The organism is Shewanella sp. P1-14-1 (assembly GCF_001401775.1).
GTDB lineage: Bacteria > Pseudomonadota > Gammaproteobacteria > Enterobacterales > Shewanellaceae > Shewanella > Shewanella japonica.
Window position 1 is genome coordinate 1 of record NZ_LKTL01000025.1, and the last position, 57,671, is coordinate 57,671.

The following is a 57,671-nucleotide window of genomic DNA, read 5'->3' on the forward strand; positions in this document are numbered from 1 at the left end:
GAACTCAGTAGTGAAACGCAATCGCGCCGATGATAGTGTGGGGTCTCCCCATGTGAAAGTAGGTCATCGCCAAGCGCCTAATTTCTCTTAATTGAGAGCAGATAGCCCGTTACTGACGTAACGGGCTTTTTTGTGTCTGATTGTTAAGTGAATTGAGTGCAACTAAAGACAGTGTGGACGATATGCCCATGTAAAAGTAGGTCATTGCCAAGCGCCTAATTTCTCTTTTAAGAGAGTAGATAGTCCGTTACTCACGTAATGGGCTTTTTTGTGTCTGTAATTTAAGATAAACATGCTCAGGAACGAAGCTAAAGCTCAATTTTAGACTCATCAACTTCTGATAGTTTGTTTGATATGCCCATGTAAATGTTGGTCATTGCCAAGCGCCTAATTTCTCTTAATTGAGAGCAGATAGCTCGTTACTTACGTAACGGGCTTTTTTGTGTCTGTAGTTTAAGAATACATCCTCGGAAACAAAGCTATAGCTTAAGTTTAGACACATCAACTGCTGATAGTGTGTTTGATATGCCAATGTGAAAGTAGGTCATTGCTAAGTGCCTAATTTCTCTTTTAAGAGAGCAGATAGCTCGTTACTCACGTAACGGGCTTTTTTGTGTTTGATCATTGAGGCAGGTTGTTGAGAAAGTTATTCTCATTTTTGTGTGAGCTCATTATGAGCACTGGTAGATTTTTCCTCACAATGTGTCACTTAAGAAAACGAAATTTCTTATTTGTGTTTTTATCTAACAGCTAATTAATTAGTGTATAAAAATGCTGGAAGAGCGTTAATATCCCTTAATAATCAGACAAATGTATTATGTTTTGGTTAAAGTCGTTTTTATAGTTGTTGATTGTGTTTGTCTTTAGTATGTTATCAATGCGATACATTCTTATTAACAACTAACGGTGTACATTTGCCAAAGCGACCTTCTTTTTCACTATCGTTCTTAGTGCCATTTTTCTTATGTTCTCTGTACTTATTATTAGTTAGCGGAGAATTTTACTATGAGAGAGATGAATTACGTTCAGAGGTCGCAGCAAGAGAGTCTAAACAGATTCAGAAAGATCTATTTAGAATGATCCATGTGGTAGAGTCTGCCCTGTCTGTACAAGATATTTCGAGAATTGAGCAAGAAGTATCCTTAGTTTCTACTGATAGCCATATGATGGTGTATGTCATTCTTGATGCTTCTAGTAGGATCAAGTTTGCTAACCATGTAATTTGGCGAGAAAGTGATGCGCAGAATGTTGTTGAAGGTTACTCAAACGATATTCATCAACAAGTTGTTGCCGATGGTGAGTCTTTTATCAAGGTCAATAAAGACCGTTTATCAATTCAAGCTTATTACCCTATTAATACATCTTCTAACTACAGCTACTCAAGTGCTGTAGATGTGATTTATCTAGAATATGATATTTCTTCACTTATTGCTGACGCATCAGATCAGTTACAAAAGCGCTTTGTTTTCATTTGGGGAGCAGGTGGCTTACTTGTCGTATTTTTCTGTTGGGCTTTATATTGGTTATTAGTTAGACCGGTAAAGCAATTAACTACAAGAGCAAAAAATGTTCTGCAATCTAAACCAGATAACACAAGAATTAATTGTCTAGTTGAAGAGGTGTATAACCTTGGCGAATCGTTATTACATGCCGAAAAGCTAATTCAAGATAATAACCAAAAGGTGACAAACTCTGAGCAGCGTTGGCTGTATTCAATCAGTGCTAATAATAATGGCATATGGGATTGGAATACCCAGACGAATGAGGTCTTCTTATCTGATAATTGGAAAGAAATATTAGGTTATGAGACGAATGAAGTTACAAATAATTATGACGCGTGGGAATCTAGACTGCACCCAGATGAGAAAAACACTGTACTACGCGCTATTGAGCAATGCTTAGCTAATAAAACCGATCACTATGAGAGTGTTCATCGGTTACTCAATAAAAGTAACGAGTACATATGGGTGCTGGACAAAGGACAGATTATTCAGTGGGATGACAAAGGTAATCCGATTCGAATGATTGGGTCTATTACTGATGTCACTGCAGAGCTGCAAAATCAAAAAATTACTGTAGAGCGCCAAAGCCATGCTGGTGTGTCTGATATTAAAGACCGTGAAGCATTAGCAAATGAACTATTTGATTTACAGGCTTATGCACGTAAGTCTGGTCAGTATTGCACTATGATGCTAATTAATTTAAGCAATATTAAGCTGGTTAATGAAGCTGTTGGCGAGCAATTGAGTGACAGATTATTAATGCAGATATCAGCACGATTAGCGGGGTCTTTTGCAGGAAGTTGCTTATTGAGCCGCTTAGGTGATGATGAGTTTGTTATTGCAGCTAAAAACTTAGGAGCGAACTTAGAACATGCTAACAAACGGGCTTTAGCGTTAGCGAGTGAAGTCAGGCAAGTTGTTGGACGAAGCTTTAATCTCTCAGGACAAGACTTTTCTGTTTTTACTCAAATCGGCATGGTGGTATTTGATGGTAAGGAGTCTTTAGACCCGAGTCAGTTATTATCTAGGGCTGATACTGCTTTAGGTAAAGCAATTGAGAGTCCCAATAACAGTTGTGTGTTACATAGTCTGCAGCTAGATGGAAGTCATCATGAACCTCAAAAGCTTCATCAAGAATTAAAGAAAGCCATTAAGCTCAATCAAATGTCTTTAGTGTATCAACCTGTTGTTGATATTGATGGTAATACAGAAAGTGTCGAAGTACTGATGCGTTGGCATCATCCTGAGTTCGGTTACATTAGTCCTAAGCAGTTTATTCCAGTCGCAGAGCTGTCTAACTCTATTTTTGAGCTTGAATTATGGATGTTAGATGAAGTGTGTCGTTTCATCGATAGCTTGCACAATACAGAACTTTCTTGTCCTTGTTTTTCGATCAATATTTCCTCGAGGCACTTTCATCAAGATATGTTTGTCAGTGTTATCCAATCAAAAATTGAGTCTAGAGGTGTAAAACCGGAATATATTCAATTGGAGTTGTCAGAGGATATCTTTTCGATTAATCCAGTGACGGCGAAAGCTAAAATACAAACGTTGCAACGTTTAGGTGTCAGAGTCGCTTTGGATGACTTTGGCTCAGGATTGTGTCCGTTATATCGTTTACATGGGATCCATTTTTCACAAGTTAAGTTTGCAGCGAGTTATATCAACGATATTACGATTTCTGAAGACTCGAGAAACATATTCACCTCATTGGTTAATATGACTACAGAGCTTAACTACCCTGTCGTGGTAAAACAAATTGAAGACCGACAGCAATTAACCACACTCAGTCAGCTGAAGAGTAATCTATTCCAAGGATATGTGATTAGCCGACCGCTAACTCAACAGGACATAAAACACCTTCTAGAGTCAGAGTTGACCTTAAGTGTGGTTTGGAAGGTGCCTTTTAATGCCTTGTCTTAGTGCCTAAATTCAATACTGATTTAAAAAAGTGACTAAGCTACGTAGTGCTTGGTTGCGTGCCTCATCTGCTTCGACAAAGACTTCATGGCGACAGTTAGCAATCCTTTTTATCTGGCAAAGGTTATTCTCAGCTCTATTTTGCGCCATGTTATCAACAATTTCATCATCTAGCGCTTGGAGTATCAGGATTGGCTTAATGCTTAATGCTGCTGCATTTATTGCGCGCTCTGCGGCATCAATTGCTTCAAGTAACCAATGATTAGTGGGTGAGCCTAGTTGAATTTCAGGGTGTTGAGCAAACACATCTAAAATCTGTTGGTACCTTGCTTGACTATGTGTCAGATGGTTTTTTTCGAACTCTACTGCTTGGTAATTGGTACCGCCGAGTACGTAGTTAGGCTGTTTATTTGGTTGTTTTTCATTGTAAGTATCTAATAGTGTTGCCAATGAGCGGATGAAAGCCTTATTAAATGGCAACTTTATTCCATACATGGGGGCGGAAAACACAGCAGCATTAAATACTGTCGGATGTTGCTGCATATATAAGGTTCCAATTGTTCCCCCCATTGAATGGCCAACTAAATATAAATCTTGGTGCGCTTGGGGCTTAACCACTTGCTCAACGAAGTCATTTAGATCATCAATGTATGTTTGGAATTTATTAATATGCCCTTGATGCTTGTTGGTGGTTGTTCGAGTTGAAAGCCCCTGACCTCTATGATCGAGAATATATAAACTAAAGCCTTGTTGATAAAGATCGAACATTAGTTCTTTGTACTTCAAATAGCTTTCAACTCGGCCACTGCTTATTACAATCGCTTTGCGACTATGTGGGTGATTAACATGAGCATAGGCGATGGAGATGTTCTCTTTGATCATGGTGGATTGCGTGACTGTTTGCCAGAATGCTTGTTGTTGATCGCTATTGAGTTGTTGTTCTGACGAAAAATACAAATCACTCACCTTTGGTTATCTGAGAATATATCGATATAAGATTGGGGCAGTGTAGCAAACTAACAGATGATATTTTAGTGAAAGTGATGTGTTGCGAGGAAACTTGCTATATTGACTGGTTTAGAGAACCAGTCAATATAGCGTTGACTTAGTTAAGCTTGTTTCTGTTGTTCCGCTATAAACTCATTTACTTTTTGCTCTAAAATTTCCATGGTGATTGAACCATTTTCTAGTAACGCATCGTGAAATAATCGGATATCGAAGTCTTCGCCTAATGCTTCTTCAGCTTTATTGCGTAAACGCTTAATCGTGAGCTCACCGATTTTGTATGATAATGCTTGTCCTGGCCATGAAATATAACGGTCGATCTCTGTGGTCACATTGTGCATTGATAGCGCAGTATTACTTGCCATAAAGTCAATGGCTTCTTGTCTTGTCCAACCTTTAGCATGCATGCCAGTATCGACGACAAGTCTTGCAGCGCGCCACATTTCATATGTTAAACGGCCAAAATTACTATACGGGTCTTGATAAAAACCTGCTTCAAGGCCGAGATATTCAGAGTATAAACCCCAACCTTCACCAAATGCAGAGATATAACTGTATCGTCTGAAGTTAGGTAAATCAGTTAGCTCTTTGTTTAATGATATTTGCAGATGATGACCCGGTACAGCTTCGTGTAAAGTGAGTGCTTCCATTTCATAAAGTGGACGTTTATCTAAGGCATAGGTATTGACCCAATAATAGCCTGGCTCATCGTCTCTATTGGAGCCAGAGTAGCGACCTGTTGTGTACTTAGGTGCTATTTCGGCAGGTACTGGTTTAATACCATAAGGCGTGCGGGGTAGCGTTGCGAAGTATTTAGGCAATACGGCATCGGCTTTTTTGGCAATATATGCCGCTTCTTTTAATAGCTCTTCTGCCGTTTTGGGATAGAACTGAGGATCTGTACGTAAAAAGTGTAGGAAGTCAGCGAAGCTGCCTTCAAACTCAACATCTGATATCACTTGTTCCATTTCCGCTTTGATTCTCGCGACTTCCTCAAGACCGAGCGCGTGTACTTCATCAGCTGTCATATCAAGAGTTGTGTAGTAAGCAACTCTGTTTTGATAAAAAGATTTGCCATTAGGTAGATCGTTAGCAGCAATCGAGGTTCGCGCATTCGGGATATATTCTTGCGTCATAAAGTCAAAAAACTGCTGATACAAGGGGAGCACTTGTTCACTGACCACTTGTTTGCCTTTTTTCTCAAGTTTCGCTTTTTGCTCTGCAGTAAAGTGACTTGGAAATTGGATAAATGGTTTGAAGTATCGACTTTGCTCTACAGGCACAATGTATGCGCTAATGCTATCTTCGAATCCTGTTAAGGTCGCTTTAGCTGGTGTAATGCCACTACTTAGCCCTTGTTTTAGCCAAAAGGTCTGTTGAGCAAAGTAATTTGATAACGCTGCTAATTTGGTTAAGTAGTTTTCATAATCTTGAGTTGTGTTGAATGTGGCATTAGCCATAGATGCGACATATGCATGGAAACCACTTTCTGCGGTGATTGGTAGGTAATGATCTTTATAACGGTATAAATCAACCTCATTTTGCAGTTGGTATTGTAGCAACTGTGCATTTATCTTACCTGTTGCAGATAGCGTGTTTTGGTCAAGTTGCTTTAAAGATGACAGGAGTTCTTGCTGACGTATGTTTTTGGCTGCCAGTGTCTCAGGCGACAGGTCGGGTAGTTGTGAAGCTTTGGATTCATCACCAAGTGAATAAGCGAGCTGAGGAGAAAAATCTAAGTTAACTTGCCAGGCTTTATCTATAATTGATTGAAGATCCATGTCTTCAACTTTTTTACTGGCTGAGACATTTTGCGTTTCGCTTGCGACTTCTTCACTTTTGTAATTATCGCCAAGATAATATTGGGCTTTTGAGCCAGTGGTCATTTTACAGCCAGTTATTGACAGCATGATTATCGCGGGCAAGATTAGCTTACGCATGTTGTATCCCTATGTAGACTTTGAATTTTGGGTTAAATTTCTCAGTTACAACATAACAATTCAACAGTTAGCACGCTAGCGATTCAGGCGGAAATATTTGTTACTGATTGTACTATTTAGGCGATTAAAACGTCATTTTTTTGTGGAGGCGTGTTAAACTTCGCCATGCTAGATGTTCATTATAAAGAAAACAGATTTAGCTTAAAAAATTAATAGGGGTTAATAATGATCAATACATCCATTCCATTAGTTGATTTGCATCGTCATTTAGATGGCAACGTTAGAGTCAATACCATTTGGGAACTCGGACATCAGCATGGAATTAAGCTGCCTGCACAAACGTTAGAAGCTCTTGCTCCGTTTGTTCAGATCCAAGGTAAGGAAAACAGCTTAGTCGCTTTTTTAAAAAAGCTGGATTGGATGGTAGCTGTATTAGCGGACTTAGATGCAGTCAAACGTGTCGCATATGAAAATGTCGCAGATGCAGCGATATCAGGATTAGATTACACCGAGTTACGCTTTAGCCCGTATTATATGGCAATGAATCACAATTTACCGATTGAAGGTGTGGTTGAGGCTGTCATTGATGGTGTCAAAGCTGGTGTGAAGGAGCACGATGTTAAAGTTAACCTTATTGGCATTATGTCGCGTTCGTTTGGTCAAGAAAAATGCCGCTTAGAGCTTGAAGGTCTGCTTGCTCACCGTGATGCATTAGTTGGTATGGATTTAGCCGGAGATGAATTGGGTTTCCCTGGTGACTTATTTAATGAACATTTTAAATTAGTCCGTGATGCAGGCTTACAGATTACAGCACATGCTGGTGAAGCTGCTGGTGCAGAGAGCATGTGGCAAGCGATTCAAGAGCTAGGTGCGACTAGGATAGGGCATGGTGTAAATGCTATTCATGATCCTAAGTTGATGGAGTATTTGGTTAAACACTCAATAGGTATTGAATCTTGCCCTACCAGTAATTTACATACTTCTACAGTGGCTGATTATGATGCTCACCCATTTACGCAATTCTTAGATGCGGGTGTATTGATTGGACTCAATACCGATGACCCTGGTGTGAGCAATATTGACATTCAGCATGAATATCGTATTGCTAAGTCTGAACTTAACCTATCTGATGAGCAAATTGCCCAAGTACAACGTAATGGCGTTGAAATGGCATTTCTATCAGACAGTGAAAGAAAAGCACTATACGCATCAAAAAAATAATGAATGTTTAGATAATAAAAAACCGCTGAAATCAGCGGTTTTTTGTTTTCATTTCCGTGTATTAGATAACACGTGAGAACTGTTGTTGACGTGCTTTTTGACGATAATAAACATCAAAACACATACAAATATTACGAATTAATAAACGGCCTGTAGGGCTAATTGTTAGTTTACGATCAGTAATATCAACCAGTTTGTCATCGATGAAGGTTTGTAGCAGCTTTAAGTCTTCTGCAAAGTATTCTTCAAAGTTCAAGTCAAATTGCTGTTCAATTTTAGTTAAATCTAAATCGAAGTGACAGATCATTTGCTTAATGACGACACGGCGAATTTCGTCATCACGATTTAAGCTACAGCCTTTCCACAATGCATGACCAGTTTCATCAATTGACTCGTAGTAAGGGCGAATATCTTTCTGGTTTTGAGCGTAACAATCACCAATCTGGCTGATTGAAGAAACACCTAAGCCCAGCAAGTCACACTCTTCTTGCGTTGTATAACCTTGGAAATTTCGGTGAAGCTTACCTTCGTTTTGTAGCTTAGATAACTCGTCGTCAGGCTTAGCAAAGTGATCCATGCCAATGAACTGATAACCTGCAGAGGTCAATGATTCAATGGTTTGGTGCAGCATGTCGAGCTTTTGCTGTGGCGATGCCATGTCTTCATCTTTAATTTTACGCTGTGCTGCAAAACGAGACGGTAAATGAGCATAGTTAAAGATTGATAAACGATCAGGTGATAGCTCAATAACACGCTGAATTGTTTCAGCGAAAGTTTCTGGTGTTTGATGTGGTAAGCCGTAAATTAAATCGGCATTAGTAGACACAAACCCCATGTCTTTTGCTTTAGCCATTAGGTCAAAAATGAATTTCTCATCTTGCTCACGGTTAACAGCAACTTGTACTTTTTTATTGAAGTCTTGAACACCAATAGAAATACGATTAAAGCCAGCTTCTTTAAGTGTATCCAACATCGATAGTTCGATTTCACGTGGATCGACTTCAATTGAGAACTCGCCTTCATCAGCAAAGTTAAAGTGACTTTTTATTAATTTAGACAGGGTTAAGATTTGCTCTGGGTTTAAGAATGTCGGTGTACCGCCACCCCAGTGCATTTGAGTCACGGTGTAGTGTTTGAATAAAGGAGCGCGTTTTATGATTTCGCTGGCAAGATATTCAATATACTGATCAGCCTTATGAGCATGACGAGTAATGACTTTATTACATCCACAGTAATAACAAAGCTTGGCGCAGAAGGGGATGTGAATATATAAAGACAGCTTATCGCTTTTACTGGTTTCGATAGCAGATAGTAGGTTTTGCTCAGTAAAAGTATCATCAAACTCTAATGCCGTTGGATACGACGTATAGCGTGGACCACTGTAGTTATATTTTTCGATCATCGACTGATCCCAACTTATTTGTGTGGGCTGCTTCAAGGCGCGTCCTCCGAGTAAATTAGCAATAGACGAAGTATGCAGCCATCTTTGACAAAAAACCTTGAACTACGTTGTAAATTTGAAACTTGATGTTGCTAGAAAGGCCATATTTAGCCAGAAAGCTGTGAAGTTTTGTGAATTTGTGCAATGGCTCACAGCCTTAGCTACGCACTTGGGGCAGAAACCTGCCTCATATTAACTTATTGATAATAATGAGACTTGTTATCAAATAGAGGTCTTAGTCGTTAATAAACTCTAATGCACGAAATGAAATTGTGTGATTTTTTTTGCATCATCCAGTATGCCTTGTTCCAGTTTAGCTTCAGATTTCATCCGCGCTAAATCTAGCTTCATTCGCTGTTGTTTGGCTAATGCCTTACGCTCTTCTTTAATCGGATGCGCTTTGATGCAGTCGTAATGCTCAAAAATGCTCGGGAACTCAACAGCCATTTGTTCAGACATGGATAATGCTTCAAATAATTTAGCGATACGCATGACACCCTCTGAAGGCTCACATCGTTCTTCAAGCATTGCTGAAGCGATATATTTAATATCATCCAATACTTTCTGCTTTTTTTGTTTGGCATCGTTTAAACGTTGCTGCTTGGCCGCTTGTGCTACTTTTTGCTGTTTGTTGAGTTTGCTTAATAGGAAAACTGCGTAACACGCTAATAGAACTACAATAACAACGGCGATAACAATAACAATGCTAGACACAAACTATCCTTATTAACTTATTCACTATGCAAGATATAAAAATGGCATGCCGACTAAAGCATGCCATCTAAAACACTCTTATGACTGGTAGTCTTTTAAGACATCGGCACCTGTTTCAAAGCGATCATATAAATCATCATCAGATGCCACTTTACCTGTTTGAGGCGGAAGTTCTTCTGCATCTGAAATACCCAATTTTTCCATTAAGGCTTCAATTTTAGAAAGTTGACCATCTAACCACTTTTGATCGTCAGCGGATAGGTTTTTACCTTCTTCTAATAAGTCCAGTAATTGGTTAAATCTTGGGTCTTCTTCAAGCTTAAGTAATTTTTGCTCATCTGTTAGCTTTGGCTGTTTTACTTTTGCTTCGGCTTTTTCTGCGACAGGCGCAATATTTAACGCAACAGGCTTTTTACTGCCATGGCGAGGATCGTTATTTTTCGTCGTTTTAATATGCGGTGATTGCTTTTTAATTAGCGCTTCATTATGACGACTGCCAGACTTACGGCCGCTTTCTGTTTTTTTGCCGCCAATGGCTTTACGCTCAGATTTTTTGACTCTTGGTGCTTGTTTAGGGCCATTTTCGCCGCCCTTGCGCGATTTTTTGCTACGAGCCATCGGTGATCTCATGTAGTTGTATAAATTTGGCTAGATGGGTATGAGCCACCTCGCACTAAATAAGGATGCGCTTTATATCAGACTTTGATGTTTTTTGCATCAATACGAGCTCTTTAGCTGCAAATAATAGCTTAAATTCGCTATTTTGTGCCAAATACTCGAAAGTTTGTTGGCTATAGAAGCTCACGTGGCTGGGATTGTTTTTAAAATGCCACTTCGAAAAAAGGCTTAAATCAGTTAGCAGTGAGGTGCTGATTGCTAACCAGCCGCCTTCTTTTAATAAGCTAGATAATAAAGCCCACTCTTTAGCGGGTTGTTGAAAATGCTCAAGTACTCGATAGCAACAAATGAAATCATACTGGCGATTAAATATATGCTGATCAATTTTTATAAATGGGTCGTATTGATAAAGACAGTGTCCTGCATGTTCTATTTTATCTAAACTATTACTGTCCAATACTCGGCCAAAATTAAGGCCAGTTAATGGCCCATGTTGCTGAGCGCTAATTTGGGTAAGTAAAGGTTGGATGAATTGAACAAGCTGTTTTTGCTTTGAGGCTTTATTGGCTCTGCCATAGCGTTGTTTTAACGCTGCAGGCATTAGATATGATTGTGGGTTTGCAAAGACTAGATGGCAGTCAGAGCAGGTATAAAATGCTCTTTTTTTGTCTTGAATAAAAAACTCAGCAGCATTGCTGCACAACGGGCATTTAATCATTGATATAAGAAGCGACCCAACAAAGATGATAATTATCAATCAATAGCAGATTTTTTGAAAATAAGAAATAAAAAAGGTGGCAGTAAACTGCCACCTTGAAAGATAGTGCTTATCGCACCAAATTTTGATTCCAAGTATCCATACTTGCTATGTGACTATCCCGGTCAGTATCCATCTTATTTTTAGAGCTTTCCGTGCATTTTTAGTTGTTATCGGTCTTCAATGACACTTTTTTTATATCCTGTTGCCGTCCTGACCACAGCTTCCGTAGATGGTCTTCAATGACTCATCAATATCCTTAGTTGTCTTCAATGACATGAGTAAACAATCCGTGTTTAAAAGTACCTTCCAGTGATAAACAAGCCTCCGCAAGTGCATCCTAAGCAAATTAGCTTCCTATGCTGCTACTTTAATCCTTAAAGTAGTGTCCTTATGGGGTTCTATCTCTGTTGCGTAAGGGAGTGCTATTTAAGCGTATCGACCAATAAGGTCTGTTCCTTACAAATTCTGTATGACCTGGATTTCAAGCTGAAATCACGACTCTTATTATTATTAGTGAGTGGTCTTATTTATATTATTGTTATTTATTAATTTTATTCTTATATCTTAAATGTAAACGTATCCGAAATCTGTGAAGTAGAATTAATATTTTTGTTCTCACAGTTGGGTTCATCTCGGTACGGGGCTATTTAACCCTAAAAGCGTGATCTCTGTCAAGCGTGAATATTGATAAGTTTACGTAAACGTAAACATTGAGTAATAAAAAAGGGTGAATAATCACCCTTTTAGCTTCATCAATTTATGAATAAAAAATTACTTAAGGCTTGAAATGTATTGAGATAAAACTTCAATGTCACTGTCAGATAACTTTTTAGACACATCCTGCATCATGCCATTTAAATCATTGTTACGACTTGTATCACGGAATTTGGTTAACTGAATCTTGATGTAATCAGCATGCTGACCACCAATCGCAGGGAAGCCTGCTAGCTCACCGCCTTTTCCGTCTGGTCCATGACAAGCCATACATGAAGTAATGCCACGAGCCATGTCTCCACCTTTATATAAAGCCTCACCTTCGGCTGGCACATTGGCCACATCAGCTACCGTTTGAGTTTGGCTTGCGTAATAAGCAGAAACATCTTTAATATCTTGTTCAGATAAAGGCAATGACATGCCAGTCATGGTAGGATCATTACGACCTTCTTTGCCGCCGCTTTTCGCTGCCGCTTGGAAATCATGTAATTGTTTTTCTAGATAAGATGCGTGCTGTCCGGCCAATTTAGGCCATATAGGAGCAATGCTGTTACCGTCAACACCGTGACAGGCAGAACACATAACTGATTTAGTTTTACCCGCTTCCACATCACCTTCAGCGATTGCAGGCGTTGATATAGCGGCAAATACAGACAGCGCAAGAGCTAACTTTTTCATGGCGTTCCAACTTCTTGTTTAATTTATTGTCCTGAGCTTACTAGGAAGACCCGCAAGCGTGGTAAAATCTACAAACTGTGATCAGGCTAATATTTTACACGAAAATGTGGAAAAGTAAGCAAATCTTACATAATTAAGGTATTACCTAAAAATTATTGGAGTAAATCGTGTCAGAAACGCGTATAGATTTTCGAAAAACCAAGTTTTTAATTAGTGCGCCAGACATTGCACATCTCGATCAGTACTTGCCTGGTGATACTGGAGTAGAAATTGCGTTTGCTGGCCGCTCAAATGCGGGTAAGTCTAGTGCTTTAAATGCACTTACTGAGCAAAAAAACTTAGCGAGAACCAGTAAAACCCCTGGGCGAACTCAACTGATTAACGTTTTTGAGTTAGATGAAAACCGTCGCTTAGTCGATTTACCTGGCTATGGTTTTGCTAAGGTACCTTTAGCGATGAAGAATAAATGGCAAAAAGCCTTAGGTGAATATTTGCAAGAGCGCGCCTGTCTAAGCGGTGTCGTTGTGTTGATGGATATTCGACATCCGTTAAAAGATTTAGATATGCAAATGATTGAGTGGGCGGTATTAAGTGAAATTCCAGTTTTAGCATTACTGACTAAATCCGATAAACTTGCTCAAAATGTCAAAATGAAAACGGTTAATGCCGTGCGCAAAGAGCTGGCTGAATTTGGTGACTGGGTAAAAGTTGAGCCTTTCTCATCATTAAAAGGCACTGGAAAACCTAAAGTCTTAGGTATTTTAAACGAGTGGTGCAATCCCAGCTGGTTGACTGAAGCTGAGCAGCAAGCAGAACAAGATAAAGAATAACTGATAGCGTAAACCGCTTTAATACAGCCGTTGAGTTAATTCACTCAGCGGCTTTTTTGTGCTTAAGGTTTGAATATAACGGTATATTGGTACTAGACGGTGAATATTAAGCAAAAAAAAACCGACGACATAATGTCACCGGTTAAAAAAATTAGCTCTTTTGGGGAGAAGCTAAATTCAACAAGACTCAAGTGCCACCTACTCATCGATGACGCTCAATAACGATATAGTAATCGTTTTTTACACAGATTTAAAGTATTTACTCTAAAATAAATTTTTGGCAAAAAAAAAGCTCCAGCACAAAAATGCTGGAGCGCCATAATTCGGCTTGTCACTATTTCTAGCGAATAAAAAAGGTCTGAAAGATGGAACATCTTAACCTCTGTACCCTACGCAAATGATAATACGTCATTAGTCTTAAAATGAAAAACTGTTTTTTATAAAAATGAACAATAATGTGAAGTTTGACACAAATGTCGTTGAAAAAATCGCCTTGTCGATGAAATTAGCTTCAAAAAAAACAATCCCGCAGTGATAAAACTACGGGATTGTCGGGTTTTGTATTGAAGCTGTTGTGATTTTTATATGTTAGGACAACTTATATAAACCTAAATAACATATTCGATATGGCTAATGCGCTTCATCCCAGTTGTCACCGATACCAGCTTCAGCTAATAAGGTCACATCAAGGCTTGCTGCTTGAGCCATCAATTCACATACTTTTGCCTGTAGTGCATCAGCTTTTGATTCATCAATTTCGAATACCAACTCATCGTGTACTTGCATGATCATGGTTATTTCGCCGTTTGTCTCTGACTTAATCCATTGGTCGATGGTAATCATCGCCTTTTTAATGATGTCAGCTGCTGTACCTTGCATTGGGGCGTTAATTGCTGCCCGCTCAGCGGCTTGGCGTCGCATAGCATTACGGTCTTTAATATCTGGCAGATACAATCTTCTTCCATATAGGGTTTCAACATAGCCGACTTCGGCAGCAAGCGCGCGCGTGTCTTCCATGTATTTAAGCACCCCAGGATATCGAGCAAAGTAGGTATCGATATAGGTTTGAGCTTCTTTACGTGGAATATCCAATTGTTTAGCCAGTCCAAAGGCTGACATACCGTAGATTAGTCCGAAATTAACCGCTTTAGCACGGCGGCGCTGCTCAGTGGTGACTTCTTCAAAGTGAACGCCAAAGACTTCAGCTGCGGTAGCTTTGTGAATATCTTTATTCTCAGCGAATGCGGTCAATAAACCTTTATCCTGAGATAAGTGAGCCATAATACGCAGTTCAATTTGAGAGTAATCAGCAGCCAGAACTTTACGACCTTCTGGTGCGATAAACGCTTGCCTAATCCGACGACCTTCCTCTGTTCGGATAGGGATATTCTGTAGGTTGGGCTCGCTTGATGATAAGCGACCTGTAGCGGCATTAGCTTGGTGGTAACTAGTATGTACTCGGCCCGTTTCAGCATTGACCATTAAAGGAAGCTTATCGGTATATGTGCTTTTCAGTTTGGATAAACTGCGGTGTTGTAAAATTAACTTAGGTAACGGGTAGTCTAATGCTAATTCAATCAATACATCTTCAGCTGTAGATGGTGCGCCTTTTGGTGTTTTTTTGATGATCGGGTATCCGAGCTTCTCAAAAAATAACGCTTGTAGTTGCTTTGGAGAGCTTAAATTAAACTTCTCGCCAGCAATGTCATAGGCCTTGGTTTCAAGCTCATCAATTTTCTGGGCTAACTCATCACTTTGCTGGCTCAGCAGCATGCTATCAATCAATACACCTTGGCGCTCAATGTCTGATAACACTTGAATAAGCGGCAGCTCTAGATCGTTAAATACCGAAGTTAGCTTGGCTTCTTTTTCTACTCTTGGCCATAAATGTTGGTGCAAACGTAAGGTAATATCAGCATCTTCTGCTGCATAAGGGCTGGCTACATCTAATTCGATTTGGTTAAAAGTCAGCTGCTTTGCACCTTTACCGGCAATTTCTTCAAAGCTAATATTTTTATGGCCTAAGTATTTAAGCGCTAATCCATCCATATCATGGCGTGAAGCGACAGAGTTAAATACGTAAGACTCAAGCATAGTATCAAATTGGACCCCTTTTAGGGTGATCCCAGCATTGGCAAAAATACTGATGTCGTACTTAAGGTTTTGGCCGACTTTTTTGATGCTATCACTTTCAAGAATTGGCCTTAGTTGCTCTAAAGCATATTCCATAGGAAGTTGCTCAGGTGCATCTAAATAATCGTGTGCTAGTGGAAGGTAAGCGGCTTTGCCCGCTTCAATGGCAAACGAAATGCCAACTAGCTTAGCTTCCATATAATTTAAGCTGGTGGTTTCGGTATCAACTGCAATGAGTTCAGCTTTAGACAGTTTACTAATCCAATTAGCTAAATCAGTTTCGGTTAATATTGTCTCATATTCAACATCAATGGCAGGAGTGGCTTCTTGGACTTCGTTAGTCGTGGTGGCTGTTGCTGTAGAAAAGGCTGATTTGTTTTCTAACACCTCAGCTAACCAGCGTTTAAACTCCATTTCCCCGAACAGTTTAATTAACTCGTCACGGTTTTGTGGTTGAATTTCGAGAGGCGCCCAATCATCATCCCATTCAACATCGGTTTTGATGGTCGCAAGATCGTAAGATAATTGAAGCATTTCTTTGTTGTCTTCAATCTTTTTAGGCATGGTTTTAGAGCCACGGAATGTTACATCTAAAACACTTTGTGGATTTGCGATTAGCTTATCGACACCTCCTACACCTGTCAGCATTGCCAATGCGGTTTTTTCTCCGACACCTGGTAAGCCAGGTATGTTATCGGCTTTATCACCCATCATGGCCAATAAGTCGATAATGAGCTCGGGTCCAACGCCAAATTTTTCGGTTACTTCAGCTGGGCCCATAATGGTATCTGTCATGGTATTAATGAGTGTGACATTGTCATCAACTAATTGCGCCATATCTTTATCACCCGTGCTGATAAGGGTGGCGCGGCCTTCTTTGCTGGCTTTTAGTGCAATAGTACCGATGACATCATCAGCTTCGACACCTGGAATACAAATTAGGGGTAATCCCAGCGCATGAATAATGGCGTGAAGTGGGGCGATTTGTGAGCGTAAATCATCCGGCATAGGAGGACGCTGTGCTTTGTACTCACTATACATATCATTACGGAATGTTTTTCCTTTAGCGTCGAAAACCACTGCAATATGGCTAGGGTTATAGCGACTCATTAAGCTGCGAAGCATATTGACTACACCATACACAGCACCTGTTGCTTCGCCTTTTGAATTAGTCAAATGTGGTGGTGCATAAAACGCACGATAAAGATAAGAAGATCCATCCACAAGGACGAGTGGGTTATTGGGGATTGTTGGCATAGTCTGTTTTCATTTTCAGTATTCTGAGATGGCCTTAGAATGCCACATACAAGGATTTTCGGCCACGGAAAATTAACTCTCAGGCTGTGGATAACTCTGTGAGTGAATTAATTTATCTTATAAAGGTGTTTTAATTACGACTGGGAATAAAACGTTTAAACTATTGAAAATAAATGTTTTTTAATATTTTTGTGAGTTCAATTGTAGTTTTTAAAAATATTCCTAATTTGTGGACTTTTTTAATATCTTTCTTGATTTAGTCAATTATTTGGTACAGTTTTTAAACCATGAAATAATTTCGAGAAACTAAGTTAGCATGTTTTTTAATCAGATCAATAGATTTGTTTAAAAAAAGTTAAATTAAGCCACTTTATAGGGATCTAAAATGAAAAATATTGCTGTGTTACTGAGCGGTTGTGGTGTTTATGATGGCGCAGAAATACACGAGTCAGTGTTAACCTTGCTGGCGTTATCAAAAGCAGGGACTAATTATCAATGCTTTGCACCTGATGTTGAACAAATGCATGTGGTGAATCATCTTAATGGCGAAATAAATGGTGCAGAAACTCGTAACGTTTTGCAAGAGTCTGCCAGAATTTGTCGCGGTGAAGTGCTAAACGTTCAGTCATTAGATATCACTGAATATGATGGTTTGATTGTGCCTGGCGGTTTTGGTGCGGCAAAAAACTTATGCGATTTCGCCGTCGCAGGAAGTGGCAGTACAGTTGAGCCTAGTGTCGAAGCGTTTATTCAAGAATTTGCTTTAGTGAAGAAACCTATCGGGTTTATGTGTATTGCGCCGGTTATGATCCCTAGCATTTTTAAAACCAACCCTATTGGCACGATCGGTAATGATAGTGGAACCGCCCAGGCCTTCACGGAAATGGGGGGCGAGCACCGTGATGCTACCGTTGAAGATATTATCGTTGATACACACAATAACATCGTATCCACACCTGCTTACATGCTTGCGAATAGCATTGCAGAGGCAAATGTAGGTATTGAAAAGCTAGTGGCTAAAGTACTTGAAATGACGTGATTAAAAAATGTACTTGTCATACATTACTCTTAACGCTGAACTGGAATGAAGGGACATATTCGATTCTCGATAGCGTAACCTGTGAAGTTATCGAGACAGGAGTTACTGATCGACCCGAGTATTGCTTTGCCTTTGGCTATCAAAAAAGCCTTGTGCTAATCCGACTAACAAGCCTCCGATATGTGCGCCGTTGGCTATTGGCATTCCCAGTAGATCGGTAAAGCCTAAAACTAACCAAATCAGCATAAAAGTCATATAACTATTGGGTAAGCCAATACCTGCATCTGGTTTTCGTTGACCCATAATCCAAGTATATCCAACAACGGCGTAAACGACGCCAGATAAACCACCAAAGTTAGGGCCTGTCATCATATATTGCACTAGGCTTGGCAAGGTGCCGGCAACGACCAGTAATATCAACAGTGGTCGTGTGCCAAGTTTTGTTTCTATTTTACCGCCTAAATACCACCACCAAAGTAAATTGAAGATAAGATGCATGGCTGAAAAGTGCATTAAGCTAGGGGTAAAGACACGCCAAACTTGGCTAAAGTCGCTACCTGGAACTGCCCCAAAGAAGGACAAAGCGCTAAAAACGTGATTAGCAAAGCCGAGGTTCATCGCTGCAAAGACAACCATGCAGATAAAAAAAGTGATTAGGGTTAAAGGGCCTGCTCCGGTAATAAATTGTTGCACCAAGCCTAAAGAGGACGAGCCATAATCGAGCTTAGTTTGGGTTGAACCATTATCCCAAGAGGCTTCTAAATATTTTTTTTGATATGGGTTTTGTCTAAAAAGCTCGAATTCATGCTTGGCTTGTTCAGCTTTTGTTTCATCATATACGACCAGAGATACCCCGTTTGCAGTCACAACGGGTACACACTCAATATCTAACCCTTTCAAGTAGTCGATAAAAGCTTGAGCTGCGCGTGCGTGGGGTAACTGGCCGATCTCAATCATGCGTGCGCTGCGCTCCAAGCTGTAAAGCCACCGTCTAAGCTATATACGTCATCAAATCCTTGTTCAATTAAGTAACCTGCTGCACCTTGACTACTAATGCCGTGATAACAGACAACGACTAATGGCATATCCATGTCCGCTTCTGCTATTACATGAGCAATGTTTTCATTAGTGAGATGAATTGAACCTTCAATATGACCTGCTGCATAACTCGCAGCATCACGGATATCGACGATTTGGACATCACTTGAGTCTGCTGTCATATGGATTAATTCATTGATTGAAAGGTGCTTAAATGTGCTCATGCTATACCGCTGCTATGTGAAATGAGATAAAAGTAATAACTGAAGTATCTAATAAGGGGCTGTCTTGATACAACCCCTTTATTATTGCGGTAATTTACGATGGGAATTAATCCCAGTTTAAAATGACCTTACCTGATTGACCTGAACGCATAGCATCGAAGCCTTGTTGGAAATCATCAATTGAGAAGTGATGAGTAATGATAGGTGATAAATCTAAACCAGACTGGATTAGACTTGCCATTTTGTACCATGTCTCAAACATCTCACGACCGTAAATACCTTTAAGGATAAGCCCTTTAAAGATCACTTTACTCCAATCAATGGCCATGTCGCCACCAGGAATACCTAACATGGCAATTTTGCCACCGTGGTTCATGGTATCGAGCATAGAATGGAACGCAGAAGGAACGCCTGACATTTCTAACCCGACATCAAATCCTTCGGTCATGCCTAAGTCATTCATGACATCTTTTAAGTCTTCTTTAGCCACATTAACCGCGCGTGTTGCGCCCATTTTTCGTGCTAAATCGAGACGATACTCATTGACGTCTGTAATGACCACATGACGAGCGCCAACGTGCTTACATACGGCTGCAGCCATAATACCAATAGGGCCAGCACCAGTAATCAGTACATCTTCACCAACCACATCAAATGACAATGCGGTATGAACGGCATTACCGAATGGATCAAATACAGACGCTAATTCATCTGAGATATCATCCGGGATTTTAAAGGCGTTGAAAGCAGGAATAACTAGGTATTCTGCGAATGCGCCATCACGGTTAACACCAACACCTGAGGTATTACGGCATAAGTGAGTGCGGCCGCCACGACAGTTTCGGCAGTGACCACAGGTAATGTGGCCTTCGCCTGAAACTCTGTCTCCGACAGTAAAGCCACGAACCTCTTGGCCCATATCAACGACTTCACCGACATACTCGTGGCCTACAACCATAGGCACAGGAATGGTGTTTTGTGACCATTCGTCCCAGTTGTAAATATGAACATCAGTGCCACAAATAGCGGTTTTGCGAATTTTAATCAGTAGATCGTTGTGACCCATTTCTGGCTTGGGTGCATCAACCATCCAGATGCCTTCTTCAGGCTTTAACTTACTTAATGCTTTCATTGTTAGGACCTTAAATTATGCCCATTTCTTTACCAATACGGGTAAAGGCTTCAATGGCTTTATCGATTTGTGGGCGAGTATGTGCAGCTGACATTTGGGTACGAATACGCGCTTGGCCTTTTGGCACAACTGGGAAAGAGAAGCCTACAACATAGATGTTTTCAGCTAATAAGCGATTTGAAAAGTCACCTGCTAGTTTTGCATCACCAATCATGACTGGAATAATGGCATGATCTGCACCTGCTAAGGTAAAGCCTGCTTTGGTCATTTCTTCACGGAAATAACGGCTGTTTTCCCATACTGCTTCACGAAGAGCATGACCAGACTTCAGCATTTCAAGCACATGAATTGATGCGCTGACAATTGAAGGTGCTAAAGAGTTAGAAAATAAGTAAGGACGTGAGCGTTGACGCAACCAATCAATGACTTCTTTTTTGCCCGAAGTGAATCCACCAGATGCACCGCCTAACGCTTTACCTAGTGTGCCTGTGATAATGTCTACACGATCCATCACTTGGCAAAACTCGTGAGTTCCACGACCGTTCTCACCGACAAATCCAACTGCATGAGAGTCATCAACCATAACCAGTGCGCCGTATTTATCAGCTAAATCGCAAACACCTTGAAGGTTGGCAATAACACCATCCATTGAAAACACACCGTCTGTCGCAATAAGAATATCGCGAGCCCCCGCTTCTTTCGCTGCTTTTAATTGTGTTTCTAAATCAGTCATGTCGTTGTTGGCATAACGGAAACGCTTGGCTTTACATAAACGGACACCATCAATAATTGATGCGTGGTTTAATGCATCAGACACGATAGCATCTTCAGGGCCTAGTAAGGTTTCAAATAGACCTGCGTTGGCATCGAAACAAGAAGAATACAAAATAGTATCTTCCATGCCTAAAAATTCACTGAGGCTATTTTCTAGTTGTTTATGGATATTTTGTGTTCCACAAATAAAACGAACAGATGCCATACCAAAACCATGAGTATTTAACCCGTTTTGAGCAGCATTAATTAATTCAGGGTGATTTGCTAGGCCTAAATAGTTGTTGGCACAGAAGTTAATGACTTCTTCACTATTTACATTAATCGCCGTTTGCTGGGCTGAAGTGATAACACGTTCACTTTTGTATAAGCCTTCAGCTTTAACGTCGACAAGTTGTTGATTTATGCGGTCGTAAAATGAGGTAGAGGCCACCTGATTTCTCCTAAATATAGTTTTAATATGGAAATCTTTGGCGGCATTCTAACCTTAATTTTACTGGCTCTACAGTGTTTTTTTTAACCTGCGTAGCGATATAAAAATGATTAGGGCTAGGGCTGTTTTCACATTAGATATACTAATCATTAACACCGTTTTGTTAAGTGCTGAATAATGAAGGGTTTATCATGTTAAAAGTCAGTGAACCGCCAATTTACAGCTATATTTTAGTCGTAAAAAGGCGGTTTGTATGCGTATGTTTGCTGGGTTTTATGCTGCTGCGTCACGTTCTTGAGACGCTATATCAAGATAATGTTGTTCAAGGCGGGTGAATGTTGGCTCTGAACTTTGGGTTGAATAGGCTTTGAAGATCATCAGCACTCGTAACAAGCCCTCATATAGCGTGGCTTTAGTGATAGTAGATGTACTTGATTGTGTAAGTTGATAACTAATCCAAAAACTGACCATCATCTTTATCGTATCGGCTAAAGCAGTAACCTTGGCGTCTTCTATCTCAAGAAAACCATCACTAATTAACTTACGTAATACATCGCTTGAACGACGTAATACCTGTTCTTGCGCAGTTAAATATCGTGTTTTAAGTGCTTCATCACGGCTTAATATGTCTGCAAGATTGGCGTACATGAAACGGAACTGCCATAAGGTATAAAACATGGCATCAAAATAGCCCATCAATAGCTCAATATCGACTGTCGTGTCTTCATATGGCTTAAAGCCAGACTCTAAGTGACTTTCGTACAGAGCAAAAATAGAGTTGATGATGTCCTCTTTATTGCGGAAGTGATAATAAAGATTTCCAGGGCTTATTCCGAGATGAGCAGCAATATGGTTGGTGGTAATATTACGTTCACCGTGTTCATTAAAGAGTTCAAGACTGGCAAAAACAATTTTATCGCGGGTTTTCATATCGGTTCCAATTATCAATTGCTAACTATAGGAGTCTTGGTGACCCAATAAGACGCTTAATGCATATCCTTATGAATCTTATATTAAAACACACTTACATCTGGTCAGTTCAGCCTTAATCACATTGAGAACTAGGTCTTGATGCCCAATGGCAGTTTTGAAGGCGACATAAACAACAGCATTTAGGTTATACAACATAGCTCACTATACGAAGAATATGTTGCTGTAACACTTATTTATGTGGTTTTGGTTTATGTTAACATTGTGTTTATCTGACAAGCAAAATTGATTAAGACTCTTTTCATGACTCGTGGCCTATATTCTATCCTCTTATACCTATTATCACCTTTAGTGGTGTTATATTTTGCTTTTCGTGGCCTCAAAAGTCCTGCGTATCGTTTACGTTGGGCTGAGCGTTTTGGTATTGCGCGCCTTAATGAAACGGATGTGCATATTCATAGTGTTTCAATGGGTGAAACGCTGGCGGCGATTCCACTGATTAACCATCTAATGGATCAATATCCCAATCTATCTTTTACGATTACCACGACCAGTCCAACCGGTTCAGATGAAGTGCGTAAAGCGTTTGCGCAGCATTTAGGTAACCGGGTGCAGCATTGTTATTTGCCATTAGATTTTAGTCTCAGTGTGCAGCGTTTTTTAGGTCAAATTAACCCGAAACTAATGGTAATTATGGAAACTGAGTTATGGCCGAACTTAGTTCATTTTGCCCGAAAGCGCGGGGTTAAAGTGGTGTTAGCTAATGCAAGGTTATCTGCAAAATCAGCGGCTAAATATCAAAAGAAACCTGCGTTAAGTCAGCCTATGCTAACCAGTTTAGATGCGATAGCTGTGCAAACAAGCACAGAGGCGGAGCGATTTGCGTCTTTAGGTGTGCATGCTGAACAGTTACATATTTGCGGTAGCTTAAAATTTGATTTACAGATTGATGAGGGTAAACATCAACAAGCCAAAGCGTTACGCCAGCAGTGGGGGCGAGTACAAACGCCAATATGGGTCGCTGGTAGCGTTCACCCTGGTGAGTTTGAAATAATGCTTGCTGCTCATCAACAAATATTATCCCAATACCCGAATGCACTTATGATTATGGCTCCACGTCATCCAGAGCAATTTAATGTGGCAGCGGTAACAACGACGCAGTTTGGTTTATCATTAGCAAGACGCAGTATGAATGAACCAGTGAGCGAAAATACGCAAGTGTTATTAGGTGACACCATGGGTGAATTGCTAATGTTATATGGCACAGCTGATGCTGCTTTTGTTGGCGGGACACTGATAGAAAATGGCGGTCACAACCCGCTTGAACCTGCAGCAATGGGGTTACCTGTCAGTGTAGGACCGCACCATTGGGATTTTGCAGAGATTACTGAGTTACTACAAAAAGCAGGTGGATTAACTGTGGTATCAGATGCTGAGCAGCTCGCATTGCAGCTATTAGCTTACTTTGATGATCAACATCAACATCAACATCAAAATGCAGCTAATGCCGGCTTAGGCGTGGTAAGCCAAAACCGCGGAGCCCTACAAAAGCAGCTTGATGTTATCGAGGAGCAATTAAAACAGGCGCAGATGATATAGATATCGTATCAATTATTAATGTTAGCCTGATAACCTTTTAATAATGCTTGCCAATGTTCAGAACAAAAGTTAAGCGAAGCGAGTTTGGTTTTTTCTTTATTAAATGAACGTAATAAACGCGCTAAGTTTGCTTGTTGCCATGCACTTGCGGGTGTTTTTATTTCACCCCGATCAAAGTCGATGAGGTAAAATTCGCCTTTAGCAAACAGAATATTTTTAGCATTCAGATCGGCGTGATAAACCCCGCGATTATGAAAGGTCGCGATTAATTGACCTAATTGTTGCCATTGCTCATTTGTCATCGTTTGAGTGGATAAATAAGCGACTAAATCTTTGGCTCCATCAATGAGTTCGATAAGTAAATCAGCGCGGTACCAAATACCGAATCGTTCAACATTGGCTGCAATTGGGCGAGGAACAGGCAAACCTTCTGCATGTAGCTTTTCTAATAAGGCAAGTTCTGCAATAGCTCGAGTGCGTTGCATGCCCGTATAAATGTAAGCATCTCGGCTTAGCTTTTCTATTAACCCACCTCGCCAATAATGACGAAGCACCCATTGTTGTTGATTGTACTCAACAAACCAAGTGGTATAACGCCCTTTTGATTGACCGATGACAGCATTGCGCTGTTGCCAATAATCGGCTTGAAACTGAGCTGGAGTAAGGTGTTGTGCAAGAGGTTCGCACCATGCGATAACCCCATTACCTGTTGATTCAATTTGCATAGGTCAATTAATAATGCGTTGATTTGTCTGTGGCTAAAAAAGATATTCTACATTAAGATCGAATGCTTGTACTTATATTCCCTTTGCATTGATAGTGGTAATCCATGAAAGCAGACTTTTCGTCAATGAAATCATTATGTTTACTCCGTTTATCCGCTATTGGTGATGTATGTCATGCTGTGGCAATGGTGCAAGCGATTCAACGTCAGTATCCTGATTTAGCCGTGACTTGGGTGATAGGCAAGGTTGAATATCAGTTGCTCAAGCATTTGCCTGGCATCCGCTTTGTTATTTTTGATAAATCTCAAGGTTGGCGAAGTTATGGGAAGTTACGTCAAGACTTAGCGGGGCAGAGGTTTGATGTTTTGTTGCACATGCAGGTGGCGCTAAGAGCAACCATCGCTTCGTTGATTATTTCGGCGAAAGTGAGAGTGGGCTTTGATAAAGCACGCGCTAAAGAAGGACAGTGGTTGGTGACCAATCATGCCGTCGAACCCTTGGCAACCCCTCATGTGTTAGAAGGCTTTATGGGGTTTGCTAAAATCATTGGTGTGAAAGACTTATCGCCGAAGTGGAATATTCCAGTATTAGAGTCAGATAGCGAGTTTGCAAATGAGCTGATTGCTGAAACTGAAAAAGTGTTAGTTATTTGCCCAGCAGCAAGTAAAGCAGAACGTAATTGGTTACCAGAGCGTTATGCTGCAGTGGCTGATCATGCCGTATCAAAAGGCTATCGGGTCATATTGTGTGGCGGCCCTAGTCAGCTCGAAGTTGATTTAGCGGCATCAATTAACCATTTTGCCTCGCAATCGATAGAAAACAAGGTGGGGCAAACTACACTGACTCAATTATTAGCCGTGTTAAATAGGGCCTCTATAGTGATTGCTCCTGATACCGGCCCTGCTCATATGGCCGTTACTCAAGGCACCCCAGTGATAGGGTTATACGCACACTCTAACCCTGGGCGAACTGGGCCATATATGTCCTTAATGCAAGTGGTGAGTGTGTATGATGAAGTGATTCGTCAGCAATTCCCTAACATGACGATCCCTTGGGGAAAACGGGCCAAAGGGGATGACTTGATGAGCTTGATAAGCGTTGAGAAAGTGATTCAGCAGTTTGATAGTATGACTTAGCAATCTAATGATTGCTAAGTATCTACTTTAAATTAAATTTATAGCCACTTTCTACCAATTGTAGGCTTACCAATTGAGTTTAAAATGTTTTGAGGTGCATCGCTTTTTTGCGAGAAGTTTAGTAAATAAATTCCATGCATTCAATTTTATTGACGCTTCTCTTCTGGAGAGACATTATCTGAATATAATTGGCAGTAATTATCCACATAACGAACTTCACAACGTGGGCACTTAATACGATACCTTTGCCAGAGTAAAGAATAAAGCTGGCTTTTGATAACCTTTGTTTAAGAGTTATGTCACTTATAAGTCTCTATCACACGGCACAGCAATAAATGTTGTGTGTTGTTAATGTGACAGAGGCAAGGACATCAATATTTGTGTTGAGGGTGAAAAAGCCCAAAAACCGCGCTTAAAAAAGGAATTGGAAGTTTAGATTTTCTGTGTTGTTTAAGCATGTACCAGTGCCATGACTGCTGCTTAAACTCAAGCTTGTCTTGTTCAGATAATTCGTTTGAAAAAAAGTCACAATAATCAATAATATATTTTAGTTCACGCATAGGTATTTTTTCGCGATACCCCCTGCCTGCATAATGAATGAAGCTCGCTTCTTTATAGCCTTCTAAGCCAAGTAGAGGCATTCTATTAAATGATTTATCGATACAGTGGTACTTAATTTTCTCTCGAAAAATAAGATAGTTTATGTAAGTTTGGTCGTAAAATTTTACCTCGTTACACACCTTTTGCATCTCTTCTGCACTTGCATTGATAAATAAGTTTGATTGTTTAGAAACTAAAATCATACCAGAGTTAAAGTACACCATTGCATCATCAAGAGTAGGCCAGTCTACTTCACCTAAAATACTACTGATTTTGTTGGCATGTTCAGAGCGATCTTTATAAGCCCCTTCATTGAACATATATACAGTCTCTAAAGAATTGTATTGTTCAAATATATTTTCCGCCCAAGGTGTAATAATCATATCGGCGTCGATATATAGCACTCTATCGTATTCTTTTAATAACTCGGCTATATATAACTTTTCAGACCAAGCTGGACTTGCATCGTAGTATTTATTTTTAACGTTAAGCTGATAATGTAGCTCGTTTGAAACAATCAAATCAGCACCTACTTTGTCAGCGTAGGAACTGAAACTATCGATGGCGGCGCGATACATTGGGTTATCGCCTATGGCGAGAGTAAATATTGCTATTTTCATCTTGATTTGTTTTTAACCCTTAATATTTAGTGAACCATTGTTAGATATTGCTGGTAAACGGTTTCAACACTGATATCTGACACATGGCCCTTACCTTCAGTTGCATATAATACGTGAGACTGTTTACTTGCTGGCGGAGCCCAATAGGGCTTTTTAGATCGCATCATAGAAATTAAAGGGCGTTTAGCTGCAAATGCAAAATGCAAAATAGCTGTATCGACGGTGATGACAAAGTCCGAATGAGAGATCAGTGATGGTAATTCAAAGAAGTGATCTTCTACTGTGAATACGACGACTTGAAAAGAAGTCTGGGATGTAAATTCATTTACTTTTTGCACCGTTTCATCAAAATTCTCTTTAGTAACATTAATAATGAAGCGCCCGTCGGTTGACACTTTGGCAAGTAAAGTTATTAATTCAAAGAGTTGTGATAAGTGCCAATCTTTTTTGGTATTTGTCGATAAATGATTGAGGAAATATAATTTTCCTTGTCTATCCTGGTTATTAAATTTATTTAATAACCATTTTTTACTTACACTATCCATTTGATTTGGTATGTCTAGTGTTGGCATAAATTGTGATTTATCGAGTGTAACGTTACATATTTTATTGAAAACGGCATAAAACCTATCAGTAATATGATGATTTTTATCTAGTTCACTAGTATCTAGCGCAATAACGTGATCACTATGCCTAAAAATCAAGCGATTAAACAATCCATTGTAAGGTTGCTTAGTGATACTTGAAGCAATGAATGCTTTTGGCGCTATTTCTCTTGCTATTTGTGAATAACGAGCACTTTTACTTGCAGAATGACAGATAATAATGTCGTAGTCATTAGCTTTAGCTTGTTGGATCTGTGCTTGATGATCTGAAGCCGATTTAGTACAACCGTAGCTGATATTAAACGAGGAGTCTGAAGCTATCCATTGTTGCAAAATTGCGCTTCTAGATAACCGCCAACTTGTGTCTGTACAACGGTTATCGTCTAGCCAAATATCCAATGTGATATGCGGGTTTTGAGCTTTAAGAGCAATTAAAAATGTTTTTAGATATAGAAAGTCACCTAATGCTAGTGGCGACATGAATAACATTCGCTGACAAGATTGTAATTGTGATGCAGAGATTATAGCCATATTTTTATTCATTTATCATTGAATCAACCGTTCAATAATTCCTATGTAAGTAAACCAGTTAACGAATTTATCAATTGTGGTAATTCTTTACACTGATGGATAATTCTCAAGGTATTCAACGATCCGCTTTGATGCTTTTCCATCTGTGGGGCCAACATGTTCATCCGTATATATTTGCCTATTGGCTTCGTATTGTTCTGGGTGGGCTAATTGTTGTGGAACAGCAGAAATCAACTCAGAATATTTGTTTACATGTAACCCTATATCGCTATAAAGCACATTATCTTTACCGAAGCGCTTTACAAAACGAAAGTGAAAAATGCCGCGATATGACCATTTGAGTTTAAAAAAATTGCATACGATAACCGGTTTTGCCAATGCGGAAAACTCGAATAAAGTACTGGATGCTTCACTGAGTAAAATATCTGCATTCTGCATAAAAGGGAGCAGTGAAATATCTTCAGCAGAAGCAACATATACATTACTAAATGCTGACCATTTCTTTAATTTTAGCTGTTGATTTTTGAATTTATCTCTCATCTGGGTTAACGAATGAGGTTTAATAAGAATATTGTAATCTGCAAAATCTTTCGGCCAATTATCAGGAAAACATTCTAAGGAGCTCGGATTAAATGTCGGAGCGTACAGAATCGTTTTCTTATTACTATCTAGACCTATTTTGTCTAAATCTAACCCAGGCTCTTGATGATTAATGATTGGGTCTAATTTTGAAAACCCGACCTGAACAAAGTTATCGTCAGGGTAAAATTCTTTGATTTTGGCTAATCGCAACGACCCTTCAATAAATCTTACTGTCATCGGAGTGATAGATTTATGGTAATAAGAAGGTTTAGGTCCTATACCGTGGCCAAGTTGAGCCGTTTTTGAGTACTGATGGATACTGTCGAGATAAGTACATTTATTACCGAAGAAAATCCAGTCAGGTTTTTGAGCGAGGTAGAGTGTTTCTGCTTCACTATCATCATTAACCCAAAGGCACGCTAAATCTAATTTATTAAAAATTTGCTGAACGACATCCTTCTCATTGCGCTCATGATAACAAACGAGTTTAACAGAATGACCTTGTTTTTTTAATTCTTGAATAATAGGAACGTACTGGGGAAGATAATACACATTGAGAGTATCGAAAAAAATTAGCATGATATTCCTATTAATTATGCTTCAAAGATGTTTACAGTGTTTAATTATATGTTAGTTAATCTTAAGCAATCAAATTCCAACTACCGATTTGTTACATTGGTACTTTCAAACAGACTAACTCGTAGACGGCTTTACAATATTGAACTAAAATGTTTCCCACAATTCTACTGTGTACTGAATTCATGCCTCAAGTAACGCTTAAAAAATTTGCCTACCCTGAAAGTCTTATTAAATCTTATCAGCACTGGGATTTATTACTCAGACCTGAACAACCAACATTAGGTTCAATGGTGTTGATATGTAAAGAGAGTGTGCATCAATATTCTTCGATTTCAAAAGAAGCTGCTGACGAACAGTCACTAATCATCTCTGATATCGAAAGAGTGCTAAAAAAGCGTTTTGATTATACAAAAATTAACTATTTGATGCTGATGATGGTCGACCCTGACGTACATTTTCATGTGATACCGCGTTATGAGTCACCTGTTGAATTCTGCGACAAAGTGTTTACTGATAAACAATGGCCGAACCAGCCGAGTCTTGCCAATGAATTGCAACTTGATGATATTTATCAGCAAGAGTTATTAAAAACCCTCAAAAGTGACTTCATTTCTCTTGAGTCAAAAGAGACAACGAAGAAATATCGACGAATGTATACATCTGGGTGTTTCGATATTTTTCATCAAGGTCATTTGAATATTCTAAAGAAAACCAAAGAGCTGTGCGATTATCTTATCGTGGGAGTGTCTACCGATGAGGTGATAATTAATTCCAAAGGTCGCCCTCCGATTATTCCATTTGAAGAACGGATTTCGATTCTGGAAGCCAACCGCTACGTTGATGAAGTGATCCCTCAGGTTGATAAGAATAAGCAGGCAGTCGTTGATCAATATAATATCGATGCAATATCAGTTGGTTCAGATTGGAAAGGAAAATATCCACCAGTTACGTGTGAAATGGTTTATTTTGATTACACGCCGAATGTTAGTTCAACCGTGTTAAAGCAAAAATTAAATATCACGCCAAAGTAGAGTATTACAGACAAAATGAAGAGCCATCAATGAGTCGCTTTTTGACTGTGTAGAATATTATATAGATAAGCCCAAGGATGGTAGAAGAGACATTATGCAGTTTAAAGTGTTTGTAATAAATCTTGATAAAAGCACCGAAAGAATGGCTTTTATGCGTCAACAGCTAGAACTACTCAATATAGACTATGAAAGAGTACCGGCTGTATATGGCAAAGACCTAGATGATGCTGAAATCCACGCTGTCTTCAATGAAAAAGCGAATCTTGCAAAGTACGATAAAGTGCTTAACGTGGGTGAAATTGGCTGTTATCTGAGCCATATAAACTGCTGGAACATGATGGTTTCGCAAGGATTAGATTTTGCGCTTATTCTAGAGGATGACTCAGTGCTTAACCCTGAGTTACTCTCACTGATACAGAGCATTAGCCAATTACCTTCTTCATGGGATTATATTAAGTTATGTCATGGTCGAAAGCAGAAAAAAGTCATTGATAGTATTGAGTTAACAGAGCTATTTTCATTGTCGACCTGTTTAAAGTTACCGTCTTCCACTCGCGGGCAATTTGTATCGATATCAGGGGCCCAAAAGTTATTAGCTAGCGCTACTCCGATTACGAGGCCAATTGATATCGATATACAGTATTGGTATGAAAAATCATTAGCTTGCTATGTCGTTAAACCCTTTCCGGTATTAGAGGCTGATTTTGAAAGTGAAATCTGCACTTTAGAAAATAGAAATAATGCTAAAAAACATCCTGTGAGACGTATTTGGCAAAAGGTGTGTTTTGAAGCTAACGTGCGGATAAATAGAAATAAGTTACCTGATATTAATCAGTTAAAGCGTTAAATATTAATGTTTTTACTTTAAAAGCGACAATAGCAATATTGTCGCTTTTTTTGATTCTTGTGGCTGTGATTTTTAGTCGATAAACAAGATTTAATGACAAGCTTTAGAAGGTAAGCTTTTTATGACATCAACCCAAGCCCGAGACCATTGCGCTTGCGAGCAGACGTGTTTAATTGACTCATATCCATTGATTGCCAGCTGTTGAGTTTGGTTTATATCATTAATTGCTCGGTAAATAACCCGTTCAAACTCATTAGCATTAGGCATAACCAAATGGCCGTTATAGCCGTCGATAATTAAGTTTGAAAGGCCTCCTACATTGCTGCTTATTACCAAACAGCCCGCTGCCATAGCTTCAATCATGGACAATGATGTGCCTTCTGAACCTAAGGTTGGAATAACCGCTATATGATGTTGCTGGTGGATGTGAAAACTTTCTTGGGCTTGATACTGAGTGATTGTAACTCGAGGATGTTTTGCAAAGGCTTTTTCGAGTAAAGGCTGAAGTGGCCCCTCTCCAGCGAATGTGACCTCGAGGTGTTCAAATTGATTTAACAGTTTTTCAATTACTGGCGCAATTATCGCAATACCTCGGTAGTCAACGAACCGTCTTGCGATGATGAGTTTGAGAGGTTGCGGCGATTGAGCCCATTTCTGTAGCAACTGGTCTGTGGATAATCGTTGTTGATAAAAATTATAGATGACTTTGATTTGTTGGGCTTGGGGGCTGCACCAAGTGCGATACCAGTTTACAAAGTTATGATCGACGCAAATGAGTGTATCGCTTTTTCTAGCAAATTTTAGATACTTATAATGATTCAACAGCGAAGACACAAACTGCCCTAAAAATGACGAGTTAGTTTGGGGCTTGTCCCATGACACTCCATGTTGAATACCGACTGTGGCGAGTCCAGGTATTTTGACTGCATAAGAATCAGTGGCGAAGATAACCACATCGCCTTCTTTGGCATGTTGTTTAACCCATTGTGCTAACGCAAACTTTTTACTATTTCCCCGATATATGCCTGTTGTGACTCCATTGATAATCACGTCTTCTCTTTCAAGACAAAAAGACGTTTTAGCTGGTTGAACAATTTGAGTTCGCCATTGCTGAGTCTTAAATGTCTCAATGAGGCTCATAATATAGTTTTCAATTCCGCCAATGGTGTGTACCTCACCTTGTGGGGTAAACATTGAGCGATAGATGATAAAAATATTTTTCATGGACTAGCCTGCATTAAATGAGTTGGTAATGGCGCAATATTTGCGTTTGAATTCGTTGACAGGCTTGTCCGTCGCCATAGGGGTTACTAGGTTTTGTATTCTGTTCTTGTTGCTCAAGTAAGGTCGTGACAGCGTTAACGATACGATCAGTATCGGTTCCTACAAGGTTGACTGTTCCGGCTTCAAGCGCCTCAATACGTTCGGTTTTATCTCTAAGCACTAATACGGGTTTGTGAAGTGCTGGCGCTTCCTCTTGGACGCCTCCAGAGTCGGTTAAAATAATATCTGCACGATCCATGAGATAAACAAAAGAAGGGTAATCTTGTGGCGCAATGAGATGAACGTTATCAATATTACCAAGGTATTGATTCACAGGGGCTTGCACCTGTGGATTTAAATGTACTGGATAGATGATAGCGACATTAGGATATGTAGTGGCTATCTTTTGTAATGCCAAACAAATGTTCTCAAAACCTGTGCCAAAATTTTCCCGTCTGTGGCCTGTAACCAGTATCACTTTTTGATAGCTTACGCTGTTAAGTAGCTCAGTTAATGCCGTTGGCTGAAATCCATTTTCATGATTTGAAGCAACTGTTTGCAGTAACGCATCAATCACGGTATTGCCTGTGATATGGACATTATCAGGTTGATGCCCCTCAGCGAGTAAGTTATTTGCAGCCGTTTGAGTGGGCGCGAAATGGTGTTTAGCGAGTGTGGCTGTCAGTTTTCTATTGGCCTCTTCTGGCCAAGGTGATTGCAAATCGCCGGTTCTGAGGCCTGCTTCAACATGACCCACATCGACTTTTTTATAGAAGGCGGCAAGTGCAGCCGCAAATGAAGTAGTCGTATCTCCATGAACTAACACCAGTTGAGGTTGAAAGTCGTTAATAACATGACTTGTTCCCTCAATAATGGCGGAAGTTAACCATTCAAGAGATTGTTGCGACTTCATCAAGTTCAGGTCGTAATCAGGGGTAATATTAAATAAGCCTAATACTTGGTCTAGCATTTCTCGGTGTTGACCTGTAACGCAAACTCGCACCTCTAAACTAGGGTGCTGAGCAAGTAGTTTTGCCAGTGGGCTCATTTTAATTGCTTCTGGGCGGGTGCCGAAAACCAGTAAAACTTTAAAGGGGAGTAAGTTCAATTGAATAGCTATACAGGTCGAAATAGGATTAATGCTGATTTTACCTGTTATTTTTTATGATAACCATGCACTGAAAGTATTTGATTTACGTTATCGAGGCATTTTATCGATATTAATTTTGCTGTCATTGTCGGCCTTGTAGTATTATTTGGCGGCCTAGTTGACCGATAATGAACCTTGTTTAGTTCTGAATGATATACTCTTCAACGGACTGAATTCACTGATATAGCGAATACTTACATGCATAGACGTGCAATATATCCAGGAACGTTTGATCCTGTTACCAATGGCCATGCTGATCTGATAGAACGTGCTGCGAGACTTTTCCGACACGTTATCATTGGTATTGCCTCAAATCCGTCCAAAAAGCCTATGTTCACGCTTGAAGAAAGAGTGGAGCAAGTGAACCTTGTGACGGCACATTTAGACAACGTAGAAGTTGTCGGCTTTACTGGATTGTTGGTTGATTTTGCTAAAGAACAACAAGCCAGTGTACTTGTGCGTGGTTTAAGAGCAGTGTCGGACTTTGAATATGAATTTCAATTGGCCAACATGAATCGTCGATTAAGCCCTGATTTAGAAAGTGTGTTTTTAACACCTGCCGAAGAAAACTCTTTTATCTCTTCAACTTTAGTTAAAGAGGTTGCTTTACACGGCGGCGATGTGAGTCAATTTGTGCACCAAGATGTGGCGATTTCCTTGTTGGATAAAATTGCCTCGACTAAGTCTTAGCAACGTAACGTGAAATGGACTTTTCAAATACGTTAATCTTTTTAATTACCTATTAAGCACAGCATGAAACTATCTCAGTCGTTATCTCAAAAGTGTACGTTATCAAAACGATCCATTAGAAAACATCTCACCACACTGAGCCTGGCTGGGTGTTGTTTAAGTGCTTCTGTTGTGGCTGCCCCATGGGTCGACACTTCTGATATTTATCTTCGTGCCGACATTCAAGCGCTTGCCGATGCAGGAGTGATTACCGTACCCATTAATACTTTTCCGCTCATGTGGTCAGGTATCGGTAATGATTTGAGAAAAGCTGAGCCATCAATTATGTCTCCGGCGCTAGTTGATGCTTTTGCGAGGGTTAACTTTTACTACCAAAATGCAATTGAAAATAGAGGTAATACGACAATTGCCGCAACGGCAGCGACTGATGAAGCTCGCTTTCAGCATTTTGGCTCAGATTATCGTGAAAAAGGTGAACTCACCGCTTCCCATGAATATCTTGGCGAGCGATTCGCTTATAAGGTTACAGCGTCAGCAAATTACGACCCACAAGATGATAAGACATTTCGATTAGATGATTCATATATGGCTGTGGTGTTAGGCAACTGGATTGTTACGGCAGGCACCATAGAGCAATGGTGGGGGCCGGGGTTTGATTCTGGTTTACATAAATCAAATAATGCCCGTCCAATGCCTTCGTTAATGGTCTCTCGTAACAATGCAGAAGCTTTTGAGACACCTTGGTTATCATGGTTAGGCACTTGGACACTAACTGGTGGCATCAGCATGATGGAAGAAGAAAGGTATGCTCCTCATGCGTTGTTATGGAACTTACGAGCTTCTATTAAACCGTTAAGACAGCTTGAAATTGGCCTATCTTGGACCACACAATTTTGCGGTGAAGGTCAGGAGTGTGATTTAGATAGTGCATGGAAGTCCATTACAGGGCTGCGTGATTGTCGCGGCTTTGAAGATGGTGACTGTTCCAACTATGGCAACCAAATGGCAGGCTTCGATGTACGCTATTCAGAAACCTTCTGGGATGTCCCTGTGGGGATCTTTTTAGAGCGTACCTGTGAAGACTCTAAAGGCGACCCATGGGAAATTGTCGATTGTGGAAAAATGTACGGCGTAGATACCCGCTTTAGTTTCGACTCTCAACAGTACAAATTGTTTTTTGAGTACACAGACACCATGGTTTATTGTGGTGAAGACTCGACCAAGTTTAATTGTTTTTATGAGCATAGTACCTATAAAAGTGGCTCACGTTATCATGGCCGAGCCTTTGGCAGCACTTACGACAGCGATGCGCAGGTATATGCTTTAGGGTTAGTAGGGCAATTTAAAAACAGCCATGCATTTACCTCAATATTTAGGTATGCACAGTTAAATAAAGATGGAGAAAGTCCAAGCCATGGCTGGGCGCCGCAGCCGCCTAAAGAAGATTTGTTGATGTTAGAGCTGTCTTACAGAATGCCACTGATGAGCGGTATGATGACCTTTGGCGGAACCGTGTCACAATCTGAATTTGAAGTGGAAGACTCTGAAACCGACGGTACTTTATTTACGCGCTACGAGTACAAGTTCTAAGATGATTTGCTAAAAAAGCCTCAACATTGTTTGAGGCTTTTTATTAGCGTTATTCCATTAAATTACTTTCTGAAAAAATTCCACAGGCTAAAGTCTAGTGAGCTTAATGGCTTTGGCACACACCACAAAAAACCGTAGTTCGCTGACCCAGCTTTATTTCACTGAGTAAGTTACCACATGCGGTGCAAGTTTCACCGCCGCGGCCATAAACATGGAGCTTTTGCGCAAAATAGCCTGGTTTACCGTCTGCGTTGGTGAAGTCTTTAAGTGTTGTGCCGCCTTGTTTAATTGCTTGGGCAAGGATTTGTTTTACTTCAGAGACCAATATTGTCAGTCTGTCTATATCAATGTTGCCAGCCGCTGCTTGCGGGTGAATTCCGGCGGCAAAAAGTGCTTCGTTAGCGTAAATGTTTCCTACGCCCACCACGATGTGGTTGTCCATTAAACACAGTTTGATGGCTTTCTTTTTATTGGTTAATGCCTGTTGTAACTGTTGTGGGTTAAAGCCGTCACTAAGAGGCTCTGGCCCCAATTTTGACAGTAGCGGGTGTCCATCTTCTGGCAGTTCATACCAAAGCCAAGCCCCAAATCGTCGAGGGTCGTTGTATCTCAGAACTCGGCCATTTTCTAATACGAGGTCGATATGATCATGTTTCTCGACGGGGGTATTCGCTGGCAGGATGCGTAAGCTGCCAGACATACCAAGGTGGACAATGGTAATCCCCGCATCGGTGTCGATTAATAAGTATTTGGCTCGGCGGCGAACCTGCTTAATGGTTTGCCCTATAATGTTTTTACAAATATCAGGTACAGGCCAACGCAAAGAGGCGTTTCTAATGACTAAATCGCGTACGGTTTGATCAACAAGATGCGGTGATACACCTTGCTTAGTGACTTCTACTTCTGGTAATTCAGGCATATGAATCCATTTTATTGTCTATTAGCTAAGTTTGACGCTGGTGGCGTTTACTTGGTCTTTATCGTTACTCACTAGATGATGATAATTATTGGGTTGAGATAATCGGTGCTAACTCATTGCGTAAGCTTGGTGGTATTTGATACCAATTGCTTGATGCCGATTGTAAAAGCCCTTCAGCAGGATAGTACTGCCAATGTTGCGCTTGTTGTTGATGATTTATGGCAATGGTCAATGTTACGGAGGCGGTAAGCAATTGGATCTCATTCGCAGGCATTTGAACCGCTGAAACCATTAGTTTTGACCAAGCAGTAGCAAGGGGTTGGCAATTGAGTACGCTATCGTCACAACGCCATTGAGAGGCTGACTTATTAAGCCATATACCATTAAATTGCAATTGGGTTAACTGGTTGCTTTCATCAAATAATGCATGAGCATCATCTGGCATTTTATTGGTTTTGGAGTCGATAAAGGTTAACACTGCAACCATAAAGACACAGGCAATGATGAGAATGTTGTTCCATTTTTTTCGAGATAAAGCCATAAACTAATGCATTACTGCTTGTGAGTCCGATAGTGTCCCTAAGTGTATAGCAAAATACTGGTGAGCAAAAAGTGAATAGTTATCGTTAGTTGAAAATGGCGTTGACTGAGTCATCTAAAAAAAAAGGTGATGCATTATTTAGCATCACCTTTCGTTAACTGAAGTTGATGTTCACTAGCCGCCTGTTGAATTCATAAAACGTAAGATTTGCACGTCATCATCGGTGCCAAAGTAATGTTCTTTTGGCTTGTGTTGAATTCCTTCTAATATGGCCTCTTTGAGTTTGCCGATATCCCCAGGGAATTCACGAACGATTGACTTCAAGTCCACTGAGTTCTCATTGCCTAAACACAACAATAAACGACCTTCTACCGTCACGCGAACACGATTACATTCGTGGCAGAAATTATTACTGTGAGGTGAAATGAAACCGATATGAATATTGCTGTCGGCCATTTTGTAATAGCGAGCAGGCCCGCCAGTACGCTTACTTGATGGAATTAATGGATAAGCTTCTTCAATTAGTCCTCTCACTTCTTCACTTGAGCAGTGACGACTACGTTTGCGCTCATCCATTACACCTAATGGCATTTCTTCAATGAAAGCAATATCTAACTCACGGTCACGGCAAAAATTGATTAAATCAATCACTTCGTGATCGTTTTTGCCACGTAAAATCACCGCATTGATTTTGATGTGTTTAAAGCCTGCGGCTTTTGCTGCATCAATTCCCGCAATCACTCGTTCGACTTTGCCATTGCGAGTCATTTCGGTAAAGAGATCAGGGTTTAAGGTATCTAAACTGATGTTTAGGCGCTTAAGGCCTGCATCATGCATTGGCTGAGCAAGCTTACTTAAGCGCGAACCATTAGTGGTCATCGACAAGTCATCTAAGCCCGGTAGTTGACCGAGTAACTCAATTAATTTGTCACAGTCGGTTCTAACTAAAGGCTCACCGCCAGTTAAGCGAATTTTCTTTACACCTAATTCGGTAAAAGCTTGTGCAATCCATGCCAGTTCTTCAAGGCTTAATACCTGTTCTTTTGGTAAAAAGCTGGGATCTTCACTCATGCAATATACACAGCGAAAATCACAACGGTCAGTGACCGATAAACGTAAGTATTCTACTTTTCGGTTAAACTTGTCGACTATTAAACTCATGAATTAGCACATCTTTTGGTTAGTTATAACAGTTCAGCAAAAGGCTGAATGTAGACTTGTTGGCCTGGCATAACTGAATCTTCGGCTTCGCCGATAACAATCAGACAGTTTGCTTTGACCATTGAGTTCAACATCCCTGAACCTTGCGCCCCAGTAGAGGCAACATGTAAACGTCCATCATTGCTTAAATGATACTGACCACGAACAAATTCAGTTCGTCCTGTTCTACTGCGCAACATAGTATCGGTAATAGCTGGTAAATACTGTGGTGTATAATTGATTTCGCCAGCGAGTTTTCGAATAGCAGGTTGAACAAACTGTAAAAATGACACCATTACAGCCACAGGGTTACCTGGTAAACCAAAGAACAAACTCTCATTCACTTTTCCGAATGCGAGAGGGCGACCTGGACGCATGTTAATACGCCAGAAGTTAATTTCGCCAATTTTAGCGAGGACAGTCTTAATATAATCTGCATTTCCTACAGATACGCCGCCTGAACTGATAACAATATCCGCATCAACTGATGCCTTTGACAATGCGGTTGTTAATGCTTCTTCGCTATCTTCGATAATGCCTAAATCAATGACGTGGCAACCTAACTTTTGCGCCATTGATTTGATGGTGTAGCGGTTTGAGTCATAAATGCAGTTGGCTTTTAGTGGCTCACCTGGTTGGCTGACTTCATCGCCTGTAGAAAATACGGCAATAGTAGGCTGTTTGACCACATCGGCAGTGGCTAAACCCAATGAGGCTAATAACCCCTGTTCAGCGGCATGTATGCGGTGACCTTTTGCTAGTGCTAAGGCATCTTTAGCAATATCTTCACCTGCCAAGCGTACATGTTGCCCCGCAATAACTGGCCCTTGTAGCTGTACTTGTCCATCTTGCTCGACGACTAATTCTCGAGCTTCAACGGTATCAGCGCCTTGGGGTACGGTTGCACCGGTCATAATGCGTACAGCTTCACCTGCTGCTAAGGTGCCTGGGTACTCGTGGCCTGCCAGCACTTCACCCATTAATGTAAGTGGTGCAACTGGGTGTTCAGGGCTGTTATCTTGACTATAAGCAAAGGCATAACCGTCCATTGCTGAGTTTGTTTGTTGTGGTACGTTTACGGGAGAAATCGCATCGCTTGCCAGTACACGGTTAGCGGCATCATCAACCGCAACTTGCTCACTGACAGTGAGTGGCTTCACCATCGCCATTAATTGTTCTAAGCCTTGAGCAACAGATAAGAACTTTTGCTCGTCTGATACTGGTGTTGCTTCAGCTGGAATCGGCAGTTCGATGTCTGGTGCTTGCCAGTTTGTTTGGTATTCAATTACAAAGTCAGCAATTTGGCCGACATTATTTAAATCTAAACGAGTTAACTCTGCTGGCGTTTCAGTTTCGTCACAACAGGCAATAGCCACAATGTTGTCATCTTGAGTATGAATGAGGGGCTTGCCGTGCGCTGCGCGGTGTAATTCAATTTTTGGCAACTCGAGTTTTTTAAAGCCTTCAACTAAAACAATATCGACTTTATCTGCTTCAATTTGCGCTAATAAATGCGGTAGTTTTGGATCGCCCTCAACAGCATCTTCAGTCATTAACGCCCAACGAACATGTGAAGCGACCAACATTTGTTTAGCGCCTGCTTTGCGCATTTCGTAGCTGTCTTTACCTGGAATATCGACATCAAAATTATGGTGGGCGTGTTTTATTACCGCTAGGCGCACCCCGCGGCGGTTAAGCTCAGGAATAAGTTGTTTTAATAAGGTGGTTTTACCGGTGCCGCTATAGGCACAGAATCCGAGAACGGGAATATTAAGCGGATTGGAAAACGGTATACTCATAAAGACCTCATTGTTGACTTTTCGCTGTGTTGCCACAGGTTATTTGGCATTCTCGATGACAAGTTTTTGTTCAAGTGTATTCACATTCACAAATGCATTTGGTTGGTCAGCGAAACTGGTGACCACATACTTGTGTTGTTCATACCAAAGGAAAATTTTACGATCGCCTGCATCTAAAAATGCCTGCATAGAATCTTTTAAGTGTGGTTTGAGCAGTAAAACCACTGGCTGATGATGTTCACCGTCACTGGCGACCACAATATCGGCATCGGCTTCTTTAAGCGAGGCATACATACGTTCACACAAATCAGTCGGGAGCATCGGACTATCACAAGGCACCACTAGCAATAAGTCAGCATCGGTATTGTTCATGGCTGTGACCATTCCGGCTAATGGGCCTAAATAACCGCTTTCTTGATCGCTTAATACATCAAAGCCTAACTCAGCATATTGCGCTTGGCTGCGATTAGCATTAATCATTATACGATCAACTTGTGGCTGAACCCGAGCGATAGTATGAGCAATCATTGGCTTACCGCTAAGTTCAACTAAGCCTTTATCAATACCGCCCATTCTTCTGGCCATACCGCCAGCTAAAATCACCGCATCAATTTGCACTGACATAGTGAAACTCCTGAGATTGTTCAAAGCGAGGTATATGGTTACTTTCAACAACTTTGTGCTCTGATATATGCCAGTGTTTTTGGCATAAAGCTGTTAAACCGCAAGTTTGATGGCTACTAATTAGCAATCCTGTACCATCTTGTTTGAGCTGATTTATCATCGCAAGTACTAATTTTTGCGATTGCTTGTCCATATTGGAAATTGGTTCGTCGAGCATGAGCAATTTGGGCTGGGTGATCCAGGCTCTAGCAACTGCCAAACGTTGCCGCTCACCGCCAGATAAATCTGTTGCATCGCTTTTTAATAATGCGCCCAGTTGTGCCATGTTAATTGCTTGCTCAACTCGCTCTTGTTGTTGCTGAGGTGATAACTGACTTTTTGGTAAAGCATAACGAATATTATACTCTACAGAACCATCAAATAAATAAGCATGCTGATGTAAGTATACCGCCTTGCCAAGCAATGAATTTTTGCGCCACCATTTTGTTGGCTCAAAACCTTCAGCTGTAACTGTGCCAGCGCTAGGTTTAATAATGCCAGCAATCAATTTCATCAATGTTGATTTGCCTGAGCCATTGTCGCCTTGAAGGTAAATAACATCCCCTTGGCAAAATGTGAGTTGCTCAAATTCAAATAACAGTCTGTCTTTAAAGTTTTTACGTATATTTTTTGCAACTAATTTGACTGTCATTATTGGCTCCTAGGCATGGCTTTACCACGCAATGAACCGATAGCGAAATTAATCACAATCGCCAAGATTAATAAAACCAGTCCTAGTGCAATAGCTTGGGCAAAATCACCCTTACTGGTTTCAAGCGCAATGGCAGTGGGAATATTACGAGTATGATGCAGAATATTGCCACCGACCATCATCGAACAACCAACCTCAGTTAAAATACGGCTAAATGCGGCAATCACAGCCAATAATAATGGCACGCGGAGTTCGCGGCAAACCGTCCAAATAGCTCTAGACCAAGATGCACCTAAGGTGCGTGAGGTTTCGTAAGCACGTTTATCAATACTGCTAAAGGCTGCTTGAGATAATGCAATCAGTACTGGCGCACAAATCATCATCTGACCGAGGATCATACCTTGTTGAGTAAACAACCAGCGTAAATCGCCCAAAGGACCGTTTCGAGTTAGCAGTAAGTAAGCAAGTAAGCCTATGACAACAGTAGGAATTGATTGCAAAGTTTGAACTATGTTAGTGACAAACCAGCGACCAGGAAATTGGTATGATGCAAGCAGAAAGCCAAGCATGATTGACGGGATTAATGTGATGATTAATGCCGCAAAAGAAACCGAAAAAGATACACTTATGATAGACCATACGTCTGGGTCTAAAGAAAGCAGCAAGCTAAAAGCTTGCTGCGTTAGGGCTAACCAGCCATCATTCATTACTTATATGTTGCCTTAAACAATTGTTCTCCCTGAACTTTGAAATCATTAATCATCTGTTGTGCTTGAGGGCTAATAAACCAGTCGCTCAAAGCTTTTGCTCCTTGATGATTTAAATCAGGATATTTTTCTGCACTAATTAGCATGATTTGATAAGGGTTGGCTAATGCAGCGCCACCTTCAAAAGTGATTGCTAAATCTAATTTAGATTTATAAGCAACAAACGTACCACGATCAGTTAATGTGTAAGCTTGTTTCTCATCAGCCATTAATAATGTCTTGCCCATGCCTTGGCCAATTGAAGTATAGCCTGAAAAATCTGGGGTAACAGCAGCTTCTTTCCAAATTGCGAGCTCTTTCATATTGGTGCCTGAATTGTCACCACGAGAGATAAAGGTGCTCTTGCTTTCTGCTACTTTTTTGAACGCTTCAACAACATCTTTGCTGCCGTTCATTTTGGCTGGATCATTTTTAGGTCCAAGCACTACGAAGTCATTTTCCATAATGCCACGAGGGGTTGTGCCATAACCTTCATTGATAAATTTTGCTTCCGCAGCTGGAGCGTGAGTCATGACTACGTCTACATCTCCTTGACGTGCAAGCTTTAATGCTTTGCCCGTTCCGGTCGCAATCACTTGTACTTTGTAACCAGATTCAGCTTCAAATGTCGGTAAAATTGCGCGTAATAAACCTGAGTTATCTGTGCTGGTTGTGGTTGCTAACTTAATCGTTTCTGTCGCTTCAACTGAATCACTGACCATTGCACTACTGATTAGTGCCATACCTAAAAAAGCAGTTAAACCTGACTTTAAATTAAACATTTTATCTCCTTGATAAAAAAGTAACCTGCTATACAACGTGATTGTGTTGCTGATGGTTTTTAATGAACTCGGGCAACGTTGCCCGTAACAAAACTCACAGAGCAAGAGGTATGCCAAAAGTAACAAAAAAAATATGGATCACGACTAAAATAAAACTGTGATCACCCTCACATCGCAAGTTTCGGTTTTATAGACAAATTGTCTCAAAACGAGGATTCTGCAGGGCAAACTGACCCATTTATAGGTTTTTAGTGATACGATAATGATTAATATAGTCAAAATGTCCAAAGTAGAAGCCATATGAATAATAATGAATCAAACTCAAAACCACTTCCGACTGCGGTATCTGTTTTGATTGTTGACGATGAGCCAGGCATGCGCAGTTTTTTAAAAAAGGCGCTTTCCAAGAAGTTCGCATTAGTTGAAACCGCTTCTACCATTGCAGAGGCTGAAAAGCTTCGTAGTCGTGGCCATTTTGATTTATTAATTGTTGATATTCGCTTACCAGATCGTTCAGGTATTGAGTGGCATGAAGCACTCAATGAAAAAGAGCGCCGTTCAGATATTATTTTTATGACCGGCTATGCTGATATGGACGTAGCGATAAAAGCACTGCGTGCTGGCGCATCCGACTTCATCATGAAGCCGTTTCACTTAGAACAAATGATGACATCAGTTGACCGCTGTATTGAGCGCCGTTTATTAAAGCGTGAAAACTTCATGTTACGTCGTGAGTTATCAAGTGGCCACTCAACCACTATGATTGGTAATAGCGACGCCATGATGGAGGTGAAACAAGTTATTGAACGTGTTGCGCCAACCAATGCCGTGGTATTGATTGAAGGTGAATCTGGTACAGGTAAAGAGCTCGTTGCAAGGCAATTACATCAACTTAGCGGACGTACAGGCCCGTTTGTCCCCGTTAACTGTGGTGCTATTGCGCCAGAATTGTTAGGTAGTGAGCTTTTTGGTCACACCGCAGGAGCCTTTACTGGAGCAAAAGGTAATCGAGAAGGATTATTTAATTTTGCCACCGGCGGAACGATTTTCTTAGATGAAATTGGTGAAATGCCAATGAAAATGCAAACCGCACTACTACGTGTGCTTGAGCAAAAAGCGATTCGCCCTGTGGGCAGCGAAAAAGAAGTGGCGATTGATGTCAGAGTTGTGGCTGCAACCAACCGAAAATTATCCGAAGAAGTGGCAGAAGGAAATTTCCGTAGCGATTTATATTACCGCCTTAATGTGCTTAATATTCTTATTCCTCCATTGCGCACTCGTCCTGAAGATGTCATTGAATTAACACATCATTTTACTTGGCAACTTGCACGTGAGTTAGGCGTAAAAGAAGTTGTATGGAGCCATGAAGATTTGTTAGTGCTGCAACAACATGAATGGCCAGGTAATATTCGAGAATTACGTAATATGATCGAACGATGCATTTTACTGGGCAAGCCGCCTGCAGAATATTGGAAAAAATCCCAAGAGACAGAAGTAGTGACTCAAGCGGGTTACCCATTAAGCTGGCCATTAAAAGAAGTTGAAAAACAGCATGTCATGAGTGTGGTTGATGCCCATAATGGCAATAAATCTGCTGCTGCACGTGATCTTGGGGTTTCTCGTAAAACGTTAGATCGAAAATACAAAGAATGGTTCGAAATCGAATCGGATAAGGAAGACTAAATCGTGTCTGTTTTTCGTCAGTTCTTCGGTGTTAGTTGGCAGCAAATGCAAGCCAAGGTGCGTTATCGTATTTTGATTCTAACCTTGCTTCCTATTTTGCTGACGTTAATTAGCCTCGTGTTTATTACGATTTATTGGAATATTAGTTATACAGGTAAGCAGTTGTTTATGAAGGTTAAGGCGGACTTGACCGTTGCCATAAACACCTTAGAACAAGTGCAAAAGCAGCAAGAAATACAGTTGCACAATGTCAGTCAATCTTGGGATTTTCAGCAAGCATTTAAACGAATTCAGCAGGGTGACAAAGAGCCTATAGCGATAATTGACGGCTATTTAGCACAACAAAAAAAGATTCTTGATCTAGATGTATTGCGACTCATTAGAATTGAAGAAGCCAATGCTGATCCGGACTTGAGGCAGCTATTACCCAAAATCAGTAATAATCAGGCTTATTCTGGGCTAATGGTGTTATCTGCTAAAAGGTTAGATCGGCTTGACCCCAATTTAGCCGATCTTGCTAGAGTACCTTTATCTGCGACTTTGCGAGCACAAGAACCGCAAAAGTCAGAAGAGACTCGTGGCATGCTCAGCAGGACATTATTACCGATAGTTGATCAAGATGGGCAAGTGAGCTGGTACCTTGATGGGGCCACGTTATTTAACCGTGATACGGCTATTGTCGATCATATTCGAGATTTAGTGTACGACCAAGGTACACTGCCAGAGCGCTCGATTGGTACTGTGACGATTTTCTTAGATAATGCCCGTGTCAGTACCAATGTGCCGATGGATTTGTTTTCAACTAAGCAAGCCGCGCAATCACGTGCTTTAGGGACGCTGGTATCTGATGAAGTACGACAGAAAGTCTTGGTTGAAGGCACGCCGTGGGTAGACCGAGCATTTGTACTAAATGACTGGTTTATTTCTGGTTATTCGCCGTTAGAAGATGTACGTGGTAATCGAATTGGCATGATTTACACAGGCTTCTCTGAAGCTCCTTTTATTCATACTTATATTCTCAATATTATCGAACTCGGCACGATATTAATGTTAGTGCTTTTAGTCTCTGGTTTTTTAGTATATCGAGGTGCTAATAGTTTATTAGAGCCTATTGAGCGCATCCATCATGTTGTAAAAGCAGTACAGTCTGGTCGAGATCTTCGCATTGGCGAACTTGGCTTAGACAGAGATAATGAACTGTCTAATTTGGCAGAGCAGTTTGATCATATGCTGGATTTACTGCAGAGACGTAATCTTCAAATTCAAGCCGCAGCAGAACAATTAGAAGTGAAAGTAGAAGAACGTACTCGCAGCTTACAAGACAAGACAGAAGAGCTACAACGTAACGTTGCTTTACTCAATGAGACTCGTCAACAACTTGTCACCAATGAGAAATTAACTGCTCTTGGTGAGTTAACCGCTGGTATTGCTCATGAGATTAATAACCCAACAGCGGTGATCCTTGGCAATATGGAGCTAATGAAATATGAACTTGGCTCCAATGCGAATGTGGTTGAAGAAGAGATAGAGCTAGTTATTCAGCAAGTCGGACGGATCAGCACTATTATTCGAAGCTTGTTGCAATACAGTCGTCCAGGTGAATTTAACGCTCCGCTTGAAATGCATCAAGTTCAATCCATGATTGAAGAAGTATTGGTATTGGTTCGCCACTCGATTGAAAAACAAGAAGTTGAGTTGATTCAAGAGATTAATACCACTGCAGATGTTCAAGTCAATCGCCCTCAAGTTATTCAAGTCTTGATTAATCTAGTGGTCAACGCAGCCCATGCAATTGAAAGTAAAGGCCGCATTTGGATTAGAGCCAATGATTGGGTTGAACAAGGACAAGTCGTGGGTGTAAAAGTTGAAGTGGAAGATGAAGGTGTCGGGATTGCGCCAGAAAGATTAAGTCGTATTTTTGATCCGTTTTATACCACACGCAAAGATGGTACTGGTTTAGGTTTGTCACTGAGCTACGGCATTATTAAGCGCATAGGCGGCACAATTGAAGTGAAGTCAACCTTAGGTAAAGGAACCGTATTTACCATTGGTATGTATCACAAAGCTAAAGAAGAACAAGGTGATAACCCTTATGAAGGGCTACATTTTGGAGATACTAAGCGACTAGATGACTAATTAAGGCTAAATAACGTCGACTGAATTTATCGTCAATAATAGATAAAGTTGAGCGTTAACTTAGACGATAAAAAATAGACAAAAAAAAGCCGGATGATGAGTCCGGCCACAAAGAGTGTGTGAGCAATGTCGTGCTTGCATACTCAGAGGGGATTAATAGGAGATGAAGCTATTAATTTGATTACTGAGTTTTGGAACGCGTATAAATAATAATCATTCTCATTATCGTTTGCAAATATTAATTGGGCTTTTTCACTTACTTTACATTCCCTTTACATCCAGTTTTTTACAATGGCAAATTCAGCCCGTTACAGTGGCATTCACTTCCTTGATTTACACATAAGCATAAGAAGTTCGCGCCTAAAATACTGAAAGGTATTTGTGTGGGGACAATGAGTGATTTTAAGCTTTAGAGCTGTCAGTATCTGAAAAACAGGCAAAGAAAAGCCAGGTGATGAGCCTGGCTATAAAGAGTGTTGGAGCAATGTCGTGCTTGCATACTCAGAAAAGTTAATAGGAGATGAAGCTATTAATTTGATAACTGAGTTTTGGAACGCAAATAAATAATAATCATTCTCATTATCGTTAGCAAGTTTTTATTACATTTTGTTATCGGCTTTACATAGTGTTTACATTGGGGATTAATCATTGTGTGAATTGCAGGCAAGAAAAAGCCAGGTGATGAGCCTGGCTAAAAGAGTGTTGGAGCAATGTTGTGCTTGCAGACTCAGTTAGGTTAATAGGAGATGAAGCTATTAATGTTGATAACTGAGTTTTGGAACGCAAGTTAATAATAATCATTATCATTTGCGTTTGCAAGGTAATTGCTCAATTTTTTTCCAAATATATGTCTACATTAGGCGCTAACCATAATCGTTAACCGGTTAGCACTAACAATAGGGAACATAACTCTTTGTTCAAATGTTTGTTTTATAGCACTTTTTGAAGGTGAAGTTTGTTTTTGTCGATGCTAGGGTGGCTTTCAACTTGCGTAATTTGGTACTGATTAGCTACCAACATATTTAGCATGGCTTGAAACTGATTACGGGTTTTCACTTCTAGGCGAGTATAGCCTTGTGCTTTTGCCCATTTTTCTTGATATTCAAGCATAGACTTTGCTAAACCAAGTTGACGAAAATCTGCATCAACACCACCTAGCCAGCTATAAAAGCAATCTTCTTCAGACTGATAACCTAATTTAAAGCCCGCTAATTCGCCTTCAACATAAGCAAATAGAATTAAACTAGGCTTATCACCTATGCGTTCAACAAGCGACTCGGCACTTTGAGTGCGATCGAGCTCACTAATACGAGACGTTAATAAAGCCAGTTTTTCTGACACTTCAGCTGAAAGCTCTGTATAAGCTTCGATTTGGATATTTAACATTTTATCTTCCGCAGGGCTGAGAACCTTAATACTGCAAGTTACTTCAAGGTGAGTAGACTTGTTATTAAAGAGACCTTCACGTGCTTTCAATTTATCTTTTGCGATGTATTAGCAAATGATTGAAAACTGTGAAAGTCTTTTTGAATCTTGGTTAGCAGCGAATAAACACTGGATTATTATATCTCATCGTACCAGTTGGCGGGCAGGATTGATTGAAAAATGCCGCATTGATCAATTAATCGACAGCTAAGTGATGTTTACGACTTAGTTTCGTTAGTCAAAATCAAATTTTCTGCCGGTGTCTCGATAAGTTTATCACTCAGCACTTTTAACAAAACACCATAAGCAGGCAAAAATAGCCCTAAGCTAACGATTAACTTGAAGCCATAATCGACCATCGCAATTTCAGGCCAATGTTGAGCCATAAATGCGTCGGTTGAAGCGTAAAAGGCGACGCTGAAAAAGACGATAGTATCAACGAGGTTACCAAAAAGGGTCGAGGATGCTGGTGCTATCCACCACGCTTTTGCTTTACGTAATTGAGCAAATACTGTGATGTCCATGAGTTGTCCTACGAGATAGGCCACAAAGCTTGCAAAAGCAATTCGGAACACAAATTGATTCCACTCAACTAATGATGCAGCGCCCTGAAATGCGCCTTGATGAAAGATAACTCCCATCACATAGGAAATCAGCAACGCAGGTAGCATCGCTTTAAAAATAATACTCCGCGCGGCTTTCTGGCCAAATATACGTACCGTTAGGTCGGTTGCTAGGTATACAAAAGGAAAGCTAAATGCGCCCCAAGTTGTATGGTAACCAAATATTTGAAATGGAAGCTGCACCAAGTAGTTGCTTGCGCAAATAATGATGATATGAAAACTGACTAGAAACATCAGTGCACGGCGACATTGCGCCTGAGATAGTTTTAACATCTTGTAGCCTTTTTATTGGGTTAGACGGGGTGAGGGAACCCGTATTGAATTAAGGATGGCAGTATTATTGTTAGATAGCTGATTAGTGATATGCCATAAACTGGCTTAATCATAGCCTATCGGCTGTTGCCAAGGAGGACGCATTATAGTGATCGAAAAATAAGATGCAACTCTCAAGTTCATAAAATGGAGTTAGCCTAAATGAATTGGCAACAACAAAGGTAAATGTCAGCGATGATATGGGAGGTTAGAGCTCCACTAATATGGATAAAATAGTCGCGAGTTTATTTTCTAGTTCTTGCCACTCAGCTAAGGGATCTGAGCCAGCAACAATGCCTGCTCCTGCAAACAAATTAATGCGCCCAGGTTCAATTAATGCACTGCGTATCGCCACGGAAAATTCACTTTCGTATTTGTTGAGATAACCGCAAGCACCAGCGTACCATCCACGGTTATACCCTTCACGTTGACGAATAAAGCTTAGTGCTGACTGTTTTGGTAGTCCGCCGACAGCAGGTGTTGGGTGTAAGCCTTGCAGCAGCTGAAAATCATTGACGCCCGCTTTTAATTCAGCACGAATAGAGCGGTGTAAATGCTGAATATGAGTCAGTTTAAAAATTTTAGCTGATTCGTCTGCGCCAATGTAGTTACTGAGTGGCGTAAGAACATCAACAATTTGCTGCCTGACTAATTGATTCTCATAACTGTTTTTAGTGTCTTCGAGTAATTGCTTAGCCAGAAAATCATCTTCTTCCTGATTGAGCCCACGCACAGTTGTGCCAGCTAGTGCTTCAGTAAATAATTCTTTTTGCCTGCGTAAGTACAAGCGTTCAGGAGAACAAGAGATAAACGTTCTATCTGGGCTAAACTGAAACCCAAACTGAAAACTATTCGGGTTACGCCCTTGCCAACAGGCCAACACCATCCAAGGGTCGACCGCATCGTTAATCTCAAGCTGAGTTTGTCGAGATAACACGACTTTGGGTGTCGTTTGATTAAACTTGGGATGAGTGACTTGCTCTACAAGTTCTTTCCAGCGTTGATAGTTTGGCAAATCACTGCGGCCCATTAGGGGCAGTTTATTGGGTGGCGATAATGGCTTTGCTGGTTGAAGTTGTTTAATCGCATCAATCGCGGCATCGCACTCATCAACTTGCGAGTTGTTTTCAAAATCTAAGTTAATGAGTAATTTTACAATTGTACCGTGACGACGTAACTCAATACGCGGTAAGACAAAACGTGTTCTGCCAAAGTCTGGCCAGCACTCTACGGTACGATCAAATGCAACGCCACCATAATAGCGGATATCTTGATTACTGCTTTTACCTCGTTGAGATTGGTATAAGCTTGAGAGTAACTCATCATCAATCTCTTGCTCTTGTTTGAAATCTTTACAGGCGCCAATGGCGGCAATTTCTTCCTGCTTTTCTCGCCCGTGCCAATAAATACGTGGATATTGGGTTTGTGCGCCCAACCATGACAGTAACGGGATCGACTTCGCTTCGACAGATATTTGCACAATAGGTTCTTTGGCAACGGCCAACTTCATAGCGTTTAGCTTTTCGATTAACTGGCTAAATTGCTCAGAAAAAATTTGGCTAGGCAACAAAGACTCCAAAGGTTGATATCTCAAACAGGTGAAATGATAAAGAGAGGTATTCGTTTTAGTAAATTATGCCTTAAGTTAATGAAGGGTTCAAAAACTGTCAATGCCAAGCCGCTCATGCTGTGATCTGAAATGCTAATATAATCATAGTATCTGCGTTTTTTTAAAAGAGTAGCCTGCTAAGCGACTGTATTTGAAGGGGGTTACAAAATATAACATTTAATTTGGAGTATTTAGTCGAGACAAGATAAAATGTCATTAACATTGTTACATTGTCACTAAATTCCATCATAAGTATTATCATTCTTGTCGGTGTTTTGGTTGTCGTTTGGAGAGTTAATCGTTAATGTCCTCCGTTGAAGAATCTAAAGACGTTATCCGTATTCCCGTTAGCCGTTTAGGGCTCGGGATGTTTGTCGTTGCTATCGATCGCAAAGAGAGCAAAGTGGCTATCAGTAATGCTGGCCAGATAAAACATAAAGATTCGATTGCGAAATTAGAAAAAGCCGGCATTAAAAGTGTGTGGGTAGACGTTGAGCGCTCATCGGATAGCTGTGGCTTGAAGAAAAAGGCTGCTCCGTTAAAGGCGCGTAAACCGGTTATCACCAGAGCTACCAAACAAGCGCAAGCTAAAAATATCCTGACCGAAGCAAAGACCCTTGTTCGCAAAGTGCTTTCAGAAACCTATGAAGGCAAAGCGGTTGAAGTTGCCCCTTTTGAAGACATTGCCGATAACATGATTGAATCGGTGATGGATGATGCCGATGCTCTTAAATGTGTGTCAGCGCTTAGAACTAAAGATGCTTACTTACTGGAGCATTCAGTGAATGTCGCATTTTTACTGGTGACTTTCGGTAAACACTTGAACTTAGATAAGTCATTGTTGAAAGAAATGGCTATCGGCGGCATTTTGCACGATATAGGCAAAATTCAAGTTGATAATAAAATCTTGCATAAACCTGGGAAATTGACCGAAGCAGAGTTCGAAGAAATCAAAAAGCATCAAACCTATGCAATTGATATCATGAATGAAACCGTTGGCCTTTCGCAGGTGAGCAAAGATGTGTGCTTGATGCATCATGAAAAGCTAGATGGCAAGGGTTACCCTAAAGGCCTTAAAGGTGATGAAATTCCTCAACATGGCCGCATGAGTTGTATTGTGGATATTTTTGATGCGTTAACGGCTACTCGTTGTTACAAAGAGGCGATGAGCCCAGCGGCAGCGTTTAAAATTTTAATGAGTTTGACGCCTTTTCATCTAGACCAAACATTAGTTTACGAGTTCATTCGTTGTGTAGGCATTTACCCTGTAGGTTCTTTAGTTCAGTTATCTGATGAGCGGGTTGGCATTGTCTGGGAGTCAAAAGGGCGGGATGCGTTAAACCCTGTCGTTAAGTGTTTTTATTCATTAAAACATCGACGCTATACCGAAGTGACCTTTGTGGATTTGAAAAAGTCAGATTTACATATTGAACGAGGTATTTCACCACGTTCACTTGATGTTGATCCAAGTCCTTTCTACTAATTACCTTTCCTAAACAGTATACGACTTTGTAAAGTGCGGTGTCGCCACTGGACTTAATGTTGCGATCCGTTATTTTATGGCGTTTAACGTACTATTTTTCCCTCATTTGATGTGATTGGCTGTGATATTTACTTGGAGTACCTATGAAACCCTTATTTAGCTCATTGGTCATTATATTGTCATTGGCTTTACTGATCCCTGGAGTCACTCAACCCATTTTGACGATACAAGGCAGTATTGAAAAAGCTGAATTGGTAGAAACTGGCGTGACGATGTTTACCGAGAGTTTATCTGAAGGAGCACGTGGTAATGCCCGCAGCATGCTCGACATGGCGGTGAGTATGTTTGGTTTTGATAACCTCGAAGGCGAAGTGGAAGTGTTTTACAAAACCCGCAGCATTGTCGATACCGTGAAAGAACTTTACCTATCTAATAACGTGCTGGTGGCTGGGCTAGTTGGCTTATTTAGTGTGGTCATTCCCGCCACTAAATTATTACTGCTGTTGACTATGTGTATTCCTGCTACGGCAAGGTATCAGTCAGCGGTGAACCGGTTTATCGGTGCAATCGGTAAATGGTCGATGGCTGATGTGTTTGTAGTGGCATTAATTATTGTCTACATGGCTGGAAATGCCTCCGCTGGAATGGGAGAGATGTTAAAAACCACAGCTTCATTCGAAATTGGTTTTTATTATTTTACAGCTTATTGCGTATTTTCTATTGTAAGTCATAGGCTTGTGCCAGCTTGGATAGCCACAGACAAAAAGACTTAATGCGTTATCTAGCCTGGTAACAGTGGGCAAAAGTCATTATGTGAATAACATAGTAATATTTGATATTGGCAGCGAAATACTGGGATTTAGATAATGGTCTACTTAATTGGAGACCATGATGATGTCCTTGATACAAAGTAAGACCTTTAAAGCTGTTGCGATAATATGCCTTTGCATTATTGCGGTAGTGGCATCTGTGCAAACCTCTGGGCTTACTCGTGCGGTAATTGAACTATTAGCTTTTGGTGGGTTAATCGCCCTGGCTTTGGCAAAACCTTATATACAGCAAGAGATAAACGAAGAAGAGTGATTAATATTTGTTGGCAGCAATAGTCGGCTTTAGTGCTGAAGAGACCAATTTAACTAGCCTAACTTAATTTACTTTTCAATGAACAACTAAAAAGCGATTAACTCTGCCAGAGAATCACTCCCAACGATATTCCACCAATTGCAATCCACAATAGCACGCCCAATAACAGTGGCTTAGGCCCATTCGCTCGCATTTTACTGACGGTGATACCTGCACCAATTAAAAATAAGCACACGATAAGTAATTGCTTCGAAACGCTAAAGAGCACCTGATAAACAGCTTGCCCCTGAGGAAATAAATAGGCCGTAATTATGGCGAGACAATAAAAGCCAATAAAATATGGAATAGATATTTTTGACTTGTCGCCACCGAAGATAATCGCGCTGAGCAGCGCAATAGGAATAATCCACAGTGCACGAGCCAGTTTAATTGTGGTGGCCGTTTTTAAAGCTTCGTCACCGTAAGCTGACGCTGCGCCCACAACGGATGAGGTATCGTGAATCGCAATCGCACTCCACACACCAAAGTCATATTGGCTTAATGATAATGCATGACCAATCGTCGGAAATAAGAATAACGCGGCTGAGTTTAATAAAAAAATACAGGCAAGCGATACCGCAATTTGATCGTTCTTAGCATTGATTGCTGGTGCAACGGCGGCAATAGCGCTACCGCCACAAATTGCGGTGCCGCAACTGATTAAATGACCCGTTTTATCATCAAGTTTCAATAGTATCGTTAATCCAAAACCTAACACTAAGGTTAAAAATATCGAACCGACAATTAGCCCTAAATTGTTGCTACTTGCTGCAATTGCTTCAGGTAAGTTGATTCCGAAACCTAAACCAACAATTGAGTATGCTAATAGTTTTTTAGTGAGCTTATTTAAGTCGATATGAGTCGGTACCATACCTAAACTCGCCAATGTAAAGCCCATCAGCAAGGCGATAGGAGAAGAAATTATGGGTGTTAAACAAATCAAACCCATGGCGATAAATAGCCATAGTTTAAATGTGGAAGAGATTTGCATGCTGATGGTGATCGCCTAAATACAGATGCCTTATTGTAGCAAGATGCAGGCTGATGAACGATATTTGATAGTGAAAATTGGTCAACAACTGTATCTATCGAGCTATCTTTTGAAATAGAGCCCATTTATGTAACGAAATATCGTGATCTAATGTAATATGCTAGATATCACGAAAGTTGAGGCCATCAGCGATGAATTCAAAAACCAGTGTCACCACCAGTCACTTTTTACCTGAAAATACCCTTCTCCTTAATGCCATCACGGAAGGGGTATACGGCTTTGACCTTAACGGTAATGCGGTATTTATCAACCCAGCTGCAGAGCAGATGACTGGCTGGAAAAGTGCAGAGTTGATTGGCAAAAATATTCATGATTGTCATCATCATAGCCATGCCGATGGAAGCCCATATCCACAACATGACTGTCCAATCTATCGAACATTGCATGATGGTATTGCGCGGCAGGTTTCTGAGGACGTGTTTTGGCGCAAAGATGGCAGTTGTTTTCCAGTGTATTACAGCTCAACTCCCGTTTATGACCAAGATAAATTGATTGGTGTGGTAGCGATATTTCGTGATGTCAGTGTGCAAAAACACACTGAAACATCACTGAGAGAAGCGCTTGCGCAAGTACAGGCATTATCAGAGAAGCTTGCCTCAGAAAATCAATATTTACTAACCGAGTTGCAGGGCAAGCAAGGTGCAATGGGCTTGTCAGGGCATAGTGACGCTATTAACCATTTAACTCAGCAAATTAATTTGGTTGCTAATACTGATAGTACGGTGCTTATTTGTGGTGAAAATGGCACAGGTAAAGAACTTGTCGCAAGAAGCTTACATCAATTAAGTCGTCGTAATGAGCAACCCATGGTGAGTGTCAATTGCGCTGCATTTTCAGCATCGATACTGGAAAGTGAATTATTCGGTCATGAAAAGGGAGCCTTTACGGGAGCGACAAGTCGCCGGAAAGGCCGCTTTGAGTTGGCGCATAATGGCACCTTATTTCTTGATGAAATTGCCGAGTTAAGTTTAGAAGCACAATCCAAGTTACTGAGAGTGATTCAAGAGCAGTCTTTTGAGCGGGTTGGCAGTAGCGAAACCATTAAAGTGAATATTAGACTCATTGCTGCCACCCACCATGACTTGCAGGCAAGGGTTGAGCAGGGCTTGTTTAGAATGGATTTGTATTATCGTCTAAATGTGTTTCCAATTGTGGTGCCGCCACTTCGTGAACGCCCAGAGGATATCCCGTCCTTAGTTAGTGACTTAGTCACATCGTTAAGTCAAAAGCTCGGAAAAAAAGTGACTCGAGTCAGTGCTAAAGGGTTAAAAAAGCTGCAGCAATATACTTGGCCTGGCAATGTGCGTGAATTACAAAATCTCATCGAAAGAGAGATTATTTTATCGCAAAATCAAGTGCTAGAATTTAATAGCCTATCGCTTAGCGGTTCGCAACATGCCGATGAAACCAAGCTTAAACAACCGCTAACGATGGCTGAAGCAGAAGCAGAACATATACAGCAGACCCTAGAACATACTCAGTGGCGTATTTCGGGGCCACAAGGTGCTGCTGCAGTGCTGAATATGCCGCCAAGTACGCTGCGCTCAAGAATGAAAAAGCTTGGCATACAGCGTTAAGTTACTGTCGATACGATAAAGTCACGATATTTCACGGAAACGTGATATATCGTGATTTTTTTGTTTAATGAAAATTGATAAGTGTCTATTAATCAGTGTTTTAGGTTTTATTCTGGGTTGGCTCAGGTTTTGCTCTATTAGCTTTGCGAATGAAAGCAAGTTACTAGAGCAGTAGGATCTTAGATATGTCAGAGCCAATAGCGAGTCAGCAAACACCCTCACTATCACAAGTACCATCACAAGCCACGTCTGCGGTGCAGCAGCAACGTATTCCTGTTATCAATATTAGCGATTCGGGAAAGATTCATGTGCGAGAGCAGCAAGGAATATTTCAGCGTCTTAGGTTGCACACTAATACGGTGTTGATTGCGTTATTTTTCCTTATTCCATTTATCAATTTCAACGGCCGTCAGGCCATTCTATTCGATGTAACAGAGCAGCAATTTTTCTTTTTTAATGTCACCTTATGGCCGCAAGACTTTACCGTGCTTGCTTGGTTTTTTATGGCCGCAGCATTTGCATTGTTTTTTATTACTGTTTATTTCGGCAGAGTCTGGTGTGGTTTTATGTGTCCGCAAACCGCTTGGACAGCTGTGTTTATGTGGGTAGAGGCAAAAGTTGAAGGTAACCATCACCACCGTGCCGCCCTTGATAAAGCGCCAATGTCAGTTAATAAAGTGACTAAAAGAGTCACGAAGCACACTGTTTGGGCGTTAATGGCATTGGTGACTGGCTGTGGTTTTATGGCTTACTTTATGCCTGCAAGGGCGCTTTATGTGGATATTTTTAGTTTTAGCAGCGGCTTTTGGACAGGAGTTTGGGTTTGGTTTTTTGCACTATGTACTTACCTTAATGCTGGATGGATGCGAGAAATGATGTGTTTACATTGTTGCCCTTATTCGCGTTTCCAAGCAGTGATGTTCGATGCGAATACTAAAACCGTTAGCTATGATGCTGCTCGTGGTGAAAACCGTGGTCCGAGAAAACGTAATAAAAAAAGCATCAAGAATCAGGCAACGACAGAGTCTAGCAATGGCTTAGGCGACTGTGTTGATTGTCATCTTTGTGTGGATGTGTGTCCAACAGGGATTGATATTCGAAATGGTCTGCAATATGAATGTATTAACTGCGGTGCCTGTGTCGATGCCTGCAATCAAACGATGAGTAAATTTGGCTATTTGCCCAATTTGATCAGCTTTACCAGTGAAAACGCCCTAAAAACGGGCCGCACTCCGTCAATGTGGTCATTAAAAGCCTTAGGTTATGCGGGTGCATTAGTGGTGATGCTGGTCATGATTGTTTTAGATTTACAAAGCCGAGCGGATATTCAACTTAACGTTATTCGAGATCGCCAAAGTTTATATCGTGTTGTCAGCACTGAGCCAACAAACCCCGTCATTGAAAATAGCTATTTACTGAAAATACGTAATAAAACCCAGCAAGCCGCTTTTTATCAGATCAGTGTTAGCTCCGATAAGTTATCTGCTCATGATTTCAAAA

Annotated in this window: 48 protein-coding genes (1 of these 48 running past the window's edge); 17 read left to right on the top strand and 31 right to left on the bottom strand. The window is 40.6% G+C overall.

Translation table 11 applies throughout. The features are described 5' to 3' along the window. Positions 1–914: 914 nt before the first annotated feature. On the top strand, positions 915–3,425 hold the full coding sequence (locus tag AN944_RS16845) for a bifunctional diguanylate cyclase/phosphodiesterase (protein WP_055025811.1): 2,511 nt from the start codon (positions 915–917) through the stop codon (positions 3,423–3,425). A 9-nt stretch (positions 3,426–3,434) separates the two neighbouring features. Here AN944_RS16845 and AN944_RS16850 read toward each other — a convergent pair whose 3' ends face one another. Both AN944_RS16850 and AN944_RS16855 read right to left on the bottom strand, forming a co-directional pair. After that, entirely contained in the window at positions 3,435–4,379 is a 945-nt protein-coding gene (locus AN944_RS16850) for an alpha/beta fold hydrolase (RefSeq protein ID WP_235530984.1), read from the bottom strand. 152 nt (positions 4,380–4,531) lie between these two features. Next, entirely contained in the window at positions 4,532–6,367 is a 1,836-nt protein-coding gene (locus AN944_RS16855; protein ID WP_055025813.1) for a DUF885 family protein, read from the bottom strand. Between the two features lie 225 nt (positions 6,368–6,592). Here AN944_RS16855 and add point away from each other — a divergent pair, with 225 nt between their 5' ends. Beyond that, on the top strand, positions 6,593–7,588 hold the full coding sequence (gene add / locus AN944_RS16860; RefSeq protein WP_055025814.1) for an adenosine deaminase: 996 nt from the start codon (positions 6,593–6,595) through the stop codon (positions 7,586–7,588). 61 nt (positions 7,589–7,649) lie between these two features. Here the strand turns inward: add and hemN are convergent, their stop codons facing one another. The 5 genes from hemN to AN944_RS16885 all read right to left on the bottom strand — a co-directional run bounded on the left by hemN (position 7,650) and on the right by AN944_RS16885 (position 12,513). Next, positions 7,650–9,026: an oxygen-independent coproporphyrinogen III oxidase gene (hemN, locus tag AN944_RS16865; protein WP_080914512.1), complete on the bottom strand. Its 1,377-nt coding sequence runs from the start codon at positions 9,024–9,026 to the stop codon at positions 7,650–7,652. Positions 9,027–9,281: 255 nt separating this feature from the next. Further along, positions 9,282–9,743: a DUF2489 domain-containing protein gene (locus AN944_RS16870; protein ID WP_055025816.1), complete on the bottom strand. Its 462-nt coding sequence runs from the start codon at positions 9,741–9,743 to the stop codon at positions 9,282–9,284. A 78-nt stretch (positions 9,744–9,821) separates the two neighbouring features. Then, complete coding sequence (gene yihI / locus AN944_RS16875; RefSeq protein WP_055025817.1) at positions 9,822–10,361, bottom strand: Der GTPase-activating protein YihI; 540 nt, start codon at positions 10,359–10,361, stop codon at positions 9,822–9,824. Between the two features lie 55 nt (positions 10,362–10,416). Further along, positions 10,417–11,079, bottom strand: a complete 663-nt coding sequence (locus AN944_RS16880) for a methyltransferase domain-containing protein (protein WP_055025818.1) — start codon at positions 11,077–11,079, stop codon at positions 10,417–10,419. Positions 11,080–11,892: 813 nt separating this feature from the next. Then, positions 11,893–12,513 carry a cytochrome c gene (locus tag AN944_RS16885; protein ID WP_055025819.1) on the bottom strand — a complete coding sequence of 207 codons (621 nt, stop codon included), beginning with the start codon at positions 12,511–12,513 and terminating at the stop codon, positions 11,893–11,895. Between the two features lie 167 nt (positions 12,514–12,680). Here AN944_RS16885 and yihA point away from each other — a divergent pair, with 167 nt between their 5' ends. Then, entirely contained in the window at positions 12,681–13,343 is a 663-nt protein-coding gene (yihA, locus tag AN944_RS16890; protein ID WP_055025820.1) for a ribosome biogenesis GTP-binding protein YihA/YsxC, read from the top strand. Positions 13,344–13,973: 630 nt separating this feature from the next. Here yihA and polA read toward each other — a convergent pair. Next, entirely contained in the window at positions 13,974–16,733 is a 2,760-nt protein-coding gene (polA, locus tag AN944_RS16895) for a DNA polymerase I (RefSeq protein WP_055025821.1), read from the bottom strand. 385 nt (positions 16,734–17,118) lie between these two features. Here polA and elbB point away from each other — a divergent pair, with 385 nt between their 5' ends. Next, positions 17,119–17,772, top strand: a complete 654-nt coding sequence (gene elbB / locus AN944_RS16900; RefSeq protein ID WP_055025822.1) for an isoprenoid biosynthesis glyoxalase ElbB — start codon at positions 17,119–17,121, stop codon at positions 17,770–17,772. Positions 17,773–17,874: 102 nt separating this feature from the next. On the opposite strand, the gene glpG is transcribed toward elbB, so the two are convergent. From glpG to AN944_RS16925, 5 genes are all read right to left on the bottom strand, one after another. Continuing rightward, on the bottom strand, positions 17,875–18,729 hold the full coding sequence (gene glpG, locus AN944_RS16905) for a rhomboid family intramembrane serine protease GlpG (protein WP_055025823.1): 855 nt from the start codon (positions 18,727–18,729) through the stop codon (positions 17,875–17,877). Continuing rightward, a complete protein-coding gene (gene glpE, locus AN944_RS16910; protein WP_055025824.1) occupies positions 18,726–19,034 on the bottom strand; it encodes a thiosulfate sulfurtransferase GlpE in 309 nt (102 codons plus the stop codon). The genes glpG and glpE overlap by 4 nt, the downstream gene beginning before the upstream one ends. 106 nt (positions 19,035–19,140) lie before the next feature. Further along, positions 19,141–20,166 carry an L-threonine 3-dehydrogenase gene (gene tdh, locus AN944_RS16915; RefSeq protein ID WP_055025825.1) on the bottom strand — a complete coding sequence of 342 codons (1,026 nt, stop codon included), beginning with the start codon at positions 20,164–20,166 and terminating at the stop codon, positions 19,141–19,143. A 10-nt stretch (positions 20,167–20,176) separates the two neighbouring features. Further along, positions 20,177–21,370 carry a glycine C-acetyltransferase gene (locus tag AN944_RS16920; protein WP_055025826.1) on the bottom strand — a complete coding sequence of 398 codons (1,194 nt, stop codon included), beginning with the start codon at positions 21,368–21,370 and terminating at the stop codon, positions 20,177–20,179. 273 nt (positions 21,371–21,643) lie between these two features. After that, positions 21,644–22,300, bottom strand: coding sequence for a TetR/AcrR family transcriptional regulator (locus tag AN944_RS16925; RefSeq protein WP_055025827.1), 657 nt, complete (start codon positions 22,298–22,300; stop codon positions 21,644–21,646). A 303-nt stretch (positions 22,301–22,603) separates the two neighbouring features. Between AN944_RS16925 and waaA the strand changes: the two genes are divergently transcribed. Continuing rightward, positions 22,604–23,899: a lipid IV(A) 3-deoxy-D-manno-octulosonic acid transferase gene (gene waaA, locus AN944_RS16930; RefSeq protein WP_055025828.1), complete on the top strand. Its 1,296-nt coding sequence runs from the start codon at positions 22,604–22,606 to the stop codon at positions 23,897–23,899. A gap of 8 nt (positions 23,900–23,907) precedes the next feature. Here waaA and AN944_RS16935 read toward each other — a convergent pair whose 3' ends face one another. Then, on the bottom strand, positions 23,908–24,624 hold the full coding sequence (locus AN944_RS16935; RefSeq protein WP_055025829.1) for a 3-deoxy-D-manno-octulosonic acid kinase: 717 nt from the start codon (positions 24,622–24,624) through the stop codon (positions 23,908–23,910). A 104-nt stretch (positions 24,625–24,728) separates the two neighbouring features. Here AN944_RS16935 and AN944_RS16940 point away from each other — a divergent pair, with 104 nt between their 5' ends. Then, the gene (locus AN944_RS16940) at positions 24,729–25,760 is read left to right on the top strand and encodes a glycosyltransferase family 9 protein (RefSeq protein ID WP_055025830.1); all 1,032 of its coding nucleotides are present in this window, start codon (positions 24,729–24,731) and stop codon (positions 25,758–25,760) included. Positions 25,761–26,131: 371 nt separating this feature from the next. Here the strand turns inward: AN944_RS16940 and AN944_RS16945 are convergent, their stop codons facing one another. From AN944_RS16945 to AN944_RS16955, 3 genes are all read right to left on the bottom strand, one after another. Further along, a complete protein-coding gene (locus AN944_RS16945) occupies positions 26,132–26,980 on the bottom strand; it encodes a glycosyltransferase (protein ID WP_055025831.1) in 849 nt (282 codons plus the stop codon). Positions 26,981–27,006: 26 nt separating this feature from the next. After that, positions 27,007–28,116 carry a glycosyltransferase family 9 protein gene (locus tag AN944_RS16950; protein WP_055025868.1) on the bottom strand — a complete coding sequence of 370 codons (1,110 nt, stop codon included), beginning with the start codon at positions 28,114–28,116 and terminating at the stop codon, positions 27,007–27,009. 87 nt (positions 28,117–28,203) lie between these two features. Beyond that, complete coding sequence (locus tag AN944_RS16955; protein WP_055025832.1) at positions 28,204–29,277, bottom strand: CDP-glycerol glycerophosphotransferase family protein; 1,074 nt, start codon at positions 29,275–29,277, stop codon at positions 28,204–28,206. A gap of 149 nt (positions 29,278–29,426) precedes the next feature. On the opposite strand from AN944_RS16955, the gene AN944_RS21905 reads away from it, so the two are divergent. Both AN944_RS21905 and AN944_RS16965 read left to right on the top strand, forming a co-directional pair. Further along, on the top strand, positions 29,427–30,308 hold the full coding sequence (locus AN944_RS21905; protein ID WP_225442137.1) for an adenylyltransferase/cytidyltransferase family protein: 882 nt from the start codon (positions 29,427–29,429) through the stop codon (positions 30,306–30,308). 94 nt (positions 30,309–30,402) lie between these two features. Continuing rightward, positions 30,403–31,155 carry a glycosyltransferase family 25 protein gene (locus tag AN944_RS16965; protein ID WP_055025833.1) on the top strand — a complete coding sequence of 251 codons (753 nt, stop codon included), beginning with the start codon at positions 30,403–30,405 and terminating at the stop codon, positions 31,153–31,155. Positions 31,156–31,245: 90 nt separating this feature from the next. Here AN944_RS16965 and AN944_RS16970 read toward each other — a convergent pair whose 3' ends face one another. Then, on the bottom strand, positions 31,246–32,379 hold the full coding sequence (locus AN944_RS16970; RefSeq protein WP_055025834.1) for a glycosyltransferase family 4 protein: 1,134 nt from the start codon (positions 32,377–32,379) through the stop codon (positions 31,246–31,248). Positions 32,380–32,392: 13 nt separating this feature from the next. Further along, positions 32,393–33,526, bottom strand: a complete 1,134-nt coding sequence (wecB, locus tag AN944_RS16975; protein WP_268788288.1) for a non-hydrolyzing UDP-N-acetylglucosamine 2-epimerase — start codon at positions 33,524–33,526, stop codon at positions 32,393–32,395. A gap of 240 nt (positions 33,527–33,766) precedes the next feature. On the opposite strand from wecB, the gene coaD reads away from it, so the two are divergent. Together coaD and AN944_RS16985 are read left to right on the top strand one after the other, a co-directional pair. Continuing rightward, positions 33,767–34,258, top strand: coding sequence for a pantetheine-phosphate adenylyltransferase (coaD, locus tag AN944_RS16980; RefSeq protein WP_055025835.1), 492 nt, complete (start codon positions 33,767–33,769; stop codon positions 34,256–34,258). 63 nt (positions 34,259–34,321) lie between these two features. Next, entirely contained in the window at positions 34,322–35,848 is a 1,527-nt protein-coding gene (locus AN944_RS16985) for a capsule assembly Wzi family protein (protein WP_082420045.1), read from the top strand. A 103-nt stretch (positions 35,849–35,951) separates the two neighbouring features. On the opposite strand, the gene mutM is transcribed toward AN944_RS16985, so the two are convergent. From mutM to AN944_RS17025, 8 genes are all read right to left on the bottom strand, one after another. Further along, the gene (gene mutM, locus AN944_RS16990; protein WP_055025836.1) at positions 35,952–36,767 is read right to left on the bottom strand and encodes a bifunctional DNA-formamidopyrimidine glycosylase/DNA-(apurinic or apyrimidinic site) lyase; all 816 of its coding nucleotides are present in this window, start codon (positions 36,765–36,767) and stop codon (positions 35,952–35,954) included. Positions 36,768–36,852: 85 nt separating this feature from the next. Beyond that, entirely contained in the window at positions 36,853–37,308 is a 456-nt protein-coding gene (locus AN944_RS16995; protein WP_055025837.1) for a hypothetical protein, read from the bottom strand. Positions 37,309–37,482: 174 nt separating this feature from the next. After that, on the bottom strand, positions 37,483–38,469 hold the full coding sequence (gene moaA, locus AN944_RS17000; protein WP_055025838.1) for a GTP 3',8-cyclase MoaA: 987 nt from the start codon (positions 38,467–38,469) through the stop codon (positions 37,483–37,485). 23 nt (positions 38,470–38,492) lie between these two features. Further along, positions 38,493–40,307 (bottom strand): bifunctional molybdopterin-guanine dinucleotide biosynthesis adaptor protein MobB/molybdopterin molybdotransferase MoeA, encoded by a 1,815-nt coding sequence (locus AN944_RS17005; protein WP_055025839.1) that lies wholly within the window; start codon positions 40,305–40,307, stop codon positions 38,493–38,495. A 39-nt stretch (positions 40,308–40,346) separates the two neighbouring features. Continuing rightward, complete coding sequence (mobA, locus tag AN944_RS17010; protein WP_055025840.1) at positions 40,347–40,931, bottom strand: molybdenum cofactor guanylyltransferase MobA; 585 nt, start codon at positions 40,929–40,931, stop codon at positions 40,347–40,349. Then, positions 40,915–41,625, bottom strand: a complete 711-nt coding sequence (locus AN944_RS17015) for an energy-coupling factor ABC transporter ATP-binding protein (RefSeq protein WP_119968074.1) — start codon at positions 41,623–41,625, stop codon at positions 40,915–40,917. Before AN944_RS17015 ends, mobA begins: the two co-directional genes overlap by 17 nt. Beyond that, a complete protein-coding gene (locus AN944_RS17020) occupies positions 41,622–42,329 on the bottom strand; it encodes an ABC transporter permease (RefSeq protein WP_055025842.1) in 708 nt (235 codons plus the stop codon). Before AN944_RS17020 ends, AN944_RS17015 begins: the two co-directional genes overlap by 4 nt. Then, on the bottom strand, positions 42,329–43,150 hold the full coding sequence (locus AN944_RS17025) for a substrate-binding domain-containing protein (protein WP_055025843.1): 822 nt from the start codon (positions 43,148–43,150) through the stop codon (positions 42,329–42,331). Before AN944_RS17025 ends, AN944_RS17020 begins: the two co-directional genes overlap by 1 nt. Positions 43,151–43,450: 300 nt before the next feature. On the opposite strand from AN944_RS17025, the gene AN944_RS17030 reads away from it, so the two are divergent. Both AN944_RS17030 and AN944_RS17035 read left to right on the top strand, forming a co-directional pair. Continuing rightward, entirely contained in the window at positions 43,451–44,833 is a 1,383-nt protein-coding gene (locus tag AN944_RS17030; protein WP_055025844.1) for a sigma-54 dependent transcriptional regulator, read from the top strand. Between the two features lie 3 nt (positions 44,834–44,836). Beyond that, positions 44,837–46,969 carry a cache domain-containing protein gene (locus AN944_RS17035; protein ID WP_055025845.1) on the top strand — a complete coding sequence of 711 codons (2,133 nt, stop codon included), beginning with the start codon at positions 44,837–44,839 and terminating at the stop codon, positions 46,967–46,969. A gap of 930 nt (positions 46,970–47,899) precedes the next feature. Here AN944_RS17035 and AN944_RS17040 read toward each other — a convergent pair. The 3 genes from AN944_RS17040 to AN944_RS17050 all read right to left on the bottom strand — a co-directional run bounded on the left by AN944_RS17040 (position 47,900) and on the right by AN944_RS17050 (position 50,896). Further along, a complete protein-coding gene (locus AN944_RS17040) occupies positions 47,900–48,355 on the bottom strand; it encodes a GNAT family N-acetyltransferase (RefSeq protein ID WP_055025872.1) in 456 nt (151 codons plus the stop codon). Between the two features lie 257 nt (positions 48,356–48,612). Then, positions 48,613–49,290, bottom strand: coding sequence for a 7-cyano-7-deazaguanine/7-aminomethyl-7-deazaguanine transporter (locus AN944_RS17045; protein WP_055025846.1), 678 nt, complete (start codon positions 49,288–49,290; stop codon positions 48,613–48,615). Between the two features lie 247 nt (positions 49,291–49,537). Further along, a complete protein-coding gene (locus AN944_RS17050) occupies positions 49,538–50,896 on the bottom strand; it encodes an isochorismate synthase MenF (protein ID WP_372038179.1) in 1,359 nt (452 codons plus the stop codon). A 346-nt stretch (positions 50,897–51,242) separates the two neighbouring features. Here AN944_RS17050 and AN944_RS17055 point away from each other — a divergent pair, with 346 nt between their 5' ends. From AN944_RS17055 to AN944_RS17065, 3 genes are all read left to right on the top strand, one after another. Continuing rightward, complete coding sequence (locus tag AN944_RS17055) at positions 51,243–52,421, top strand: HD-GYP domain-containing protein (protein WP_055025847.1); 1,179 nt, start codon at positions 51,243–51,245, stop codon at positions 52,419–52,421. Positions 52,422–52,564: 143 nt separating this feature from the next. Further along, positions 52,565–53,194 carry a paraquat-inducible protein A gene (locus AN944_RS17060; protein WP_055025848.1) on the top strand — a complete coding sequence of 210 codons (630 nt, stop codon included), beginning with the start codon at positions 52,565–52,567 and terminating at the stop codon, positions 53,192–53,194. 121 nt (positions 53,195–53,315) lie between these two features. Then, entirely contained in the window at positions 53,316–53,504 is a 189-nt protein-coding gene (locus AN944_RS17065; protein ID WP_144430214.1) for a hypothetical protein, read from the top strand. 97 nt (positions 53,505–53,601) lie between these two features. Here AN944_RS17065 and AN944_RS17070 read toward each other — a convergent pair whose 3' ends face one another. Then, positions 53,602–54,534 carry a YeiH family protein gene (locus tag AN944_RS17070; RefSeq protein WP_055025850.1) on the bottom strand — a complete coding sequence of 311 codons (933 nt, stop codon included), beginning with the start codon at positions 54,532–54,534 and terminating at the stop codon, positions 53,602–53,604. A 191-nt stretch (positions 54,535–54,725) separates the two neighbouring features. Here AN944_RS17070 and AN944_RS17075 point away from each other — a divergent pair, with 191 nt between their 5' ends. Both AN944_RS17075 and ccoG read left to right on the top strand, forming a co-directional pair. Beyond that, positions 54,726–56,171 (top strand): sigma-54-dependent Fis family transcriptional regulator, encoded by a 1,446-nt coding sequence (locus AN944_RS17075; protein WP_055025851.1) that lies wholly within the window; start codon positions 54,726–54,728, stop codon positions 56,169–56,171. Positions 56,172–56,356: 185 nt separating this feature from the next. After that, positions 56,357–57,671, top strand: the 5' portion of a protein-coding gene (gene ccoG, locus AN944_RS17080; RefSeq protein ID WP_055025852.1) for a cytochrome c oxidase accessory protein CcoG. It continues 215 nt past the right edge of the window; the window shows 1,315 of its 1,530 coding nt (coding positions 1–1,315); it begins with the start codon at positions 56,357–56,359; the stop codon falls past the right edge of the window.

Coding starts and splice junctions, on each gene's coding strand:
- AN944_RS16855 (WP_055025813.1), bottom strand. CDS start 6,367: ATGCGTAAGCTAATCTTGCCCGCGATAATCATGCTGTCAATAACTGGC.
- add (WP_055025814.1), top strand. CDS start 6,593: ATGATCAATACATCCATTCCATTAGTTGATTTGCATCGTCATTTAGAT.
- yihI (WP_055025817.1), bottom strand. CDS start 10,361: ATGGCTCGTAGCAAAAAATCGCGCAAGGGCGGCGAAAATGGCCCTAAA.
- AN944_RS16880 (WP_055025818.1), bottom strand. CDS start 11,079: ATGATTAAATGCCCGTTGTGCAGCAATGCTGCTGAGTTTTTTATTCAA.
- AN944_RS16885 (WP_055025819.1), bottom strand. CDS start 12,513: ATGAAAAAGTTAGCTCTTGCGCTGTCTGTATTTGCCGCTATATCAACG.
- polA (WP_055025821.1), bottom strand. CDS start 16,733: ATGCCAACAATCCCCAATAACCCACTCGTCCTTGTGGATGGATCTTCT.
- elbB (WP_055025822.1), top strand. CDS start 17,119: ATGAAAAATATTGCTGTGTTACTGAGCGGTTGTGGTGTTTATGATGGC.
- glpG (WP_055025823.1), bottom strand. CDS start 18,729: ATGATTGAGATCGGCCAGTTACCCCACGCACGCGCAGCTCAAGCTTTT.
- glpE (WP_055025824.1), bottom strand. CDS start 19,034: ATGAGCACATTTAAGCACCTTTCAATCAATGAATTAATCCATATGACA.
- tdh (WP_055025825.1), bottom strand. CDS start 20,166: ATGAAAGCATTAAGTAAGTTAAAGCCTGAAGAAGGCATCTGGATGGTT.
- AN944_RS16925 (WP_055025827.1), bottom strand. CDS start 22,300: ATGAAAACCCGCGATAAAATTGTTTTTGCCAGTCTTGAACTCTTTAAT.
- waaA (WP_055025828.1), top strand. CDS start 22,604: ATGACTCGTGGCCTATATTCTATCCTCTTATACCTATTATCACCTTTA.
- AN944_RS16935 (WP_055025829.1), bottom strand. CDS start 24,624: ATGCAAATTGAATCAACAGGTAATGGGGTTATCGCATGGTGCGAACCT.
- AN944_RS16940 (WP_055025830.1), top strand. CDS start 24,729: ATGAAAGCAGACTTTTCGTCAATGAAATCATTATGTTTACTCCGTTTA.
- AN944_RS16945 (WP_055025831.1), bottom strand. CDS start 26,980: ATGAAAATAGCAATATTTACTCTCGCCATAGGCGATAACCCAATGTAT.
- AN944_RS16950 (WP_055025868.1), bottom strand. CDS start 28,116: ATGGCTATAATCTCTGCATCACAATTACAATCTTGTCAGCGAATGTTA.
- AN944_RS16955 (WP_055025832.1), bottom strand. CDS start 29,277: ATGCTAATTTTTTTCGATACTCTCAATGTGTATTATCTTCCCCAGTAC.
- AN944_RS21905 (WP_225442137.1), top strand. CDS start 29,427: ATGTTTCCCACAATTCTACTGTGTACTGAATTCATGCCTCAAGTAACG.
- AN944_RS16965 (WP_055025833.1), top strand. CDS start 30,403: ATGCAGTTTAAAGTGTTTGTAATAAATCTTGATAAAAGCACCGAAAGA.
- AN944_RS16970 (WP_055025834.1), bottom strand. CDS start 32,379: ATGAAAAATATTTTTATCATCTATCGCTCAATGTTTACCCCACAAGGT.
- coaD (WP_055025835.1), top strand. CDS start 33,767: ATGCATAGACGTGCAATATATCCAGGAACGTTTGATCCTGTTACCAAT.
- AN944_RS16985 (WP_082420045.1), top strand. CDS start 34,322: ATGAAACTATCTCAGTCGTTATCTCAAAAGTGTACGTTATCAAAACGA.
- mutM (WP_055025836.1), bottom strand. CDS start 36,767: ATGCCTGAATTACCAGAAGTAGAAGTCACTAAGCAAGGTGTATCACCG.
- AN944_RS16995 (WP_055025837.1), bottom strand. CDS start 37,308: ATGGCTTTATCTCGAAAAAAATGGAACAACATTCTCATCATTGCCTGT.
- moaA (WP_055025838.1), bottom strand. CDS start 38,469: ATGAGTTTAATAGTCGACAAGTTTAACCGAAAAGTAGAATACTTACGT.
- AN944_RS17005 (WP_055025839.1), bottom strand. CDS start 40,307: ATGAGTATACCGTTTTCCAATCCGCTTAATATTCCCGTTCTCGGATTC.
- mobA (WP_055025840.1), bottom strand. CDS start 40,931: ATGTCAGTGCAAATTGATGCGGTGATTTTAGCTGGCGGTATGGCCAGA.
- AN944_RS17020 (WP_055025842.1), bottom strand. CDS start 42,329: ATGAATGATGGCTGGTTAGCCCTAACGCAGCAAGCTTTTAGCTTGCTG.
- AN944_RS17025 (WP_055025843.1), bottom strand. CDS start 43,150: ATGTTTAATTTAAAGTCAGGTTTAACTGCTTTTTTAGGTATGGCACTA.
- AN944_RS17030 (WP_055025844.1), top strand. CDS start 43,451: ATGAATAATAATGAATCAAACTCAAAACCACTTCCGACTGCGGTATCT.
- AN944_RS17040 (WP_055025872.1), bottom strand. CDS start 48,355: ATGTTAAATATCCAAATCGAAGCTTATACAGAGCTTTCAGCTGAAGTG.
- AN944_RS17045 (WP_055025846.1), bottom strand. CDS start 49,290: ATGTTAAAACTATCTCAGGCGCAATGTCGCCGTGCACTGATGTTTCTA.
- AN944_RS17055 (WP_055025847.1), top strand. CDS start 51,243: ATGTCCTCCGTTGAAGAATCTAAAGACGTTATCCGTATTCCCGTTAGC.
- AN944_RS17060 (WP_055025848.1), top strand. CDS start 52,565: ATGAAACCCTTATTTAGCTCATTGGTCATTATATTGTCATTGGCTTTA.
- AN944_RS17065 (WP_144430214.1), top strand. CDS start 53,316: ATGTCCTTGATACAAAGTAAGACCTTTAAAGCTGTTGCGATAATATGC.
- AN944_RS17070 (WP_055025850.1), bottom strand. CDS start 54,534: ATGCAAATCTCTTCCACATTTAAACTATGGCTATTTATCGCCATGGGT.
- AN944_RS17075 (WP_055025851.1), top strand. CDS start 54,726: ATGAATTCAAAAACCAGTGTCACCACCAGTCACTTTTTACCTGAAAAT.